We start from the raw sequence: 57374 nt of genomic DNA, 5'->3' as shown, positions 1-57374 counted from the left end.
GCAGTCTGTCAATGCTGCTGAATGTATTCCGGTGGCGATACCGGGGACAGAACAGCGGTGCATGCGTTCACCGGATGGGAGCCGCACATACCGGATTTTTATTGCGAAACCATTTGGGGAACCGCCGCCCGCAGGATATCCCGTGATTTATCTGCTTGACGCCAATTCCGTGTTTGGAACAATGGTGGAGGCATTGCGGATGCAGTCGCGTCGTCCCGATAAAACCGGCGTCATGCCGGCCGTTATCGTCGGCATCGGCTATGAAACCGACGCTCCCTTTGACCGGGGGCGGTATTACGATTTTACTCTGCCGGATTCGGGCGCCGAGCTGCCCAGGAGGACCGATGGAGCAGACTGGCCGGAGCCGGGCGGGGCAAAAGCTTTTCTGTCCTTCATCGAACAGCAATTAAAGCCGGAGATCGAACAGGAATTCACGATTGATGTGAAAAGTCAGGCGATTTTCGGTCATTCCCTTGGCGGACTTTTTGTTCTGCAGACCCTGTTTACAAAACCGGACCTATTTCAGACATATATCGCCGGCAGTCCGTCCATCCATTGGCATCCGTCCTTTTTTGATGAAGAGCATGACTTTATTTCGAAGCTGCAGGAAGCGGATGGCGATGTAAAGGTATTGCTCGGGGCCGGAGAGCTCGAAAAGACGCATAAAAGCGGGATGAACGACAATGCAAAAAGATTGGCCGCCCGCCTGGCCGCCTTGGACAAACAGGGAATTCGCGCGGAGTACCATGAATTTAAAGGGGAAGGTCATATATCGGTTCTCCCTGTGTTAATCAGCAGAGCGCTCCAGTTTGCCTTCAAGCCTGATTGACAGCGGGGCGCTTCCGGCGCCCCGTGCTTTCAGAAAAGATAAGAATGGATAACAGATAATATACCAAAAGCATTGATACGGATAGACAATCGAAAACGATTTGACCGTTTGCATTTATTGGTATATTATATTTTTAAACGATAATGATTATCATTATCAATTAAGAGTTTAGCTGGCAGTGACTCTTTAAGACTTGGGAGCTGCCGTTTTTAAGAAAGGAAATGATAAGAGTGAAAGGCAAGGTTGCTTTGGTGACTGGGGCTTCGCAAGGAATCGGCAAAGAAGTGGCTCTGGCGCTTGCTGAACGCGGGGTGTTTGTTGCCGCAGCTGATCAAAATCGAAAAGGGCTGCTTGAACTTGAAGCCGAACTTGAACGAAAAGATCTGCAGGGTTCCGGTTTTGCCGCGGATGTGGGCGACAGTGCCGCCGTCGAGCAGGTTGTGGCCCATGTTGAACGCGAGATCGGTCCGATAGACATGCTTGTCAATGTAGCCGGCGTGCTCAGAACGGGTCTGATCCATTCATTGAGTGATGAAGATTGGGAGAAGACGTTCAGCGTCAATTCCACCGGGGTTTTTAACGTATCGCGTGCCGTCGCCCGCCGGATGATGACGCGCAGAACTGGAGCGATCGTGACTGTCGGATCAAATGCGGCGGCAGTGCCGCGGGTGCATATGGCCGCCTACGCGGCCTCTAAGGCGGCCGCTTTAATGTTTACGAAATGTCTCGGCCTTGAACTTGCCGAGCACAACATCCGCTGCAATATCGTATCGCCCGGATCAACCGATACGCCGATGCAGCGGTCGCTATGGCAAGATGAGGAAGCTGCGCAAGGCGTCATTGAAGGATCACTTGAAACATTCAAAACGGGAATCCCGCTCGGAAAATTGGCTTCGCCGGCTGATATTGCAGATGCTGTAGTATTTTTGCTGTCTGACGGGGCTCGCCATATTACGATGCACGATTTGCGCGTTGATGGCGGAGCAACGCTTGGAGCCTGATTCAATCTAAAGGAGGTTTTAATGATGATGGAACGTCATGTCGTGTCAGAAGCGCTTGCGGATCAGCTGTTGAAGGAATATCAGGCCGGTGCTTCATTCTTTTTCTCTTCCCCGGAGCGGACCATTCTGGCGGAAGGTGTTTTGGCTTCTGTTTCTCAAACGGAAGAGCAAAGCCTTGCTCAGCGGGCTGCGGAAGTTCTGAAAAAAGCGAGGGAGAACGGGCAGAAAAATCCGATGGTGGTCGGAGCTGTGCCGTTTGACGATGCAAAGCCGGCGCAGTTAACCGTGCCGGTCGAAGCGTGGCAGGCGGGGCCGCTGACATGTGAAGAAGACGGTAAAGAGGAGCCTGAACCTGCCCTTTACCCCTATGATATCGAGCAGATTCCAAGCCCGGAAGCGTATATGACCGGGGTCAGACGAGGATTGGCAGGTATAGCAGCAGGAGAATACAGCAAGATCGTCCTTTCCCGGTCATTGCAGCTGACCTCGCCGATCAAAGTCGATATCGGTCAATTACTGCGAAATCTTGCCCGCCGCAATACAAGCGGGTACAACTTTGCTGTTGACTTAACCGGACAGTCGGCGGAAGCGCCTCGTACCACTTTGATAGGGGCAAGTCCCGAGCTGCTTGTATCACGGTCCGGGTTCCGTGTTACGGCAAATCCTTTAGCAGGTTCAAGACCTCGAAGCGATGATCCTGAAGAAGATCGAAGAAGGGCGGCTGAACTGCTTGCTTCTCCTAAAGACCGTCACGAACATGCGGTCGTAGTTGAAGCGGTTGCTTCCGCGCTCAGGCCGTTTTGCCGAAAGCTGGAGGTGCCGGAACCGTCGCTCATCAGCACGCCGACGATGTGGCATCTTTCAACTGAATTGAAGGGAGAGCTTACAGATCTTTCTGTATCATCATTAGAGCTCGCCGCCGCCCTTCATCCGACGCCTGCTGTTTGCGGCACGCCGACGAATGCGGCGAAAGAAGCGATTAAACAGATTGAGCCGTTTGACCGCGGATTTTTCACAGGTATGGTCGGCTGGTGTGACGCGGACGGTGATGGTGAATGGGTCGTAACGATTCGCTGTGCTGAGGCGGAGGAACACGCGCTGCGGCTGTACGCAGGCGCCGGAATTGTCGCCGGATCGAAGCCTGAAGAAGAACTTGCCGAAACGTCTGCAAAGTTTCGGACAATGCTTCTTGCGATGGGAATGAACAGTGAATAACGGAGGGATAAAGGATGTTGAAAGGGTGCCCAACATGGCCGAAGGAGTTTGCGGATAAATATCGGAAGGAGGGATGCTGGCGAGGCGAAACATTTGGAGGAATGCTGAGGGAACAGGCCGAAAAACATGGCAGCCGCATTGCCCTTACATACGGAGATACCCATTTAAGCTATCGAGAGTTAGACAAGAGAGCCGACTCTTTGGCTGGCGGTCTTTTACAGCTTGGGATCAAAAAAAATGACCGCGTCGTTGTCCAGCTGCCGAATGTCATCGAGTTTTTTGAAGTTTGCTTTGCGCTCTTCCGAATCGGAGCTCTGCCTGTCTTTGCGCTTCCATCGCACAGACATAGCGAGATCACTTATTTTTGCGAGTTTTCTAAAGCTGCTGCTTATGTGATTCCCGATCATCACGCAAAGTTTGACTACCGCAAGCTGGCGAGACAGGTAAAGGGAAAGCTGCGGGGGCTTCGTCATGTCATTGTCGCCGGCGAATCGGAGGAGTTTGAAGCGCTGTCGGGCCTTTATGATCAGCCTGCCCCTCCGCAGAACGTCCATTCAGAAGATGTCGCTTTTCTTCAATTGTCAGGGGGAAGCACAGGTCTGTCCAAGCTGATCCCGAGGACGCATGATGATTATATATACAGCTTGAGGGTCAGCGCAGAGGTTTGCAGGCTTGATCACAACAGCGTGTATCTTGCCGCTCTCCCAATCGCTCACAATTATCCGCTCAGTTCGCCGGGAGTGCTCGGTACACTCTATGCGGGAGGCCGAGTCGTTCTTGCGTCAGGAGGCAGCCCGGATGAAACCTTTCCTCTGATCGAAAAGGAGAGGGTAACGATCACAGGTCTCGTACCGCCGCTTGCGCTAATCTGGCTTGACGCTGCTCCGGCTCGCCGGGACGACTTGTCAAGCCTCCAGGTCCTTCAAGTCGGCGGGGCGAAATTCAGTGCCGAAGCCGCCAGGCGCGTCACATCGGTGTTTGGCTGCAAACTGCAGCAGGTTTATGGCATGGCAGAAGGTCTGGTCAACTATACCAGACTTGATGATCCTGAAGACACGATCGTTCACACACAAGGCAGACCGATGTCTCCGTTTGACGAGATTAAAATTGTGGATAAAGAAGGACGCGAACTTGGACCCGGACAGACCGGGGAGCTTCTGACAAGAGGTCCTTATACGATCCGCGGCTATTACAAAGCTGAGGAACACAATGCCAAAGCGTTCACTGAAGACGGGTTTTACCGTACGGGCGACTTGGTCAAAGTCAATTCATCAGGCTATTTGATTGTTGAAGGACGAGCCAAAGACCAGATCAACAGAGGCGGGGAGAAGGTTGCCGCGGAAGAAGTGGAAAACCACCTGCTCGCACATCCCGCCGTGCTTGATGCGGCGGTTGTCTCGATGCCGGATCAATTTCTCGGCGAAAGAACGTGTGCGTATGTTATCCCCCGCGGCGCTGCACCTGCTCAGGCTGAATTGCAATCGTTTTTGAGAGAAAGGGGCCTTGCAGCCTACAAAATACCCGACCGGGTGGAAATGGTTGAAGCATTCCCGCAGACAGGCGTAGGAAAAGTCAGCAAAAAAGAACTGCGTACAGCGATTGCTGAAAAAATGTCCGCAGCTAAGAATATCACCTGATAAAAAAATGAGAGGATGTGATTTGATGGCCATTCCTGCCATCTTACCGTACCGAATGCCAGAAGCATCAAATATGCCGAAAAACAAGGTGTCATGGACGCCTCATCCGAAGCGCGCTGCACTTCTCATCCATGACATGCAGCAATATTTTCTCAACGCTTACCGTTCCGGCGAGTCTCCGGTAACAGATCTGCTGGCTCATATTAAGAAGCTGCGGAAGCGATGTGCCGAGCTTGGCATCCCGGTTATTTTCACGGCTCAGCCAGGCGCCCAGACACCGGAAGAACGGGGGCTTCTCCAAGATTTTTGGGGAGCCGGAATTGGTCCTGATCCCGATGAGCAGAAGATCGTAGATGAGCTGAAACCGAATGAAGGCGACATCGTTCTGACCAAGTGGAGGTACAATGCGTTTAGAAAAACCAACCTTTTAGGTGTGCTGGAGGAGCAAGGTCGGGATCAGCTCATCATCACCGGCATCTATGCCCATATCGGCTGCCTGATGACGGCATGTGATGCGTTTATGCAAGATATTGAAACGTTTTTTGTCGCCGATGCGGTGGCGGATTTCTCATTAGAGCATCATGAAATGGCTATCACATACGCAGCTGACCGCTGCAGCGTCACAATCACTGCGGAACAGCTTTTGAGCCAGCTGAAAGATGACGAAAGCCATGAACACGCAAAAGAAAGCTCTCATGCACTAACAAAACAGATCATTCGTGAACAGGTCGCAACGCTTCTTCTTGAATCACCTGAAAAGATAAGCGACAGCGAAAATTTGATTTACAGGGGACTTGATTCCGTGAGAATCATGAGTCTCGCGGAGCGCTGGCGCCGAGCGGGGCGGGAGGTGTCATTTGTGGAGCTTGCGGAGGACCCTTCGATTGAAAACTGGTGGAGACTGTTGTCCTCCTCTAAAGAAGCACCCTTGCCAAATGCAGACTATCAATGAAGGAGGTCGCCTTAATGCCTGAAAGTCAACATAACCGAAAGCCATTATCAGGAGCGCAAGCCGGCATTTGGTTTGCTCAGCAGCTTGATCCGGAAAATCCGATCTACAATACAGCTGAATACGTTGAAATAAGAGGCCCGCTTGATCAAGAGCTTTTCGAGAAAGCGCTGCGCCATGTTATGAAAGAAGCTGAATCATTCCATGCCAGATTTGGAGAAGATCAAGACGGACCGTGGCAAGAGATCGTTCCGTCGGCAGATTTTCCGATTCATTACATTGATGTCAGCTCAGAAACCGATCCGGAACAGGCGGCTAAAAGCTGGATGAAGGATGATCTTGCCCATCCGGTTGATCTGACCCGCGGTCCGCTTTTTACAGAAGCGCTTTTCAAAACGGCGCCGGATCATTACTTCTGGTATCAGCGAACTCACCATATCGCAACGGACGGGTTCAGCTTTACACTGATCGCCGAGCGGCTGTCAAAAATATATACCGCATTAATGCAGAACAAATCGATCGACCAGAGCGGAGCCTTTGGCTCCCTCGATTTGATTCTCGCGGAGGAAACGGCTTACCGGGTATCAGAACAGTATCAGGAAGATCGGCGATTTTGGCTTGAGCGTTTCAGCGATGAACCGGAGGTGGTCAGTCTTGCCGAAAGAGCGCCGCGTACCTCTTCAAGCTTTCTTCGCAGGTCTGATTATCTGCCGAGTGAACATGCTGATCGTCTTCTGTCTGCCGCAAGCAGAATGGGGACAACTTGGCACGAAACCGTGATGGCAGCAGCTGCCATATATGTTCATCGGCTGACGGGGGCAAATGACGTCGTTCTCGGGATGCCGATGATGTGCCGCCTCGGGTCAGCCGCTCTCCATATTCCGGGTATGGTCATGAATCTCCTTCCCCTTCGGATTAGCATGCAGCCGGAAATGAGCGTAGGAGAGCTGGTCAAGCAAATCTCAGCGGAAATGATGAAGCTGAGGCGTCATCAGCATTACCGCCACGAAGAACTGCGCCGGGATCTCAAGCTGCTTGGCGAAAATCAGCGGCTGTTCGGTCCGCAGCTTAATTTGATGCCTTTTGAGAACCGCTTGAATTTTGCCGGCTGTCAAGGCATCGTGCATAATCTTGCCACGGGACCTGTGGACGATCTGTCAATCAACATTTACGGCCGCCCGGACGGAGGCGGGTTGAAAGTAAACATGGATGCAAACCCCGCTGTTTATCATGCGGATGAACTTGAACATCATGTTCATCGTTTTCTTACTCTTCTGAAAACGATTGCCGATTGCGAGCAAACTCAGCCGGTGGGGACGTTGGATATTCTTCTCCCGGAAGAACGCGCTCAAATTTTGATCGAATGGAATCAAACAGACCGCGGTCTTCCCAATGAGAGTCTTCCGCAGCGATTTGAAAGGATGGCGAAGGAGTGCCCTGAATCTCCGGCAGTCGTTTGCAATGATGAGGTTCTCACCTATTCCGAATTAAATAAAAGGGCAAATCAACTGGCTCATCTGCTGATCAATCAGGGGGCGAAACCGGAGACATTCGTTGCTTTGGCACTGCCGCGATCAGCGGAAATGATTGTCAGCATGCTCGCCGTTCTCAAGGCTGGAGCGGCTTATTTACCTATAGATCCCGATTATCCGGCTGACAGGATCGAGTATATGCTCAATGATGCACAGCCGCTGTTTGTCATCACCAGCAAAAAAGCACAAGACATGATCAGGTCGCAAACGCCGAAGTTAATCCTTGATGAACAGACTGTTGTGGAAAAAATATCCGGCTATTCTGAAGAAAATCCCGGCGGACAGCATTCCGGCGCCCAGCCGGCATATATGATCTACACGTCCGGATCAACCGGCAGGCCTAAAGGTGTTGTTGTACAAGCTGAAAGCTTATTCAATTTTTTGCTTTCCATGCAGGATATGTTCCAGCTTAATCAAGATGACCGGCTGCTGGCTGTCACTACAATTGCATTCGACATCTCAGCACTCGAAATGTATTTGCCGCTGATCAGCGGGTCAGCAGTCGTTCTTGCCGAGAAGGAGACGGTACAAGACCCGTCCGCATTGGCCAAAATGATTGAAACATACGGAATCACCATGATGCAGGCCACACCGACCCTCTGGCACGCATTGGCCTCAAGCGCTCCTGACAAGCTTAAAGGTCTTCGTGCGCTTGTCGGCGGTGAAGCTCTGCAAGCGAGCCTGGCCCGGCAATTGCAGCAGCTCGGATGCACATTAACGAACCTTTATGGACCGACGGAAACAACGATTTGGTCTACTGCCGCCGCGCTGGAAGCAGGCTGCACGGAACCTCCGGGAATCGGCCGTGCGATTTGGAATACGCAGCTGTATGTTCTAGACGCCGGATTGCAGCCTGTGCCTCCGGGAGCGGCTGGAGAACTTTATGTGGGAGGAACAGGAGTGGCGCGCGGCTACTTGAACAGACATGCTCTCACGGCTGAACGCTTTATTGCGAATCCGTACGGGCCGCCTGGATCGCGGATGTACCGGACGGGCGACCTTGTGCGCTGGCGCGAAGACGGGTCGCTTGATTATATCGGCCGTGCGGACCACCAAGTTAAAATTCGCGGATTCCGCATTGAAATGGGAGAAATAGAAGCGGTGCTTGCAAATCATCCGGTTGTTAAACAAGCTGCTGCTATTGTTCGTGAAGACCAGCCCGGTGATCCGCGTATATTTGCGTATGTCGTTCCCTCTTCGGGAGAAAGCCTTCATCCTGCCGAGCTTCGCGGCTACGTTGGTGAAACACTGCCCGACTATATGATTCCGTCTGCATTTGTCATCCTTGATGAACTGCCGCTTACGCCGAACGGAAAGATTGACCGCAAATCCCTGCCGGCTCCGGTGTTGAGTATGCATACAGGCGGACGTGAGCCAAGGACTCCGCAAGAGGAAATATTGTGTGATTTATTCGCTGAAGTGCTGGGGGTGCCGCGAGTCAGTATTGATGACAGCTTTTTTGATCTTGGCGGACATTCGCTTCTGGCAGGCAGGCTCGTCGGCCGGATTCGGGAAACGCTCGGCGTCGAACTCGGGATCGGCCGTTTATTCGATGAACCCACAGCCGCCGGACTTGCCAAACAGCTTGATCAGGCGCAGAGCGCCCGCCCGGCATTGCGTAAAAGAGAGCGCCGGGAAGAGATTCCGCTGTCCTTCGCGCAACGGCGCCTATGGTTTTTGCACTGTTTGGAAGGACCGAGCCCGACCTATAATATTCCGGTTGTCGTTCATTTAACCGGACGTTTGGACCAAGAGGCGCTGACAGCCGCTTTGGGCGATGTGGCAGCAAGACATGAGCCGCTTCGAACCATTTTCCCGGATCAGCAGGGGACAACACACCAGCTGATATTGGAAGCAGATCAAGCGCGTCCCGAACTCGCTGTATCCCATGTCAGCGAACATGATTTAGAAAAAGTCCTGGCTGAGGCTGTTCGGCATCGTTTTCATTTAGAAAAGGAACCTCCGTTTCGCGCCCAGCTATTCGTACTCGGACCGGACAAGTTTGTTCTTCTTCTGCTTTTGCACCATATGATTGGCGACGGCTGGTCTTTAACGCCGCTGACCCGCGATTTGGAAACTGCCTACAATGCGCGTCTGAATGGTGAGGCACCTGCTTGGGAGCCGCTTTCTATACAATATGCCGACTATGCCGTATGGCAGGAACATCTGCTTGGCAGTGAGAACAATCCGGACAGTCTGATTGCCAAGCAGCTCGGGTATTGGTCAAAGGCGTTGGAACATCTGCCTGATCAGCTGGAGCTTCCGACTGATCACCCGCGTCCGTCGGAATCAAGCTACAGAGGCGGTACGATTGATCTCAGCATTGACGAACAGCTGCACGGCCGTTTGCTCGGTTTGTCCCGCAGCACCGGAGTCAGCATGTTCATGATTTTGCAGTCGGCCCTTGCCTCACTGTTGACACGGCTCGGAGCAGGCCGCGACATTCCGCTCGGCAGTCCGATAGCGGGAAGAAACGATGATGCTTTAGGCGGAATTGTCGGATTGTTCGTTAATACGCTTGTGCTCCGAACGGATACATCGGGTAATCCAAGTTTTCGAGAGCTTTTGAACAGAGTTAGAAAAGTAAATCTTGCAGCATATGAGCATCAGGATCTTCCGTTTGAGCGCCTTGTTGAAGTGCTCAATCCTGCCAGATCAAGAGCGAGACATCCGCTGTTCCAAATCATGCTCGCCTTTCAAAATACGCCTGAACCTGAGCTTGAACTTTCCGGCCTTAAATCAGACATTGAAATTCGCAGTGTCGGCGCAGCCAAGTTTGATTTGACGATTGAGCTTCGCGAACATCGAAAAGCGGACGGAACACCCGCAGGTATCGGCGGATTTGTGGAATACAGCACAGATTTATTTGAGCGAAATACGGTTCAAACATTGGCCGAACGGCTTGTCAGGCTGCTGGATTCAGCAGTATCAGACCCTGATCAGCCGATCGGAAGACTTGAGATTCTCCTTCCGGCCGAACGTGAAAACATGCTGGCTGACTGGAGCAAATCGTCCAACAACATATCTTGTTCATCTTTGCCTGTTTTATTTGAAAAGCAGGCCGCGAAGGACCCGGAAGCCGTTGCGGTTATATATGAAAATGACTCGCTCACATACAGCGAGCTCAATAGACGCGCTAACCGGCTTGCCCATCTCCTGATCGCCAAAGGGGTCGGTCCCGAACAATTTGCTGCCCTGGCGCTGCCAAGATCTTTGGATATGGTTGTCGGACTGCTTGCAGTGCTGAAAGCTGGCGCGGCATATGTTCCTCTGGATCCGGACTACCCGGCAGAAAGGATAGCGTTTATGTTGAATGATGCACATCCTGCCTGCGTTGTAACGAGTTCAGCGGTCGAATCAAGCCTTTCTGTTCCCGCATCTGTTGAAAGGATTGTACTTGATGACCCTTGCATACAAGAGAAACTGAACGGTTACGCTTCTGTGAATCCGGTTGATGCCGACCGTACGACGCCTTTGCTGCCTCTTCACCCTGCGTATGTCATTTACACATCCGGCTCGACCGGTATGCCGAAAGGAGTGGTCGTTCCGCATCAAAATGTCGTGCGGCTGTTCGGAGCGACTGACCAATGGTTCCATTTTGGCTCTGACGATGTTTGGACGATGTTTCATTCTTACGCATTTGATTTTTCGGTATGGGAAATTTGGGGAGCGCTGCTCAATGGGGGGCGGCTTGTCGTTGTGCCTCATACAATCAGCCGCTCGCCGGCCGACTTTCTCAATCTTCTCGTACGCGAGGGAGTGACTGTGCTCAATCAGACTCCTTCCGCATTTTATCAATTGATGCAGGCTGACCGGGACAATGCTGAGACAGGAAAACGCCTTTCCTTGCGCTTTATCATTTTTGGAGGGGAAGCGCTCGAGCTGAAGAGGCTTGAAGATTGGTATGAACGCCATCAGGAGCATGTCCCGCGGCTGATTAATATGTACGGAATTACAGAAACGACGGTACATGTCAGCTATATTTCCCTCGATCAGCAGACTGCAGCACTTCAAGCGAACAGCCTGATCGGTCAAGGGATTCCCGATTTAGGTGTATATGTGCTTGATGAATACCTTGAACCGGTACCCCCGGGCGTCACCGGAGAGATGTATGTGTCGGGGGGCGGCCTCGCACGGGGTTACTTGGGCAGACCCGATTTGACGGCAGACCGCTTTGTCGCTGATCCGTTTGGTCCGCCGGGAACCCGAATGTACCGAACCGGTGATCTTGCTCGGAGGCGTCAAGACGGCTCTCTTGATTATATGGGCCGGGCCGATCAGCAGATCAAGATCCGCGGCTTTAGAATCGAACTCGGCGAGATAGAAGCGGTGCTTGTCCGCCATCACAGGGTGAATCAAGCCGCTGTAGTTGTAAGGGAAGACCAGCCCGGGGACAAGCGCCTGATCGCCTATGTTGTCCCGACGTCTGCAGACGAAACCGATCCGGCTGAGCTGCGCCGGTTTGCCGCAGGCACTCTGCCGGAGTACATGGTGCCTTCTGCATTTGTAAAAATTGCAGACTTGCCATTGACTCCAAATGGCAAACTTGATCGAAAAGCACTGCCTGACCCTGATTTTGCCGCGGCTGTTAAAGGGCGGGGGCCAAGAACACCGCAGGAAGAAATCTTATGCGATCTTTTTTCAGAAATCCTCAATGTGCCGCGGATTGGTATTGATGACGGATTCTTCGAACTTGGCGGTCATTCTCTGCTCGCCGTACAGCTGATGAGCCGCATTCGTGATGCGCTCGGCGTCGAGCTCGGCATCGGCGACCTGCTTGAAGCGCCTACTGTCAGCGGACTCGCTGAACGGCTTGAATCCGGCGGCGGGCAAAGTGCGCTGGATGTACTGCTTCCGCTGAGAACCGGAGGCAGTCACGATCCCCTGTTTTGTGTGCACCCGGCCGGGGGCCTCAGCTGGTGTTATGCCGGTTTAATGACGGCACTCGGGAAGGAATACCCGATATATGGTCTTCAAGCCCGCGGGATCGCAAGGCAGGAAGAGCTTCCTGATACGCTCGACGACATGGCCGCCGATTATATCCGGCACATTCGTACGATTCAGCCAACAGGGCCTTATCGTCTTCTCGGCTGGTCTCTCGGAGGCAATGTTGTACATGCGATCGCAACTCAGCTGCAGGAACAAGGGGAGGACATTTCGCTTCTTGTCATGCTTGATGCTTACCCGAATCACTTCCTTCCAATTAAAGATGCACCTGATGAGCAGGAAGCATTGATTGCACTCTTGGCATTGGGAGGATACGATCCGGACAGCCTTAACGGGGAACCGCTGAAACTTTCCAGTGCGATCGATATTCTGCGCCGCGACGGCAGTGCGCTTGCCAGCCTGGATGAGACTGCGATCTTGAACTTAAAGGAGACGTATGTGAATTCCGTCCGGATTTTAAGCGAATATAAGCCCCGCGTCTTTCATGGCGATATCCTGTTTTTCAAATCAACTGTGATACCGGAATGGTTTGATCCGATCGATCCTGAGTCATGGCTTCCTTATCTGAACGGAAACATTGATATTCATGATATGGATTGCCGGCATAAAGATTTGTGCCAGCCGGAGCCGCTGGCCGAAATCGGACGTCATGTTGCGGAAAAACTGGACGGCTTGAAAAAAGATACGGACAAGTAGGGAGAGATAACGATGACAAATCCTTTTGAAAATGAACAGGGCACATATGTTGTTTTAATGAATGAGGAAGGCCAGTATTCACTCTGGCCCGCCTTCATTTATATTCCGGCAGGGTGGGAGATTGTCTGCGGGGAAACGAGCCGCAGCGCCTGCATCGACTATATCAGCTCGAATTGGACCGATCTCTCGCCGAACAGCTTGAAACCGGCTGCAGAAGTACACGGCGGTCAGCAATGAATAGAAGGCCGTTCAATCAAAGGACGGTTGTCAGCATTGTATATGTAACGGCCATGTTTATGGCTGCAATGGATGCGAGTGTCATTAACATGGCATTGCCCGCCATCATGAACGAATTTCAAACATTGCCGTCTGCTGCAGGCACAGTTAACATCGGATATTTAGTCAGCTTGGCGGTCTTTCTTCCCGCAGCCGGCTGGTTTGGAGACCGCTTTGGGACAAAGCGTGTTTTCCTGGCCGCGCTTTCGATATTTACGGCTGCATCCTCATTATGCGGAATCGCTGACAATCTGGCGGCATTAAACGTATTTCGCGTGATTCAGGGAGCCGGCGGCGGATTGATCACACCGGTGGGAATGGCGATCTTGTTCAGGACGTTTCCTCCGCATGAACGGGCGAAAATTTCGAGAGTTCTCGGTCTTCCGATTGCGGTCGCGCCTGCGGTTGGACCGATCATCAGCGGGTTTCTGACTGATCAGCTGTCATGGCGCTGGATTTTTTACATTAATATTCCGATCGGAATGATCATTCTGCTGTTTGGCCTGTTATATCTTCATGAACATATGGAGCCGAAAGCAGGCAGATTTGATTGGCTAGGATTTCTTTTGGCTGGGCCGGGAATGGCGTTGGCGGTTTTTGCACTCAGCCAGGGGCCTGTGCAGGGCTTCGGCTCGCCGAATGTGCTTGTGTCGGGAACCGGGGGAGTGATTCTCCTCGCCATTCTCGTTTTTGTCGAGCTGAAGGCTGAGCATCCGCTGATTGAACTGCGCTTATTGAAGGACCGGGTTTTTGGAATGATGAGCGTCATTTCGCTTTTGACAGCAGGCGGACTCCTTGGCATGCTCTATATATTTCCGCTGTTGTGCCAGGAAGCACTCGGCTATTCTGCGACCGATACCGCTCTAATCACGTTTCCCGAAGCATTAGGCTTGATGCTGGCCTCCCAGCTGATGCCGAGGTCGTTGGGGAAGTTCGGACCGAGGCGGGTGATTTCGGTTGCGCTGTTAGGCGCTGCTGTATGGTTTGGGCTGCTGAGCCTGACCGGATACGGGTCAAATCTGTGGCTTCTCAGGCTGCTGCTGTTTTTGGCGGGCTTTTTCCTGGGGCATGCGGTTGGCGCAGCGCAGGTTGTTTGTTTTGCCAACATTTCATCATCCTCAATGGGCCGGGCAACGACGCTGTTTAATGTACAAAACCGGCTCGGATCTGCTTTTGGAGTTGCCGTCATGTCGTGCGTCCTTGCCGTGCTCAGTCAGCCCGAGGCAGGGATAGAGCTTGATTTATCAGCTTACCGGACCGCTTTGCTCGGTGCCGCCGGCTTCCTCATGGCCGCATTTTTCATCGCACTCAAGCTCAAGGACGCTGACACTGGACGGCAAATGGACAAGCATGCTGCAGTTTCCAAAGGTGCGGCAGCTTCCGGTAAGTAAAACAAAAATCCTCCCGTTTCCGGGAGGATTTTTTTACAGCATGAATGGCGCGCTATAAAATCGGCGACAGCAGGATCGAAATGGCTTCTTTGAAGCGGATCGATTTGCTTCTGTTTAAATATTCTTCAAAGGTCAGCTCCCTTGAGACTTGCAGATCTTTTTCAAATGATAAAACAAGGCTTCTCGAAATTTCCTCATCGTATAAAAAAGCATTCACTTCGAAATTGAGCTTGAAGCTGCGCATATCAATATTAGCCGTACCGACCGATGAAATTTCTTCATCTACAACGATTGTTTTCGCATGGATAAACCCGTTGTCGTAAATGAATACGGAAGCGCCGGCTTTTAAAAGTTCGCCGATGTAAGAATAGGTAGCCCAGTACACAAAAGGATGGTCGGGTTTGTTAGGAATCATGATTCTCACGTCAACGCCGGACAGACAAGCGATCCTTAGGGCATCGAGCAGGCTTGCGTCCGGAATAAAATAAGGCGTCTGTATAAGAATCGACCGCTTTGCCGTTGATATCATTTTAATATAGCCGTTTTTAATCTGCTCCCATTCTGAATCGGGGCCGCTGGTGACGATTTGCATGCCGATGTTTCCGTGGGAATCGATGTCAGGAAAGTGGTTTGGCATATATGTGATGTCGTGATGGTGCGAGGCCTGATTCCAATCCAGGATAAAACGCGTTTGAATCGAATGGACAGCCGTTCCTTTGATTCTGAGATGCGTGTCCCGCCAATAGCCAAAGGCCGGATTAAGACCGAGGTATTCGTCCCCGACATTAAATCCTCCGACATAGCCGATGATGCCGTCGATAATGACGAGCTTGCGGTGGTTGCGGTAATTCATGCGCAAATTGATAAATTTAAAACGCGACGGGAAAAAAACTTCGACAAATCCTCCAGCCTTTTTCAGCTCTTTGAAAAAGCTTTTCCTAAGGCTTCTTGATCCCAGCTCATCATACAAAACGCGGACTTCAACGCCTTCTTTTGCTTTTTTGATCAGCGCGTCCCGCAGCTTTTTTCCGATCTCATCGCCTTTATAAATATAATATTGAAGATGGATATGGTCTTTGGCGTTTTCAATGTCGCGAAGCAGTCTGTCGAATTTCTGGCGTCCGTCCGTTAACAGCTCAACCGCATTGTCTTCCGTAAAAACGGCGTGGTTATTCAGAATATGCATATAAATCAAATCTTTGCTGTCCGCCGTGGCTTTATTGCGAAATTCAAACTCGCGGTTTTTCAGCTTGGTCAGCTGCTGTTCCAATATTTTTTCCATCCCGATTCTCTTTTGGTCTTCCCATTGAAAGAGGTGATTCCTGCTCAAATTGTGGCCGAAGAGCAAATAAAGAATAAAGCCGAGAACGGGAATAAAGAAGAGTACCAAGAGCCAGGCCCAGGAGGAGCTTGCATCCCGGCGTTCCCTAAAGATCACAACGATTGCCAATAGCGTGTTTAAAACTAATATAAAGCCGAGAAATATCGATGTGATGCTGATATTTTTAATAATATCCATATTGAACCTCACAAGACGGATTTGTTTTTATACATTCCATTTATAACAGTTACTCCCCTTTCAAGCAACTATCTCATGTTATACGGGGCGGGGGACGGAAAGTTCCTAATAAAAAGGGGAAAGGCAAAAAACTGTAAAACATGTTGGATCTAAGTTACGATATACATATAAAAAGCGTGATTTAATTAGCGAAACAACGCCTCTTTAACCAAAACGGGAGGGATTGATTATGGAGATGGAACGTTTCCATCAAATGCCGGCTTTTATGAAAGAAGAAATGGATAACCTCAAGCATGTGGCGGCGCCGTTCTTAAAGAAAAGACTGATATTTCTTTTTATCGCGATTCCGCTGCTTGTCGCTTCATTGGTATATCTGTCCTCTTTTTGGGGGCAGGCATCCTATGGAACCGATTCAATGATAAAAATCGGCTGCGCTGCCGCAGCAGCAGCTTTCGGCATGGCGCTGTTCAGAGAGTCGTCTTACCAAAAAAGAAATGTTCAGCAATCGGTGATGAAATATATTTTGGAACGGATGCAAACAAGCGAAGTGCTTTCCGATGAACGGAAAAGCCGCTACGTTCGGGCGGTCAAGGAAGAGCCGTTTACTGTGATGAGAAGCTTTTTGGAATTTTTAAATGAAGAAGAGATCAGAAGGCGCAGGCTGGCTGAATGATGAAAGAAAAAAGAGCTGCATGACAGCTCTTTTTTTGTGCCATGATGATCAGGCTTCATTCAATTCTTTTCCTAATATTTTTAAATCGTACCGGATTCCGTCCATCTCGGCGATTCCGGGAAAGTGTCCCCACTCGGTAAAGCCGTATTTTTTGAAAAGCTTGATGCTCGGTTCGTTGTGGGCGAAAATAAACGCCATTAAAGAACGGATTCCAAGCTTTGGCGCAGCTTCAAGCGCTTTTTCAAGCACCGCTGAACCCGCCCCTTTGCCGCGGTGGTCTTCATGAAGGTAAATGCTGACTTCGGCGGTTTTGTTATAGGCGGGCCTTCCGTAAAAGGCTTCGAAGCTGACCCAGCCGGTGATATCCCCTTGTTCATTTTCCACAATATAAAGAGGCCTTGCCTCGGTATGGTTCAAAAACCAGTTCAGCCTTTCTTCAGGTGTGACGGGTTCTGTATCTGCCGTAACCATTCGCGATGCAATGGTGGAGTTGTAAATATCGACTACTGCGGGAAGGTCTTCCCGATTGGCGATCCGTAGTTTCATTCTCTTTGTCCTTTCTTCATATGTTATATCTTCGGCGTTTTTTCCGTTATCATGCACATTGGTGAAATTTCAGGTTTTAGGGCGGTTTTTACATAAAAACGAAGCAGCCGGTGCAGACTAATTTGAAAAAAAGTTTTTTGTAAATGTATATATTTTCTGAAAAGTGTTCAGAATGTTGCTGAGGTGATGAGTAATGAAAGAGGAAGAAAAGAATCGTACTTCCAAAATCACAAAGCTGCAACAGTTTTTTCGTAAACGCTGGGTATTTCCGGCCATCTATTTGACAAGTGCCGTCGTTGTATTAACCGCCGTTCTTTGGTATCAATCGGCTTCTAACAACGATGTAAAAGATCAGCTTGCAGACGATGGCAAGAAATCAGCCTATGATAACCGGGATGACGCGGTAGAAGTAGGCAAAGCAGTCGAAAATGTCGCAATGCCGGTTGCTGATTCTGAAAATGTTTCTGTCGTTAAAAAGTTCTTTGAAACTGACGCAACTAAAGAAGAGAAAGAAGCAGCACTTGTAAACTATAATAACACGTACAGCATGAGCAAAGGTATCGACTTGGCTGAGAAAGACGGAAAAACATTCGATGTTTCCGCATCTCTCAGCGGTACGGTCATCAAAGCTGCAAAAGACCCTGTACTGGGCTACGTTGTTGAAGTTGAACATGAAAATGGTTTATCAACTGTGTATCAGTCTCTTTCTGAAGTAAGCGTCAAACAAGGTGACAAGATTGAACAAAATCAAGTCATCGGAAAAGCAGGCAAAAACCTTTACAATGAAGAAGGCGGAAACCATGTGCATTTTGAAATCCGCAAAGACGGTGTTGCGCTAAACCCGTTGAATTTCATGGACAAGCCGGTCTCCAGCATCGAAAAAGCGGTGGGGGAACAAGCGGCTGAAATGAAGGAACCTGCTCAGCCTTCTGTTGAAGAAAAGCCAAAAACAGAAGACAAAGCGAAAGATCAAACAGGTGGAAAAGATGACAAAACCAAACGGGAAGATTCGTCTGAAGGGTCAGAAAATCAAGACGGAACCCAGTCTGACGATTCAAGCCAGTCATAAGGAACGCTTCACTCAGGTCGCCTATCAAATACGATAGGCGCCTTTTTTGTTACAATCATAAAAAACCCGTATCAAATTTGCAGAGCCAGCCGTTTATTAAGTAAGAGGCCTCTTTTAAGGAGTGTGAATGCATTCATGAATGAGCTAGAACAGCAAGCGCTGATGAAGTATTGCATGAGAATGACAGGTGATAAATGGGATGCTGAGGATTTAGTCCAGGACACCATCCTGAAGTTAATAGAAATCAATCGAACAGACGCCTCACATGCTTATCAAAAGACGGTGGCAAAGCATAAATGGATTGACCTGCTCAGAAAAAGAAAGCGCGAAATCTTTCTGTCTGAAGACAATCTAGAAGACGGGCGGGCAGAGCGCATGCAGGCGGCCGATGATTTCGAGCACCTGCTGAAACAGCTTTCCGGTATTTTAACGCCGAAGCAATTAACGATTTTTCTGCTCAAAGATGTGTTTTCCTTTCAGCTGCACGAAATTGCCGAGGCGCTCGGGAAGCCCGAATCATCCGTCAAGTCGCTTTTATTCAGATCGCGTCAGCGATTAAAAAGCCTTTCTCCGGATATTCTGCAAAGGGAAGCGGCGGACGGGGATGACGAACATATTGGTCTGCTTGTTCGGGCGATATTGTATCACAACCCCGATGATCTGCTCGAATTTGCCAAACAGACATGGCTTTTCGGCGCTTCACAGCCGTCTTGCGTCAGCATGATGAGGTGTGCTGCCTAGGAGGAAAAAGGCTATGAACACCATTCCTTACGTCATTGAGAAAACGGCTGCCGGTGAAAGGTCGTACGACATTTTTTCCAGACTTTTAAAAGACCGGATCATTATGATCGGCTCTGAATTCAACGATGACCTCGCCAATCGGGTCACCGCCCAGTTGCTGTTTTTGTCAGCCGAAGACAATGAAAAAGACATTTCGATCTATATCAACAGCCCGGGCGGATCAACTTCCGCGGGATATGCGATTTTGGATACGATGGATTATGTGAAGCCGGATGTCCGCACGATCTGCGTCGGAATGGCAGCTTCCATGGGAGCGATGCTCCTCGCCGGCGGAACAAAAGGCAAACGGTATGCGCTCAAAAACAGCGAAATCATGATCCATCAGCCGCTCGGCGGCGTCAAAGGACAGGCGACAGACATGGAGATTTCAGCGAAGCGGATCATCAAACTGAAGGAAAAAATCGAGCGCTTCTTTCACGAACGAACCGGCCAGCCCATTGAAAAACTAAAAGCCGACATGGAACGCGATTATTTTATGGATGCGGACGAAGCGAAGGCATACGGTGTTATTGACGCCGTTTTATAACATCAGAAAAGCTCCCGGCTCAACTCCAGCCGGGAGCTTCGATCTTTTTTATAAAGCGTCAGGACCTTCTTCGCCTGTGCGGATGTTGACGGTGTTTTTAATTTCGTATATGAAGATCTTGCCGTCACCGGGTTCCCCGGTTTTCAGGACGTTTTGCGCCGTCTCGGCCACCTTTTCGACAGGCACTTTGCTGACGACGATTTCGACTTTCAACCTTTCATACACATTGCTTTCGCGTTTGACCCCGCGGTAAAGCTCTGTATGCCCTTTTTGCAGGCCGCATCCGTGTACATTGTAAAACGTAATGGACGTTACCCCGATTTTGGCCAGCTCCGTTTTCAGCTTTTCAAAGTTTGTAGGACGAGTTACAATTTCCACCTTATACATTTGACCGCTCATACCATCACTCCTGACAAATTAATCTTGATACGCTTTTTCGCCGTGCAGCGTCAGATCGAGGCCCAATGATTCTTCATCCTCTGAGGCACGGAGTTTAAAGAAGATACTGACTATCTTAATAATAGCGTATGTGACGATTGCGACAAACAAATATGTTGCGGCAATCGCAATCAGCTGTTTCCAAAGGAGACTGATATCTCCGTAAAAAAGCCCGTTTGCTCCGTCTGCGTTGACTGATGTCGTCGCGAACAAGCCCGTCGCGATTCCGCCCCATGTTCCGCCGAGCCCGTGAAGACCGAAGGCATCGAGCGCATCATCGTAGCCGAATTTTTTCTTCAGCGAAAACACACCCCAGAAACAGACGATTCCACCGATGAGCCCGATCCATACAGATGAGAAAGGTGTAACAAAGCCTGCGCCCGGCGTAATCGCGACAAGTCCCGCAATCGCTCCCGAGACGGCGCCGAGCATCGTCGGCTTTTTATTGATCAGCCATTCTGCCAAAATCCAGCCGATCAGCCCCGCGGCCGCAGCCGTATTCGTGTTGATTAAAGCGGTCATGGCGACTTCATCGATCGTCAGCGCGCTTCCGACGTTGAACCCGAACCATCCGAACCAGATCAAAGTCGCCCCGAGCAAGGTCAGAAGGAGGTTGTGTGGGGCTGTGTCGCTGATATTTTTCCGTTTGCCGAGAACAATCGCAACGACAAGGCCGGCTACACCGGAAGAGATGTGGACGACGTTGCCGCCGGCAAAATCAATCGCTCCCAGCTCGTCAAGCCAGCCTCCGCCCCATACCCAGTGGGCGACCGGCGAGTAAACAAAAACCGCCCAGAGCACTGAGAAAAGAATAAAGGCCGGAAAGCGCATGCGCTCCGCAAAGCTTCCGGAAATAATCGCAGTCGTCAGTACGGCAAATGTCAATTGGAACATCATATAAAGCGTATGCGGGATCGTCTCCGAATAATCGGCATTGGGTTCAAAGCCGACACCTTGCAGTCCGATCCAATCCAAACCCCCGATCAATGGGTTTCCGGGAGCGAAAGCGAGCGAATAGCCGAACAAAATCCATATGATAGAAACGATGGCAATTGAAAATAAACTGTGCATAACGGTGCTGAGCACATTTTTGCTCCTGACAAGTCCTCCGTAAAATAAAGCGATGCCCGGCGTCATCAGCCACACGAGCAAAGCGCAAAAGAACATAAATACTGTATCCCCCATCTGCATGTTTCATTCCTCCGTAGTCATTTAGATTGAGAGCAGATCTCTTTTTCTTTCATTATAGTGACAAAAGGGAGATATCATGATGAACATGTCAGATTTCCTTACATGGTTTTTGGGAAGAAAAGTGGACAGGGAGAGGCTGAAAGGGGGATTAAGCGGTTTTTTCAACCTCAACTGCAACGATTCGATGTCCGTCCATATCTTTTACTTTGAAACGGTAGCCTTCACTTTCGATCGCCGTTCCGGGCTTGCTCTCAATATTCTGCGTCAGCATCCAGCCGCCGATTGTATCAATCTCCTCATCTGATAAATGAATTCCGAGCAGGTCGTTTACATCGCTGACCAGTACTTTACCGCTAAGGATGTAATGGTCATCTTCCAGTTTCTGAACAGCAGATACTTCTTCACTATCGAATTCATCGCGAATCTCGCCGACGATTTCCTCGACGATATCCTCAACCGTCACAAGGCCGGATGTTCCGCCATACTCATCTACGAGAATCGCCATATGTGTATGCTCTTTTTGCATTTTGACGAACAACTGGTAGACGGGAATTGTTTCAATCACATGGATAACCGGATGGATATATGGCTTTAACGGTTTTGTTTCTAAAGAAAACCCGCCTGCAAGCTCAGCCAGCGGCAGTTCTTTTATATTGATCATTCCGGTGATGTGATCCTTATCTTCCTCCATGACGGGGAAGCGGGTGTGCTTCGTTTCTTTGATGAGCTGCTTCACTTTTTTTACACTGTCATCAAGAGACAGGACGGTCATTTCATTGCGGGGCACCATAATTTCTTTTGCCGTACGTTCGTCGAATTTAAAAATGTTGTTTACATATCTCAATTCATTTTGGTTGATTTCCCCGCTTTGATAGCTTTCAGATAAAAGCGTTCGCAGCTCTTCCTCCGAATATGCCAATTCGTGTTCACCAGTCGGCTTCAGGCCGAACAGACTTGTGATCATGCGGGCTGAATGATTGAGCAGCCATATAAAAGGAAACATGATTCTGTAAAACCAGATCATCGGCTGTGCAAAAAGCAGAGTAACGGTTTCCGCTTTTTGAATGGCGATCGTTTTTGGCGCCAGTTCCCCGATCACAACATTGAGATAAGTGACCGATAAAAAAGCGGCCAAAAATGAAAGAATATGTGTCACCGACTCGTTCAAGCCGATTTTTGAGAAAAGGGGATGCAGCAAGCTCTGCATCGTCGGTTCACCAAGCCAGCCGAGGCCCAATGCTGTTACGGTGATTCCAAGCTGGCAGGCTGACAAGTATTCATCAAGGTGTGAAGTCACTTCTTTTGCGGCAAGTGCGCCCTTTTTTTTCTGAATGATCAATTGGTCGATCTTTGTCCGCCTTACTTTGACGATGGCGAATTCGACTGCGACGAAAAAGCCCGTTAATGCGATTAATCCTGCCACTGCCATCAGCTTCAATAATTCCAATGCCCCGCCTTCTCAAAAAGAAGGCGCCACCTCCTTTTCTATGAAAAACTCATACTGGCTTCATACCACGTGCCGCAGCGCGGCAAACATGATGTTTATTTACGCGGAGGGCGGGCAAAGAAATATAAAACGAATGGGCCGGAAGAGGAGGAGACGACATATGAGAGTTTTTCAGGGAGAGGGCTGGACATGGTATCAGCTCGGACCTCACGAAAAAGCGACAGCACAAGGGCTGATCCAGCCCAATCATTGGCCGGAATGCCGAAACTGGTTTCAAGGCGTTCCTTCGGCCAATATCAATTGCATTGATATCAATGCTGCCGTTCAAGGCAAGGAAGCGATCTACGGTTCATATATTTACGACCAGGAAGCGGAAGTTCAACAAAACCGGACAGCATTTCATTTTTACTTAACGAAAAACTATTTTTTCACAATGAATTTAGATATCTCGCAATTTGAGGAGGCAAACAGGAGGCCGATCGATCAACATTTGGAGCGATGCAAAGACGCCCCTGAAGTGTTTCTGGTCCTGCTGGGCGAACTGATGAGAATGTATTTAAAGGAACTTGAGCACTTTGAAGTTCACCTTGGAAAAGTAAGATGGGGGTTTCACCATGACAACAATAAAAGCATCATTGAACTGATTCATAAGCGGCGTCACGAACTGCTCGTCATAAGAAGTTTAATTTTATCGATGAAAAAGGTAGCAATGGGCTTGAAAGAAACTTTTTTAAGCAAATCGTTTGATGAAATCGAACAGCGCAGGACGTTTCACGAAATCGACAGAGGCATGTCATTGATCAAAGAGTATGCGAATGAAATCAATTATTTGCTCCATTCCGAGGAAGTGGTGACATCCCACAGAGGCAATGAAATCTTTAAAGCGCTGACGATTTTTACGACGATCTTTACGCCGATGACGGCTTTCGGCGCCTTGTGGGGAATGAACTTCGAAGTCATGCCTGAACTCTCATTAAAGTACGGCTATTTATTTTCGCTGATTTTAATCGCCGTTTCTACCATCCTTGTGTATTGGTATTTGAAAAAGAAAGGTTGGACCGGCGATTTATTGAAGGATAAAAAACGATATATGAAAAGGAAAGGACTCTTTTAAATAGGTTTAAGCCCGGGGTATATCGGAAAAGCACATAATAACCCCAGTAAAGGAGGAATTCCGAATGAAACTAAAGGACATCATGACAACCAATGCCGAATGCTGTGAGCCTTCTGCTCCGATTGCTGAAATTGCCACAATGTAGGTTCAATTCCAGTCTGCGAGAACGGAAATTTGACGGGGATCGTTTCGGACCGGGATATCGTCATCAGATGTGTAGCCGAAAATGAAACGGACGCAGCTGCTCGGGATATCATGAGCACACGGATGGTGACCGGACGCCCGGATATGTCGGCTGAAGAGGCAGGAGATCTGATGGCGGAACACCAAATTCGCAGGCTGCCGATAGTTGAAGATGGCCGTCTCGTCGGAATCGTAGCTTTGGGGGATCTCTCCGTCTCACATGCGGATGAGAAAGCGGGAGAAGCATTAAGCGAAATTTCAAAACCGGCTTAAACAGGGTGAAGGAAGAGCGTTTTCAGCTCTTCCTTTTTTATGTTTCTTCACTTTCCCACTTTTTCAGCGGCCAAAATAAGACGTGCTGCTTTTTTGCATAATGAAGAAGGGGTGCTGTGTGTGGGAGTGTAAGATTGTTTGCGCCGGTGAGCGAACCCGGAAAAATATCAGCTTCAGCATGCTGCAGCTGCCACTCTGAATGGTGGATATCTTCATAATAGAGCTCGTTTTTATGCATGGTGTATAAACGGTACCTTTCAGCAAGCCAGTATTCAAGCGTTCCTTTATCAGCTGAGAATGGCTCCGATACCGGTTGATATTCTGCATAAAACGCTGCTTGTGAACGTTTTCTCGCACTCGTCAGCTGAAAGCGATCTTCATGTTGTGCAAAGCGCATCCCGGCGTGAAAATAAGGCAAGTGGAACATTGTACGCGCGCCGGCGACGACTAAGCGCGAAGCAGCGTCAAGACTGAAAAAATAAATGCCCGGTACACCTTTATATGATACATATGTCCGGACGTTCAGCTCGGGAAAGTTGCTGATGAAAGGAAAGGGCGGCAAAAAACGGGGACGCATATTTGTCAGCAGAAAAGGCAAGATGCCGATCCACGCTTTTCCGTTGAATGTCCCCAGTTCCAAGGCCGCCGGTATTCGTCCGCGAATGGCTTCAGGATCAACAGCCCAATGAGCAAATAATACATGATTCCATGTTTGCGTCATCATCCACGGTCCTTCAGGCGGCGGAAAAGGGCGGTGTGAAGTATTTTTTATCATAAAACAGCACTCCTTTGATTCGAATGTTGACCCGTTTGCAACACATCCCATGCCTGTTGTACGGTTTTATCATTTCCCTTTTCGGTTAATTCAAAAACGAGGATATAAAAAACGGAGGAGTGATGTGGTTTGTTCAAGCATACGAAAGTGCTGCAGTACCCTGCGAAACCTGAAAGACCCGATCCTGTCTTCGCAAAGAAAATGCAGGAAATACTCGGCGGTCAGTACGGAGAAATATCTGTGGCCATGCAATACCTTTTTCAAGGGTGGAATACAAGGGGAAATGAAAAGTATAAAGATTTGCTCATGGACACGGCAGCAGAAGAAATCGGACACGTCGAAATGATCGCGACGATGATCGCACGCCTGCTTGAAGACGCTCCGGTTTACGAGCAGGAAAAAGCCGCAGACGATCCTGTCATCGGCGCCATTATGGGCGGAATGAACCCTCACCATGCGATCGTTTCCGGACTGGGAGCCATGCCCGAAAACAGCACCGGCGTTCCGTGGAATGCAGGCTATATTGTAGCGAGCGGCAATCTTCTGGCCGATCTGCGCGCAAATGTCAACGCTGAATCGCAAGGCAGACTGCAAGTCGCGCGGCTGCGCGAAATGACGGATGACAATGGTGTACAAGATATGCTCGGCTTTCTTTTGGCAAGAGACACGATGCACCAAAACCAATGGATCGCCGCAATCAAAGAGTTGGAAGAAAAAGAAGGCGTCATCGTGCCTGGCACGGTTCCGGATGAAAATGAAAAAGAAGACATTGCGCATACTTTATACAATTTCTCGGATGGAGAAGAAAGCGCGCAGTTTGATTGGCTGAAAGAGAAGGCGCCGGACGGAGCGGCATTCCACTACGAGAGCGGCCCTGTCGCATATGGAGAAAAACCGGTCTTGAAGCCCGCTCCAAAACGAAGCCACAATACACCTGATTATGGAGAATAGAGCCGAACGGCTCTTTTTTTATTTTTTAAAATGACAAAACACTCCGTACATATTAAAATAAGTGACAGATTTGCAGATTTTTTTATTGTTAGGTAAGCTTACTATAAAAACAACAGTAAGGAGTTATATCATGAGTAAAGTACTTATTTTTGGCCACAAAAATCCGGATACGGATACGATTTGTTCAGCGATTGCATATGCCGAATTAAAAAAGGAGCTCGGCATAGACGCAGAACCCGTCCGCCTCGGCGAAATCAACGGCGAAACCGAATTCGCGCTTGAGAAATTCAATGCAGAAGTACCCCGCCTTGTGAACACTGTTGCGAATGAAACTGACAGCGTGATTCTGGTTGACCATAATGAGCGCCAGCAGAGCGTCGATGACCTGGATCAAGTTCGCGTGCTTGAAGTCATCGATCACCACCGGATCGCCAATTTTGAAACGAGCGACCCTCTGTATTATCGCGCAGAGCCTGTAGGCTGCACGGCAACAATCTTAAACAAGCTCTATAAAGAAAACGACGTCGAAATTAAAAAAGATATCGCAGGATTGATGCTGTCGGCGATCATCTCAGACTCCCTCTTATTCAAATCTCCGACTTGCACGGACGAAGATGTCAAAGCTGCAAAAGAATTGGCTGAGATTGCCGGCGTTGATGCTGACAGCTATGGACTCGACATGCTGAAAGCCGGAGCTGATTTGAGCGCAAAAACGATTCCTCAGCTTCTCTCTCTTGACGCAAAAGAGTTTACGATGGGAAGCCATAAAGTGGAGATCGCGCAGGTTAACACTGTCGATACAAACGACGTTCTCTCCCGCAAAGAGGAAGTTGACGCAGAACTTGCAAAAGTGGTGTCTGAAAAAGGATTGGATTTATTTGTGTTTGTCGTAACCGACATTTTAACAAACGACTCGGTTGTCGTCGCTTCAGGACAAGCTGCACAAGCAGTGGAAAAAGCGTTCAATGTCACATTGTCAGACAACACAGCGACACTGAAAGGCGTTGTATCCCGCAAAAAACAAATTGTTCCGCCGTTAACCGAAGCTTTAAAAGGTTAAGGAAATGAAAAACACCCGAATCATGAGATTCGGGTGTTTTCTTATGCCGTTTTGGATACGGCTTTCCGCAATTTCCGCAAGATCGATTCGTAGAGTGAGATGATCCGTTCAAAAAGCGGCTGCACATACGTTGAGAATCTAAACATAACGAGTGATACAAATAAAGCGACCAAAATGCTGCCTAAAACATCAACAGGGTAGTGGTGTCCGACCCAAATACGGGAAAAGCCCGTCAATAACCCGAAAGCAATCAGGCAGGTTCCAATTTTCCGATGATAAAGCCAAAAAGCGATCGAAATGGCTAACGCCCCGGTTGTATGATCGCTGGGAAATGAAGCGTCGGCAGCATGATGAATCAATACGTCCACATGGTGAGCGACAAACGGCCTCGGCTCATAGTAAACCAATGACAGCAAATAGTTTGCCGCCAATCCGAGAATACCCGTCACACCGGCCTGAAGAACGCTTATTTTATAAGAACGGTTTCCGAAGATCCAGATCAAAAGCAAAATGAGCGCATACATGTAAATTGCTTTTTCTGTAATCAAAATCATAGCGCTGTCCAGGATGTGGTTGTGGTTTGATAATTGATGAATGCGTGTAAAAAGCCAATAGTTCAAGAAATCACCTTTTTAATAGAGTAGTAGTTTTTGGTCAGACAGTTAGGAGACGTATTTGATTTTGCAAAAGTTTCATTAAATGACAGATCGGCCTGTATCAGCCTGCATGAAAAAAGCCGGGCAATCCCGGCCCGGCGAGGTTGAACGGCTTATTCAGCCATCGATATATCCCGCTTCTCCTTTGCGAGTGCAGGTTTTTGGCTCCACGTATAAAGAAACAGATTGATGAGCACAAAAACGCCTGAGAATAAATAGATGTTTGAAAAACCGGCTTGTGCCACAACCAACCCGAAAACATAGGATCCAACTGCGATCCCGGTATCAAACAGCGTAAAATAAGTCGCTGTTGCATAACCGCTCCGGTGAGGCGGCGAAGCCTGAATCGCCAAGGTCTGAAGGCACGGTGTGATAGATCCGTAGCCGATGCCGATGACAGCTCCGGATAGTAAAAGCATCCCGCTGCTGTTTGTAAAAGCAAGCAGGAAAAGTCCGGCGCAAAAAATGATAATGGACGGATAAATGACGACTCCAGGGCCGACTTTATCATACAGTTTTCCCGTAAACGGCCGCGTGATCATCATTGTCACCGCGAACACCATAAAGAAATAACTGCTTGCTTCAATAAGGCCGAGAGATTTGGCATAAACAGAGATGAAGGAAATGACGCTTGAATAACAAAACGACACGAACAATCCGACCGTGGCAATCCGAATCGCGCCCTTTTCAAACATGTTGGAAAAAGACAACCTGAACACAGCCGAACGGATGTCGTTTCCTTTAGGAATCCGGACCAGTGCCGTGCAGAGGATGGCCACAGTGACGATTCCTGAAAATAAAATAAACAGATCGGAAAAACTCATTTTATCCAGCAGGTTCAACGCGATAAACGGACCGATGACAACCGCCAAATTCATCGACATGGCAAAGTAGCCCAAACCTTCCCCGCGGCGGGCCGGCGGAATTAAATCGGCTGCAATTGCACTCGTCACCGTCGTGATGATGCTGAACCAAATGCCTTGGAAAAAGCGAATGCCGAGCAGCAGGTAGATATCATGAATGAAGATATAAAGAAATGATGCCAAAGTAAACAGCACGACGCTGATGAGCGCCATTCTTTTTTTACCAAAGCGCTCAATAACCGCTCCCGAAAACGGCCTTGCAAAAATCGCGGACAGCATGAAGCCGCTGATCAAAAGGCCGCCCTCTGACTCGGAGCCGCCGAGCTCCTGCATTGCATAGACCGGAAGCACGGTCAACAGTGCGTAAAAATAGACGAATATAAATAAATTAATTAAAACGACCATGATAAAATCTCTGGTCCAAATGGCTTCAGCTTGTTTCATAGGCTACAACTCCTCCTGATGTCCTTCTAATAATTGATTTAACAGCCTTTGAAATGTTTTTTTATCCCGTTCTTCAAATACGGAAAGCATTTCCTCTTCAAATTCTTTCATTTTTAATTGAATGTCATCATATTTAATATTGGCTTCTTCTGTCATTTTGACGACTTTTTCCCGTTTGTCATCGCCCTGTATCCGTTCAACCCAGCCGTTTTTTTCGAGGCGGCGGACGGTTCTCGTCACGGTCGGCGCCTCGACATGCAAGTAAGTCCATATGTCTTTTTGCGTCATCGGTCCGTAAGTGTGAAGACAGTATAGGATCGACCACTGTGAACCGTAAAGGCCGTACGCTTCGAGCTGTTCATTCGTTTTTTTCGCAACCATCCGCGTGCTTTGATTGAGCTGGTGAATAATCTTTCGATTGATATGTTCCATTCCCGGACTCCTTCAAAATAGTTACCTAGGTAAATAATAAACTTTATTCATTTTATCGGAAGTCAAGATTAGTGTAAAGTTAAAATTTTTGAAGCCCGAAATAAAATTATCAGAGAAGGCCCTTGTCCTCCTTGAGTTTTTAGCATAATCCCATTTAAATGCTAATACACTGATACAAACCTAACAAAGAGAGTGTTTGAGGTGAGGGATCGTGGGAGTATTTCAAAATTCTACTTGGAAAAGCATAAAACGAAGAAGCTGCGCAAATAGCGAATTTTTTCACAAGACGGATCTCATTTCACACTTCTCACATCCATTTTAGGGAGGTCGAGTGGTGTGCACGATTACATCAAAGAGCGAACAATCAAGATAGGGAAGTACATCGTGGAGACGAAAAAAACGGTTCGTGTGATAGCGAAGGAGTTTGGTGTTTCCAAAAGTACCGTTCACAAAGATTTGACAGAAAGGCTGCCTGAAATTAATCCTGACCTGGCCAATGAAGTAAAAGAAATTCTTGATTATCATAAATCAATCAGACATTTGCGGGGCGGAGAAGCGACAAAACTAAAATACAAGAAAGAGGAAATCTTTGAAAGAGAACCCGTGCAATAAGGAATAATGGCTCAGAAACGAACAGCGTTTATCAGAATTTCCCGGTATCCTCCGTAAAAAGCCACAAAAATTTTATGAAGAACTTTAATAAGCTCTCTTTTTTTTCTAATATTTATGATAAAATATATAATTAGGGCAGAATGTGGACATTGCTGTGAAACAGATTTCGAGGAGGATATAGATAGATGTTTGCAAGGGATATTGGTATTGACCTTGGTACAGCGAATGTGCTGATCCATGTCAAAGGAAAAGGTATTGTCTTAAATGAACCATCAGTTGTTGCTCTTGACAAAAACAATGGGAAAGTGCTCGCTGTCGGTGAAGAAGCAAGGAGAATGGTAGGACGTACACCTGGGAATATTGTTGCGATACGTCCATTAAAAGACGGCGTCATTGCCGATTTTGAAGTAACGGAAGCCATGCTGAAGCATTTCATTAACAAGCTGAATGTAAAAGGTCTTTTCTCAAAGCCGCGCATGCTGATTTGCTGCCCTACAAATATTACTTCTGTGGAGCAGAAGGCTATCAGAGAAGCTGCCGAAAAAAGCGGCGGAAAGCATGTCTATTTGGAGGAAGAACCTAAGGTGGCCGCAATCGGAGCGGGAATGGATATTTTCCAGCCAAGCGGAAACATGGTAGTTGATATCGGCGGTGGAACGACAGATATCGCAGTCATCTCAATGGGCGATATTGTCACCGCCTCTTCTATTAAAATGGCTGGGGACAAGTTTGATCTTGAAATCTTGAATTACATTAAACGCGAGTACAAGCTGCTCATAGGCGAACGGACAGCCGAAGACATTAAGATTAAAGTCGCAACTGTTTTCCCAGACGCACGTCACGAGGAAATTTCCATCCGCGGCCGCGACATGGTCACAGGATTGCCGAGAACCATTACGGTAACGAGCAAAGAGGTGGAAGAAGCGCTGCGCGAATCTGTATCTGTCATTGTACAGGCTGCCAAGCAGGTGCTCGAAAGAACGCCGCCTGAGCTGTCAGCAGACATTATCGACAGAGGCGTTATCATTACAGGAGGCGGCGCATTGTTAAACGGTCTTGACCAGCTTCTTGCAGAAGAGCTGAAAGTGCCGGTTCTCGTTGCCGAAAATCCGATGGATTGTGTGGCAGTCGGTACGGGTGTCATGCTTGATAACATGGACAAGCTTTCTAAGCGCAAACTGAGCTGATCAGAAGCCTCATTCTTTTTTAGAATGAGGTTTTTTATGTGAAATGCTTTAAAGGAACCGAATGGCTGCCGATAAAAAGAGTAGTATGTTTGAATACCATTATAGAACAAATGTTCTGTATTAGCAAATATAAATTGCAAGCCTTTCGCAAAAGAGGTTTTTTCGAGAGAAACTCTGGAGCATGACACTTATTTGAGGTGAAATGATGTTAAAAGGACTTTATACAGCGACTTCAGCAATGATCACCCAGCAGCGCCGCACAGAGATGCTGACGAATAATATCGCGAACGCAAATACGCCGGGATATAAAGAAGACCAAGGGTCAATCCGTTCTTTTCCGGAAATGCTTTTGAGCCGGATTGAATCCGATTCTGTCAAGGCCGGCAGCGCTTCGCGTTCGTTTTCAACACAGACGCCGATCGGTTCTATCAATACAGGGGTATACATGCAGGAACTGAAGCCTCAATTCTCGCAAGGCGATCTGCAAAGCACGAATGAGCCGACAGATATTGCAATCAGCGAAACCGAAGTTCCGGTCAACGGGGAAACAAACGATAAAGCAGCGCTTTTCTACGCGGTCCGGCTTGAAAATGGGGATGTACGCTATTCAAGAAGCAGCCGTTTTTCTTTAAATGAGAACAATCAATTGACAATAAACGGCCGACTCGTCCTTTCAACGGAAAACCGGCCGATTACGGTGGGAAGCGAGAATTTTCAAGTCGCTGAGGACGGAACGGTGACTGAAAACGGCCAAAATCTCGGAAGGATCGATGTCAGGATCGCGCTCGATACGAGAAATTTAGCAAGAGAAGGCGATGATCTGTATCGTACTGAAAACGGTGAGGCGCTGCCAAGCGCAGTCGGCAATCCCGAAGTCACTTATTCTGTCAAGCAAGGGATGACGGAACGGTCGAATGTCGACGTGACGAGAGCCTATACGGAAATGACCGCTGCCTACCGCTCGTTTGAAGCCAACCAAAAAGTTCTACAGGCTTATGATAAAAGCATGGAAAAGGCGGCCAATGAGATTGGAAGGATCGGATAAATGACCGATTGCGATCAGCGTAAATGGAGGATGTGGAAAAACGATGCTTAGATCCATGATCACGGCTTCAAACACAATGTTTGAACTGCAAAAACAAATTGATAATATCAGCCATAATCTTGCAAATACCGATACAACGGGATATAAGGCGAAAAACACGAGCTTTTCGGAGCTGATCAGGCAGCAGATTGAACAGGTAAACGAGAAAAATAATGAAGTAGCGGCAAGCAGAAAGACGCCGCCCGGACTTCGGCTCGGCGTCGGAGCCGTCATGACCGACCGGCTGACACATAAACAGGGAAGCCTTAAGGAGACGGGCCGCGATCTTGATATCGCACTGACTTCTCCTTATCAGTACTTCCAGGTCAATGTCGACGGGGAAGTGCAATATACAAGAGACGGAGCATTTTACCTGACGCCTGCGGCTCGTAACGCCAACCAGATGCAGCTGGTGACGAAAGAAGGGCATGCCGTTCTTGACGAAAACGGAAACCCCATCAGTTTCAACCAGCGCTATAAACACATCAAAGTCGACGATTCGGGAAGTGTCACCGTTTCCTCAGACAATCAGGGTGAAGCGCCGTTGCGTTTTAACCTGGGAATCGTCCGGGCTGTCAAACCTCAGGCTCTAACGGAGGAAGGAAGCAATCTTTTTTCTGTCAGCGATGAATTGAGAGCAACTGCTCTTATCAATCTGAACGGAGCCGGGCGGCAGGACATTTCTCTAAAACAAGGATTCCTCGAATCATCAAATGTCGATGTATCGAAGGAAATGACCGACCTGATCTCTTCGCAGCGGTCTTATCAAATGAATTCCCGCGCCATCACGATGGGCGATCAAATGATGGGGCTGATCAATTCAGTTCGCTAGCACAGCAAAACAGAAGCCGGCCAAACGACGTTTGGTTCTGGCTTTTTTATTTTCATTTTCAGCGTTGTCTCTCATCTTTTGTTGAAAAAGATTCCGTTTCATAATATACTTCCAGATGTACAGAATAAGGCACTGACATATCATTCTATACATATTTTTCGAAAAAGGAGATGTCAAGGCAATGCTTGATGCTCAGCAAATTAAAGAAATTATTCCCCACCGCTATCCCTTTCTGCTTGTAGACCGTGTGACAGAAGTAGAGGAAGGAAAACGGGCAGCTGGTTATAAAAATGTGACAGTAAATGAAGAATTCTTTAACGGACACTTCCCGGATTATCCGGTGATGCCTGGCGTTTTGATTGTTGAAGCGCTTGCGCAAGTGGGTGCCGTGGCGCTTTTGATGAAGGAAGAAAACCGCGGAAGGCTCGCGTTTTTTGCGGGAATTGACAGCTGCCGCTTCAAAAAGCAGGTCAAACCGGGCGATCAGCTCCATCTTGAGCTTGAAGTGCTTCGTTTCCGCGGTTCCATCGGCAAAGGAAAAGGAGTCGCGAAAGTGGACGGAGAAGTGGTCTGTGAAGCCGAATTGATGTTTTCTCTTGGCGAAAAACAGGAATAATGTAAGCAGAATGGGTTTTCGTAAAAGCCCATTTTGTTTTTTTTCATCATAAAAGCGAAAAGGTGATCATACATGTGGAAAGAATTTAAAAGCTTTGCGATTCGGGGAAATGTAATCGATCTTGCAATCGGGGTCATCATAGGTGGTGCCTTTGGAAAAATCGTGACTTCGCTTGTCAATGATTTAATGATGCCGCTCCTCGGTCTTCTGCTAGGAGGCCTGGATTTTTCAGCGCTGTCGTTCACATTTGTTGATGCCGAAATTAAATACGGGCTGTTCATTCAGTCGATCGTCAATTTCTTTATTATTTCGTTTTCCATTTTTCTATTTATCCGTTATATCTCTAAGCTGAAGAAGAAGGATGCCGAAGAAGAAAAAGCTGCTCCTGATCCGCAGGAAGAATTGCTTAAGGAAATACGGGATTTGTTAAAAGAGCAGACGAAACGCTCTTAGAGCTATAGAGAAAAGGCTGTCCGACGAAGACAGCCTTTTCTATATATTTTGTTTAAATGCTTCAAGAAGCCGGTCTCCGGAATATCCTTCTTTCATTAAATCTTCCAAAATCTTGTCGGAGCCTTTCCTCAGCTTTGAGCTGACCATTTTGCCGTCCAATAAGACGGAAACATGCTCGCCTAGTACCGTGATCTTTTTGACCTTCGCTAACAGCTGTGCGGGGCGGTTGCTTTTTTTCGTGATCGTTACATATGTTTTCACTTCTTTGCCTTCCTGAAGGAGGTATTCGAAAAAATACCGGTATTCTTTCGAAACCAGCCCCTCAACCATCCAGTGGTTTTCTCCGTCTTCTTTATTAATGATAAGGCCGTCGATCAGCGGGAACTCCTCGAGCCGCTTTGAAGTTTCATCCTGGCGGACAATTTTTAAATCGATAAGCCTAAAGGTTTTCACTAGTATCACCTCACAAGCTTCCATAGTTGTATAACCATTATAGCACATTCGCTTGGAAGAACTCTTGACCCTGGTTTGTTTATGCAATAGTAGCATATTCGTATTTTAAATTTTGCAAAAAGTATTTTATAATGCTTTATTTTTATTTATACTTTAGGTGATATTGAGCAGGAGGTGACTTATGAACCATTTTTACTTAAAAGAAGTATTTGTGATCGCAAGCAATCCAGCTGCTGACTGCCGTCAATATATGCCTATGATTTGCTTTTCAGCCGGGAACAAAAAGCACGAAATCAGCACGTATGCCAATGAAGGCATCGTGTTTCGCTATGAAACAAAAGACAGAATGGAAATATACGAATTTCAAGTAACGATTAAACAGAAAGAGTTGTCATTCCGTTTGTATGCTTGGGACGGGGGCTCATATGTCCGCGTATACTCAGAGCGGTGGCTGGCATCTCCTGTTTTTTTTCAGTTTCTGAAAAATACGTATTTCTCAAATAACAATGAGATGATTTTTTTAATTAATGGCAGAAAGAAACAAAAATTATGACGTGAACCCGGGTTTTTTCCGGGTTATTTTTCTTTTATGATGATTTTGCTTAAATACCGATCTCTTATAAACTGGGGATACCCGAACAGGAAGGGAGGGACGAAATGTTTAATGAGATCATGCTGGTCGGGCGTTTGACTAAAGATCCCGAACTTCGGTACACATCTGACGGTGTCCCTGTTGCAAATGTGACGCTGGCTATCAGCAGGTCTTTCAAAAATGCAGCAGGCGAAATTGAAGCGGACTTTGTCAATTGCACCCTCTGGCGCAAAACTGCCGTGAACACAGCCGAATATTGCGAAAAAGGCTCCATCATCGGGCTGAGCGGAAGAATCCAGACTCGCCAATACGTCAATTCAGAAGGCGAACGCGTCTTTATTACAGAAGTTGTCGCACGGTCAGTCAGGTTTTTGGGAGAAAGCCGAAAAGCGCATGAGCCGGCGGAAGCTTAAACCGTAAAATTCCTTCTATAATCACCTTTCTTTAAAAAGAATCAATCAATATCCCCTATTTTATCCCCCTGTATGACCGGTTTTGAATGACCGGTTTTTTTATTTTAGACAAAAAATAGACAAATTTAAATTGACGCCCAAAAATTCCGTATGTATAATGTAAGCGAATACAACAACAAATGATCAATGTTTGCACAAATGTGCAAAGGTAAAGGGTGATCTTATGGAAATGAAGGATGATAAACGCCTTCTGATCAAAGTCTGCAAAATGTACTACGAAGAGGATATGACACAGAGCCAGATTGCAAACGCAACAGGGATATACAGAACAACCGTCGGACGCATGCTGAAAAAAGCGCGCGAGGAAGGAATCGTTAAAATCACGATCGATGACCATATCGGGACACACTATGATTTGGAACGGGAGCTCGAACAGCTGCTCGGGCTTAAAGAAGTGTACATATGCGACGCAAAACCGGAACAAACAGCTGAAGACAAGAAGAAACTCGTCGGCAAAGCCGGTGCCGAAATCTTAAAACGCGTCGTGAAAGACGGAGATACGGTAGGCTTCGCATGGGGGACGACGATGGCGGGAATGATCGGGGAGTTTCACGGCGTCAAAAAACGGAGCGCTTCATTTGTGCCGCTTGTCGGCGGTCCGGGCGCCATGGATACGAAATATCACGTGAACAGCATCGTCTACAGCATTGCCGGTGACTTTGGAGGCACGCCCTACTTTATAGACGCGGCAGCCGTTGCTGAAAAAAAAGAAACGAAAGAGGAAATCGTCAAGTCCCACTATTTCAAAAAAATAGAAGGTCTGTGGAACCGCCTTACCGTGGCAGCCGTCGGGATCGGAGCGCCGCTTAGTTCTTCAAATATGATCTGGACCGGATTTTACGGCGATCAGGATATCGAGCGCCTTGAAGAAAAACAGGCGGTCGGAGATATATGCTCGCGTTTCTTTGATCGTTCGGGTGCATTGGTAGAAACAGAGATTCATGACAGAACCATCGCGATAGACATCAACCGGTTAAAGAATTTGGAGTATTCCATCGGTCTTGCCGAATCCCATGAAAAAGTCCCTTCTATTATCGGGGCTGCAAAAGGCCGCTATATTAATATTTTGGTGACAACTGCCGAAACAGCCAGAGAAATTGCCGAGGAGGTAAGAAACCAATTATGATCATTTACTTTATCATCGCCCTTGGAGCTGCATGGCTTCTCCAAAGCGTTTTTGGTTTTTTGCAAATCAGGCACTTCAACCGAACATTCGCCGCATACAGACGTATGGGAAGAGTCGCGGTCGGAAGGAAGACCGGCTTATTCAGAGCCGGAACTGTCGTCCTGTTTGTCATTGACAAGCGCAATAAAATTTTGAAGGCGTCAAAAATGCAAGGTGTCACCGTCTTTTCAAGAATCAGGCCTTTAAAAGGGTTTGAAGGAAAGTATTTGCTGAAGATCGGACAAGCGGAGCTTGCCCGGCACGACCGCCTCACACGGCTCGCAATTGAAGATGCCTTGAGAACATTCGACATCATCACGAAAGGGGGTGATGTCCCGCAGAAGAAAACACGGCTTCAAAAACTGATGAGCTTTCAAATCAAAAAAAGAGGTGAATTATGAAAAACGTAACATGGCTTGCGGAAAAGTTTATGGACTTATTCAGACATGGCGGAGAAGTGTTTGTCAGTATGCTTACAGACATTGTTCCTTTATTGATAATGCTGCTTGTCGCCATGAATGCCCTCATACGCCTGATAGGAGAAAAGCGCGTTGAAGCGCTCGCGAGAAAGTCGGGAAAAAATCCATTAACGAGATACATGGTTTTGCCTGTCATTGGTACGTTCATGCTTGCAAATCCAATGACGCTGTCGCTTGGCAGGTTCTTGCCTGAAAAATACAAACCGAGCTATTATGCGGCTGCATCCTATTCCTGTCATACGCATAACGGACTTTTCCCGCACGTGAATCCGGGCGAGCTGTTTGTTTTCCTCGGGATTGCCGCAGGAATTACGACGCTGGGGCATGAAACGACCGAGCTCGCTCTCCGCTATCTTCTGGTCGGGATTGTGACAAACTTTCTCAGGGGCTGGGTAACGGATATGACAACGGCTTATGTCGCGAAACAGCAGGGCATAGCCTTGAAAGATTCGATTGATCTTAAATAAGAAAGGCGGTTTACAGATGAGTTCCTATCGTTCGGTTGAAGTTTCAAAAGGGCCGGGAGGGTTTGGCGGGCCTCTGGTGATCACGCCTGATGAAGAGAGAAATAAAATCGTGTACGTCACCGGCGGAAACAAACCCGATTTTGCGGATCATTTAGCTGAGCTGACGGGGTGCACCCTGGTCGACGGTTTTAAAACGACAGTACCCGAAAGCGAAATGGCCGCTGTGATCATCGACTGCGGAGGGACGCTGCGCTGCGGTCTTTACCCGCAAAAGCGAATTCCGACGATCAATGTGATGGCGACCGGAAAAAGCGGGCCGCTTGCCGCCCATATTACAGAAGATATATATGTTTCCGGAGTAAAAAAAGAGAATATTAAACTGCTGGGAGCTGTGGAGGAGCCTGAACAGTCTAATATTCCAGAAGAAAAACAAATGCAAAATAAACAAAACCATTATAGCACAGAGAAAAAAATTAGTGAACAGCAGTCGCCGAAAGGGATGATGGCGACAATCGGGATGGCCATGGGATCGGTTGTCAGCACGTTTTATCAAGCGGGACGGGAAGCAATTGAAACCGTTATCAAAACAATTCTTCCGTTCATGGCTTTTGTGGCTCTGTTGATCGGCATCATTAAAGAGTCTGGCATCGGAGACATTTTTGCCAAATATTTATCACCATTTGCAGGGTCACTGCCCGGATTGCTATTAATCTCGCTTGTTTGTTCATTTCCGCTGCTTTCCCCGTTCCTAGGACCTGGGGCGGTGATTGCACAAGTTGTCGGTTCGCTGATCGGTGTCGAGATCGGCAAAGGAAACATTCCGCCGAATTTGGCGTTGCCGGCGTTATTTGCGATCAATTCGCAAGCGGCTGCCGACTTTGTTCCAGTCGGTCTGGGCCTTGCGGAAGCGGAAGTCGAAACGGTTGAAGTCGGGGTGCCGTCGGTGCTGTATTCGCGTTTTCTGACGGGGGCGCCAACCGTTTTCATTGCTTGGCTGGCCAGCTTTGGCATGTATGACAGCTGAGGTTTTCTTAAGGAGGGAGAATGATGGTCATGCTGTATGAAACAAAAATAAACAAAATCGGAGCTCAAGCAACGGCATTTTCAGATGAAAAGATGCTCATCTTATTTGGCGAAGGTGCTCCGGATGAATTGAAAGATTATTGTTTATCAATTGATATAAATCCTGTAGAAGGCGACTTCAATGAAGGCGATGAGCTCATACTGGGCGGCGAGTCCTACAAAATCACAGCCGTTGGCGGCGCCGTTCGGCAGAACCTGGCGAATCTCGGGCATATTACGCTGAAATTTGACGGATCGGCTTCAGCCGAGCTGCCGGGAACGCTGTACCTTGAACGAAAAGAACAACTGCCGGAGGTTTCAGCAGGAGACTGTATTCAAGTTAAAAGATTCTCATAAGGAGCGGGTGCAATATGGAGATGAATAAAGGAAAAGTGGCATTGATATGCGGCGGCGGCCAAAGTCTCGGAGAAGCGCTGTCCTACCGTATGGCAGAGGCGGGATATGACATCGCGGTCGCAGACATCAACGGCGAGAACGCCGAAAGGACGGCTGAACATGCAGCCGATCAATACGGGGTCAAATCGCTGTGGATTCAAGCGGATTTTACAAAGGAAGCCGATGTGGAAAAAATGATCGGCAGGGTCACGGAGGAATTCAATAAAATCGATGTGATGGTATATAGTGCGGGAATCGCCAAAAGCAATAAGATCACAGATTTTGAGCTTGAAGACTGGGAACGGACAATCGAAGTCAATTTGACCGGGTATTTTCTTTGCGCGAGGGAAACGTCGAAGGTCATGATTGAGCAGGGAAGCGGGTCAATCATTCAAATTAACTCCAAATCGGGAAAAGTCGGCAGCAAACATAATACAGCTTATTCAGCTTCCAAATTTGGAGGCGTCGGTCTCACTCAAAGCCTAGCGCTTGATCTTGCCGAACATAACATTCGCGTGAACAGCATTATGCCGGGGAATTTGTTAAAATCGCCGATGTTCCAAAGCTTGATCCCGCAATACGCGAAAAAGCTCGGCATTCCGGAGAGCGAAGTTGAGCGCGTGTACACCGAAAAAGTGCCGCTCGGACGGGGCTGTACGTATGATGACATCGCCAATGCCATCCTATTTTACGCTTCTGACCAGGCATCCTATATGACGGGTCAATCGATCAATGTAACCGGAGGGCAGGTCATGCATTAAAATACGAGGGGGAAGCGATGATGAACATGCTGATTGATTCAGCGCATATACCGGAGATTGAAAGATTGCTGGATTCATTTCCCGCTGGCGGCGTCACAACAAACCCGGCGCTGATCGCGAGGGAAAAGCAACCCTTTAAACAGCAGATTCAAGATATTCGGCGGCTCCTTCCCGAGCATCTGTCTCTCCATGCCCAGGTGATCGCCGACCAATGGCGGGATATGGTCGATCAGGCGAAGGCGCTCTATAACTGGCTGGATGGAAACGTGTCGGTGAAAATTCCGGTGACGGCTCAAGGACTTTACGCGATCAGAAAGCTTGCGGCTGAAAACATCCAGACCACAGGGACAACGGTTTATACCGCTGCACAGGCTGTACTGGCGGCAAAAGCCGGCGCCTCCTATGTCGCGCCGTATGTCAATCGTATTGATCAAGAGTATGGTAATGGGGCGGGCGTTGTCAAAACGATTGTCGGCTTATTGAACACATACCGTTTAAATTGCAAAGTGCTTGCGGCAAGCTTTAAACATAACCGTCAAATTCTTGCCGTCATGGAAGCGGGAAGCCATGAGGCGACAATCAGCCCTGAACTTTTAAGCCATTCGGCTGATCATCCGGCTGCAGACCGTGATATCCATGCGTTTCGTGAAATTTGGCACTCTCAATATGGAACATTTTCAATTTAGCGTGCGAGCCTGAGGGCCGGGAAACCGGACTCAGGCTTTATTTTTACTTATAATTACTTATGTGTTCTTGATTTATTCGGTTAAATAACTTATAATCACTTATAAATAATGAATTTTACTTGGGTAAAGAAGGAATGATCGAGTGTATCAAGAGGAAAGGTTAATTTCCATCATCGACTATTTAAAAGAGCGTAAACGAATTTCCGTTGAACAAATATGTTCTTTATTCGGAGTTTCAAGAGATACGGCAAGGCGGGATCTGGTCAAACTGCAGGAGCAAGGCGCTATTATCAGGACAAGGGGCGGGGCGATTCTGCCTACCGTTCATGATGAGGTCAAAGACTATTCGGGCAGGCTGGGCATGGTTTCCGAAGAGAAAAGCATGATCGGAAAAGCAGCCGCTTCTTTAATCAGAGAAGGCGACCATATGATTTTGGATGCTTCCACGACAGTCCAATCGTGCGCCGAGCATTTGGCGGATGTCAATTGCACGATCATCACCAATTCGATTAACCTTGCGGATGTTCTTTCCTCAAGAAAAGGTGCTGATATCCACCTGCTTGGAGGGAAGCTTCAAAAAGAGCACCGCTTTTTGTACGGCGCCTCCGTCATTGAAAAGCTGTCATACTATCATGTTGATAAAGCGCTGATCGGCGTGGTGGGGATTTCCGAACACGGGCTTACAATCGCCCATGAGGAGGATGGCATGGTGAAACGGAAAATGATTTCCCAAGCGAAACAAGTCATAGCGCTTGCCGACCATTCGAAAATCGGGAGAACGGATTTTTACCGGTATGCTGAACTCAGTGACATCGACCTTCTCATTACAGACCGGCTGCCGCCGAAACCGTTTCAGAAACTGCTTGATGAACATGATGTGGAGCTGCTCGTGGCTGAACATCACGATACTTAAGGGGGAAAACAGCAGATGAAAATGATTGCGGTCGATTTAGACGGGACTTTGTTAAACAGTGAAAGCAAGATCTCAAATGAAAACATCGATGCGATTAAAAAAGCGCGGGAACACGGGATTGAAGTAGTGGTTGCCACGGGGAGAGCATCCTTTGATGTGCAAGCGATTTTTGAGCCGACAAGTATTAAAACATGGATTATCAGTGCCAACGGAGCGGTAATTCATGATCCTGAAGGCCGCCTTTACCACTCGGTGCCGCTTGACCGGAAACGGGCGGAAGGAATTCTTCAATGGCTTGAAGAAAAGAATTACTATTATGAGGTATTCAGCGATGAAGCGATCTTCACGCCGCAAAACGGCCGCGAGCTGCTTGACATTGAGCTGGACCGCTTGAAAAGCGCAAATCCGGGGGCCGATCTTTCAAGGCTGGAACTCGCGGCTGAACAGCAGCTCAGCCAAAACGGATATGCGTACATCAGCTCCTATACCGACCTGTTTTTAGCGGGAAAAGATGTCAATGTATATAACATATTAGCTTTTTCTTTTCATAAAGAAAAACTGGAAACGGGATGGCAGCGATTTAAAGATGCGCAAGATATTACGCTTGTCACATCAGCCGAGCATAACTTTGAAATTGAGCATCTACAGGCGTCAAAAGGGCTGGCGTTGGAAAAGCTTTCACGCAAACTCGGCATCTCCCTTCAGGAAACAGCTGCCGTCGGAGACAGCCTCAATGATTTTTCGATGCTGAAGATCGCGGGGAAAAGCTTTGCCATGGGCAATGCGCGCGAAGACATTAAAGAGATGGCTGATGAGGTGACGCTCACTAATGATGAAAATGGCGTCGCTCACATCCTGAATCAGCTGATTGAACAGCAAGTCAAACCGGTTTAATTCGTACATCCTTTCAAATCGGCGTGATGCCGGTACACGGCAGCGTAACGATTGAAGGAGTGCGGTTAAGCAGCGGATGTTATTGATCCGCGGGCCGCCGACAATGTCGGCGGCCTTTATTAATGTGGTTGACCCGGCGATTATGACTTTTGATTCATTGTTGGCAATGGTTAATTTTGTTACTATTTAACTATTGATTGTATTTGAAATGAAGAGTCACCTGATCAAAAGGAGAATGACAAAAATGAAAAAGCCGTTTCAATTACCCGAAAAAATGGCCCGATACCGCGGGCAATTCGAACAATCAGCGCGGGATTTTTTGAAGCTTGACACGACAAAAGGAAAAACAGGCCGGTATGAAAGTAAACTGGCCGGCGATCCTTATTTTCCAAAGTCTGAACAGTATCCTGTCGATTCGCAGGGAAAGCCGATGAAACTGCTTGCGCAACTTAATTTTTCAGATATGCCCCGCCTTGAGAATTTCCCGGAATCCGGTATTCTGCTTTTTTTTATCTCTGTCAGTGATGATGTTTACGGATTGAATTTTGATCATCCGTGTGAACAGTCGAGTTTTTGCATCAAGTATTTTGAGAATGTCATCGAAAATGAAGACGAGCTTGTCGACGATTTTTCGTTTGTGAAGCTTGAGGATGAGCTGGCCTTTCCGATTGGATGCGAAGCCTCACTCATACCTGACATAGGGTCTGAACTTGTCTCTGCATCCGACTTTCAATTTGAGCGATACGCGGGAACAGATGCTTGGACATTCTTTGAGCAATTCGGCGATCAAGAGGAAACGGTGTTCGAAGAATACCATGAAATGTACGGCGGCTTCTCCCATAAGATCGGGGGCTACGCAGCCTTCACGCAAGATGACCCGCGGGAAGGCGATTTTCCGGATCATACCGTTCTGCTATTGCAAATTGATTCTGATGAGGACATTGATGCGATGTGGGGAGATGTCGGGATTGCCAATTTTTTTATAAGGCCTGATGATTTAAAGAATAAGGACTTTTCAAACGTATTGTATAATTGGGACTGTCATTAACACAAAAAACAGCTGTCTATAGCAGACAGCTGTTTTATTTAACCCGTAATAGCCGAAGCGTTCAGGGTAAATAGCTCCTCGAGTTCATGCTCGGAAAGCTCGGTGATCCAATTTTCGCTTTGGATGATTTGATCGTTGAGCGATTGCTTCGATTCGAGCATGTGGTCGATTTTTTCTTCAATTGTGCCGGTGGTGATCAGTTTATGAACGTGGACAAACCGTTTCTGTCCAATTCTGTAGGCTCGGTCTGTCGCCTGATTTTCAACCGCGGGATTCCACCATCTGTCATAATGGATGACGTGATTGGCGGCCGTCAAATTGAGGCCTGTGCCCCCGGCTTTTAATGATAAGATCAGAATCGGAAATTCCTTGTTCTGAAACTGCTCCACCATTTTGTCCCGTTCTAGCTTGGATAAACTGCCGTTCAGAAACTTGACCGGTTTGCCGAAAGACTTTTCGAGCAGGCGCTTCATCATATCTCCCATCCCGAGATATTGGGTGAAAATCAGGCAGCTTTCATCGCTTTCGCGAATCGTCTTCGTCAGCTCAAGCAGTTTTTCGAGCTTAACTGACCTTCCGTTCAGGAGCTCGCTCCCGGTCTCTTTTAAGTAAAGGGCAGGATGGCCGCAGATTTGTTTAAGCTTGCCGAGCATGCTTAAGATGAGAGCTTTACGCTGCATTCCGGCGAGGCTTGACATATGTTCAAACGTATCTTTGACAAGCTGTTCATATAGTGAAGCCTGTTCTGCGGAGAGCGGGATGAACTCTTTTTCTTCCTGTTTTTCAGGCAGGTTGAGCGCGACTTCCTTGTCCTGCTTTGTCCGTCTTAATAAAAACGGTTTGATCAGCTGCTGGAGCTGTTCGATCCGTTTTTCGTCGCGATCTTTTTCAATCGGCAGGACAAAACGCTTATGGAAGCTGCCAAGGCTTCCGAGATAGCCTTTGTTCATGAAATCGTAGATCGACCACAGCTCCGTCAGGCGGTTTTCCATCGGAGTCCCGCTGAGCGCGATATGATGGAGGCCTTTCAGTTTTCTGATTGAACGGGATTGTTTCGTGTGCGCATTTTTAATATTTTGGGCTTCGTCAAGGCAGATGCAGTTCCAGGCGACGCTGCTGAGATCGTCAAAGTCGGATTGGGCGAGGCCGTATGACGTCAAGACGATATCCGCATCTTTGTAACATTCCTGAAACGCTTCACCTTTAGGGCGTTTTGGCCCGTAATGGAGCGCCGCCGTCAGGCCGGGCGCGAAGGTCTCGAGTTCGCGCTGCCAGTTCCCGAGGACGGAAGTCGGCGCAATGATGAGGGACGGCGTTTGTTGTCCCTGTTCTTTTAAATAGGCGAAATAGGCGATCATCTGGATGGTTTTTCCGAGCCCCATATCGTCTGCCAGGCAGGCGCCGAAGCCGCAGTTTCTGAGAAAGATCAGCCAGTTCAAACCGTCTTCCTGATAAGCCCTGAGCGTTCCGTCAAAATATTTGCTGACCGGGTATGACGGGAGATCATCGCGCTGGCTCAGCTTTCTGATCATGTTTTTCAGCTGATAGGACAGTTCAAACCGCACATCGCTGAATGCGGAACCATCGAACAGATCATCATCTTCGCGGGTTTCGCTCCGCTCCGTCAGCTCGCGCGCCAGGATGTCAGACATATGAAGCCCCTCTGTTTCTGCTCGCTCCATCAGCTTTTTCATTTGTTTAATAAAATTCGGATCGATTTTAATCCACTGTCCGCGTATGTTGACAAGCCGTCTTTTATTGGCGACAAGCTGCTCGAATTCTTCTTCTGTAAGTTCGATTCCGTTCGTAGCAAAACGCCAGTTGAAGTCCATCAATGCATTCATTCCGACAAAAGACTCGCCGCGGGGAGCCGATGACACTTTCGCTTTCAGGAGCATGTTGCTGTCTCTGACGATTTGCCACCATGACGGCAGCAAAATTTCAATCCCCATGCTGACAAGAGTTTCGCTTGCTTCGGAGAGGAAGATCCATGCTTCCTCTTCCGTTAAAAGCGTTGTCCCCGAGTCGATCGTCAGCCACGGCACGATTTGGCGGAATCTGTCTTGTTCGCGGGCGATTTTATCAGCGTATGCCTGCCACGATTTTTTCAGCCTGTTCAAGCCTTCAAAGAACTGAATGGCGCCGCTTTTTTTGTCGCGCAAAAACAGTTCGATTTTCCAATCGTCTCCGTCAAAGTCAGGTTCATTTAAGCGGAGTCCGACAGTAAACGGCACAGGGTTTTCATGCCAGCCGATCGTTTCGAGAAAATCGTCTTCATCGAGAAAGTGTCCCTGAAATGTGGTGACGGCGGGAGAATGTGCGACAATCGATTCCCATTTTGCTTTTAACTCGTCATTGTAGTTGATGTAGTCTTCGACAGCGTGTGAAAACCATTCAGCTGTATAGCCTTCCAAAATCCCTTCTTTATCTTTCCAGCGCAGCACCTCTTGCTTCCATGCTTCATAGTCGGGAAGGAAGTCTTCATCTGCGATAAACTCATAAATGGTGGAAGCCGTTTTCATTAAAGGTTCGGTTTCCTCGGTGAGGATGATGTCGCTGTATGAATTAAATGAGTTTTTGCCGAGAAATTCGACCGCCATCCACGGGGACAGCAGAACCGCCGGAGTATCTAAACCGGCATCTTCGAGAAACGTTCCGTAGAAAGACGATTCGTGCCACTGAAACAAATGCCTTTCCATTTCATTTCGCGTGAGAAACTGATGATCCTCGTCATGACAAGATAAAATGAATGTATAGTCTTCTGATTGTTCGACATGTATCACGATTTCCTTAAGACTCGCCATCGATCAACTTTCCTTTCTTAAGCTCCTCCTGGAAGGCTCTCAGCCGTTTATAGCGGGCTGAAAACTGCTCTATAAACCGGTTCCAGACATCCTGTTTTTTCGATTTTTTATAAAGGGTGCGCAGCTTTTTTAATTGTTTGACGGCTTCTTTGTAGCTTGAGCGGTTTTTTTGTTCAACCAGCCCGGAAATTTCTCTGTGATAGGAAGGAATCAATGCTTCAGGAGCCGCTGCTGCAATATCTTTCAAGGCGTTCTGCCCGATCTCAGAGATTGAAAAACCGACAAGGCTGTGGATCTCCATCCACTCCGTAAAGCGGTTTTTGTTATATAAAAAATGGCTGTATTCAGTAAACGTATAAGGAAGGCACTTTTTGCAATACCGTTCATATACATGCTCTTCTTTTGCGTTTTTGCTGTAATCGCTCAGAAACAGGAAGAATTCGCTTAAAACATCGCGTATTTCCCGGTACGGCTTATCCAGTCTGCAGAAGCCGGCTGCAAGCTGCTCAAAGTGTTCATACCATTTTTTCAGGCGCTTCCAGTCTTTTTTGGCGGTCATGACGCTGAGCCATTGAAATGTATAAGGAAGAATCTCAGGTGAAAACGATCCGGCTTGATCAAGAATCACATCGTCGTTTTTCAGCAGAAATTCAAGATGCAGCCTGCCGAATTGTATTTCAGGCGACGGCTCCATATCGTTGAGCACATCGAGTTCCCGCTTCAGCCAGGTTGGACGGGACAGAAGCGCGCTCCAGATTTCCCCGAAAATCCGCAGCCTTTCATACTGAAAAATGTCTTTCTTGAGCAGCAGTTCCCGAATCACGCCGGGGGTTTTTTCTAAAAACGGGTCAAGGGAGAACGATAGCGCATATGTTTTCAGTTCATCGATCGAGCTGTAGATCGTATCCATCAGCTGTTCGATATAAGGATTCAGCGAGTAAAAATCCTTTTCAGGATCGATACGCCCTTTCTCGACGAGCGAATGCATGGCAAGCCATGTCGCAAGAGCCGCGTGGATTTGATACATTTTTTTCAGCTCCGGCTCCGCAGGCGTCCGCTTTTTTAAAGCTGAAAAATAACCGTAGTAAAGGTATTGCATCGTTTGCTGGTTTTTAGGCGTATGCTCTTCCCATCGTCTGAACTCCGTTTTGAAAAACGATGTCCATTGATCGAGCGTATGGCTGCGGGGCTTCATTCCGCGCTGAAGCTGTCCGAGAATATCACTGTTTTCACGGCGTTTTTGCGCTTCTTTCCAAAACTCCGTAAACGTTCCCAATCGATCATATTGTGCATACAGATATAAGTAAACGGCAAGCACATGCCGGCAGATGTTTTGAGCAGGGCAGGAACAGCTGCTTTTTTTAACGTCGTCGAGGTCGATGAAGACCTTCACCGGGACCACATCCTGAACGTAAGCGCTGACCGTATGCCCGCTCATCGGCTTGACCCGATAGACGGAATCCTGTCTGTATAAAATAAGGGCTTTTTTCATGAGCTGAATGTTATCTTCTGTGCACGGCAGTACATGCTTAAACTGTTCAGCTGCATCCATCACAACCGTTTTTGAAATCATGTCTTGAAGCATGTCTATCGCTCCTAACCGAATGGCTTTTAAAAAGTTTCCAATCTCTCTATTATAGCTTAATCAATCCGTCCAAAAAAGATTTTCTCAGGAAAAGGACATAAAAACGGATGGCTGTCGAATAATGTAATAGACTATGGCAAATTGATTCTTTACATCATATAATTTGAAATATAATCAGAAATGTTTTAATTTATGGAAGCTGAAAGGAAAAGGATATGGATGACAAGGAATTGAATCAGGAAGAATTTTTGAGAATTCTTATGCATGCGTATGACGTTGGTGAAAAATCAAAAGACATAACGACGAAAGAACTTCTTGAAGATCTCATTCTTCATATCAAAAATGGATATACGACGTAAAAGGTGTGCAAACCGCGGTTTGCACACTTTTTCGTTCAGCAAAAAGCGCGCAGGTCCTGCAAAAGTCGATATTTAATACCATATAAAGACGCGATTTCCCCGGTATCTCCCGTTATTTGTCAGGATTCATTTCTTTCGGATACGAAATAACCATGTATAATCAAAGGGAGGTGTTTAATGTGCTGAAAATTTAAATAAATATACGAATCCTAAAGGGAGGCTTTTATGAGAGATCATATCGGCTTTAAAGATGTGTTCATCATTTTGAAAAAAAGATTCGTTCTGATCGCACTGATCACCAGTGCGGCCGCTCTGTCCAGTGCGGCCGTCAGCTTTTATTGGCTTACACCCATCTACCAGGCATCCGCCCAAATCCTCATCAACGGCCGTCAAACGTCGAACTTCACCGATATTCAGACCAACCTTGAGCTTATCAACACTTACAACGTCATTATGAAAAGCCCGATCATCTTAAATAAGGTTAAAGACGAACTTAACCTTCCGGAAACGGCTGAAGACCTGAAGGAAAAAATTACGGTTATCAGCGAAAATGAATCACAGATTGTCAGTATCTCCGCGACTGACAAGGATTATTCCAAGGCGGCGGACATCGCGAACACGGTCGTCGCCGTATTCCAAAGGGACATTGACGGTATTATGGGTGAAAATACCGAAGTCAGCCTTGTTGCGAAGGCCACCCCCGAACATTCGCCTGCTCCCGTCAGCCCGAACAAGAAATTCAACATCGCTGTTTCTACAGGATTCGGCCTGCTGTTTGGCGCAGGGCTTGCATTTTTACTCGAGCTTTTGAAAAATACCATTCGAAATGAAGAAGACATCGAAAAAGAGCTGAGCATTCACGTGTTGGGAAATATTCTGTATGTGAAACCGAAAAAAGGACAAGCCCGGAAGCTGGAAAGCTTTGTCGGCAAAGACCATACGTTCTAAAACGGGAAAACACGGGGAGGTCGCCTATGATCGATATTCATTGCCACATTCTTGCGGACATTGATGATGGAGCAGCATGTATGAATGACAGTATAGAAATGGCTAAACAAGCCTTCCGCCAAGGGATTCATACGATTATCGCCACACCTCACCACCGAAACGGTGTATACGAACACCAAAAAGAGGCCATCCTTGCAGCTGTTTCGGGTTTAAAGACGCGGGTGCAAAAGGAAAACATCCCGGTGCTCATTGCTCCTGGACAGGAAATCCGCCTGTACGGCGAATTGAAGCGCGATCTTGAGCGCGGCAGACTGCTCAGTCTCGCCGGCACAAAGTATTTGCTGATTGAACTTCCTTACCACCATGTTCCGCGGTATGCCGAAAAGCTGCTGTTCGATCTTCAGTTAAATGGTTACATTCCGGTTATCGCACACCCTGAGCGGAACCTTGAATTGATGGAGAATCCGGATCTGCTGTACCGCCTTGTCAAAAACGGAGCGTGCGTCCAGCTGACATGTTCAAGTCTTGCCGGCCGCTTTGGCAGAAGTGTCAAACGGCTCGCCCGCCGCTTTCTTGAAGCAAACCTCGTCCACTTTATCGCATCAGACGCCCACAACCTCACGAGCCGATCTTTCTTTTTTGATGCAGTGGAAAACGATTACGGCCGCGATTTTTTGAACGTGTTTACAGAAAACGCGGGTCTGCTCCTGGAAAACCGGGAGATTCATAAAGATACACCGCGTCCCGTTAAAAAGAAAAAGCTGATGGGCCTGCTGTGAAAGTTATTCACAAAAGCCCGTCAGCCAAAATGTCAGCGCCGGTTATGCGGCGCTGATTTTTTATATCATCCGTTAGAAGCGGCCGGAACATCCCTTTCTACAAGAGCGGAATGACAAGCCCGCCGTAAGCGAAAGCGGCCACGATCAGGAAAGCCGGATGGACGCGGAACTTCGTCAAGGCCACCAAAGAGATCAGCGCGATGACAAGTGATTGAACGAAGCCGATCGACTGGATTGCGTCACCGCCGATTTCCCACGTCAAAAGAAGCATCATCATGGCGATAACCGGCTGAACCGACAAGGTCATTCCTTTGACGATTGGCGACTGGCGGTAGCGGCCGATCAGCTTGAGCAGCAAAACGAGCGCGATGGCCGAAGGCAGTACAGTTGCGGCAAGAGCAATGAAAACACCGGGCCATCCGAGCACACTGTAGCCGACATAAGCGGCGATTTTTGTCGCGATCGGCCCCGGCAGCGCGTTTGCGAGCGCAAGCATATTTGAAAATTCCTCTTTTGACAGCCAGTGAAAATGCTGAACAACTTCTTCAAAATTAAGCGGAATTGAAGCCGGACCGCCCCCGTAGCCCAATAAATTTGCAATAAAGAAAGCCCAAAACAAGTAAAAGATGATCATGAAGCGGACACTCCCTTATCCTTTTCCCGGGCCGTTTTTCTTTTTAATTTAAAGTGGAACGCGCCATACGTTAAAAACAGGATGACAATGATGCCGGGATGGATCGAAAACACTTGAAGACCCAAAAACGCAAGAATAAAGAAAAGCACGCCGGCAAGCAAGCCGAAGCCTTTCAATGCTTTTTGCCCAAATTCGTAAGCCATGATGCCGAGCATGACGGCGATGACAGGGGTAACAGCGCCGATCATGCCGCTTACGATTTTGGAGTGGCTGAGCACATTAACGGCTGCGAACAAGGCGGCCATCGCAGCGCACGTCGGCAAGATATGAGCCGCTGTGGCCACGACAGCGCCCGGAACACCTTTCACTTTATGACCTAAATATGCCGACATTTTTGTCGCGATTGGTCCGGGCAGCGCATTGGCAATCGCCAAAATTTCCCCGAATTCATCATCATCGATCCATTTGAACTTCGAAACGGCTTCATGACGGATCAGCGGGATAACGGACGGTCCGCCGCCAAATCCCAATATCCCCGTTCTTGTCATTGCGATGATCAGTTCCCGGTAAGGGTGCTTCATTTCGCGTTTCCTCCTATTCAGTTAAAGCTTCATTCCCATTCGGCTCTTATATCGTTTAATCAGCATCTGGCAGTCGACGCTCACAACGCCTTTCAGAGGGTACAGGCGCTTCGTCAAAAATTCCTCCATCTCCTGATCATTTGCGAAAATGCCGTGCATATGCAGTTTGCTCGGCCCTGTCATATGATAGAGGCTTGTCACGGCGGGCTCTCTTTCCAAAGCAACGGCAACAGCCTCTAAATATTGGGGTTCGACTTCAACATTGAAAAACACCGATACGTGAATCCCGACCTTGACCGGATTGATGACGGCTGTGAATTTTTCGATGATGCCTTCTTCAATCAAGTTGTTGATCCGCGTCTGTACGGCAACTCTTGAAAGTCCCACGCGTTTTCCTAAATCGGTATAAGAGATTCTTCCTTCCTCATGCAAGATCGAAAGGATTTTTTTATCCGTTTCATCAAGAATTAAATTTGGCATATGGTAGTCGAGGCTCACAAATGTCCCTTCCTTTCTGTTTGGTCATTATCATGCGAAATTGCTTGTCAATCGCATTAAAAATGAACATTTTGTAAATTGTATCATAACACGGGTTTCGATATGAATCATTTTAACGTTTTTTTAATACTTATTGAAAAAAGGGTGTTAGTTTTTCTCCCCTGAAAGTAGCACCTCTTTAAACGGGCCACTATACTTCAAAGACAAATGGATGCTTGAAAGAAAGAAAGGGAGCTATGGAGAAGCTGAAGATCGGTTCGAAACAAATGGTTGTCAGTCCTCATTATCTCGCTTCGCTTGCAGGGAACAGCATCATGGAGAAGGGAGGAAACGCGTTTGACGCGGCTGTGGCAGTAAGCGCGTGCCTTGCTGTTGTCTATCCGCATATGACAGGACTCGGAGGGGATGCTTTTTGGCTGATGTATCACAATGGAAGCGGTGAGATCAAAGGATACAATGGCAGCGGGCGGTCGGGGCGGAAAGCGGACCGGAATCAGTATAAAGGAGAGCGCGCCATTCCGGTCAGGGACATGAGCAGTGCGATTACCGTGCCGGGGATGGCGGACAGCTGGGCCGAAATACTGGCGGCATACGGCCGTTTATCGCTTCGGGAGGTGTTGAAGCCGGCGATCATGTATGCAGAAAAGGGTTTCCCGGTCTCGCCTGATCAATGTCAAAACACGGTGAAAAACGCCGAGTGGCTTTCCGGTATGCCGATCACTGCAGATATTTATCTTCCGGGAGGAAACCCGCCTTCTCCAGGTGAGCGCTTTGTGCAAAAAGAGCTAGCGCGCACTTTGGCGATGATCGCTGAGAAAGGAAGAGACGTCTTTTATAAAGGGGAAATTGCCCAAGCTTCAGCAGCCTATCTGCAAAACAACGGAGGCATCTTGACCCTGGAAGATTTCGAGCGGCATAAAGGGGAATGGGTGTCACCGCTTTCCTCTACATACAGAGGATATGCGATCTATCAAATGCCTCCGAATTCACAAGGATTTACCGGTCTTATGGCATTAAATATTTTGGAAAACTACGACTTTGGCATGATCGAGCACGGTTCTTTCGAGTATTATCATCTGCTCATCGAAGCATTGAAATTAAGTATTTCCGATAGCAATAAAGTATTGACTGACCCGGAATTTTCCCAAATACCGCTGGGGCGCCTGCTTGACAAAGGGTATGCGCGGGAGCTGGCCGCAAAAATCGGACTGCTGGCTCTTCAGGCACAGAGCCGGCCGCACGGTGGTGATACGGCTTATGCTGCAGCAGTAGATGAAGACGGGAATGCTGTTTCGTTTATTCAAAGTTTGTATTTCGAATTCGGCTCAGGTGTGACAGCTGGAGATACCGGCGTCATTTTGCAGAACAGAGGGTCGTTTTTCTCGCTTGACCCCGGCCATGTCAATACACTGGAGCCGGGAAAAAGAACGTTTCATACGCTGATGCCCGCCATGGCGTTCAAAGGCGGCAAGCCGAAATTTCTTTACGGAACGCAGGGGGGAGAAGGACAGCCGCAGACGCAGACGGCTCTTATCACGAGAATGATAGATTACGGGATGGATCCGCAAACCGCCGTTCATGAACCGAGATGGGTGTGGGGCAGAACATGGGGAGAACGGGTGGAAGGTGTAAGAATAGAAAGCAGAGTGGCGCCCGAAGTGATTGAAAAACTGCGAAAGCATGGGCATCATGTATCCATTGTCAGCGACTTTGACGGTGTGATGGGTCATGCCGGCATCATTGAGATTGATGATCAAGGTTTCCTGAGAGGGGGAAGCGATCCGAGAAGTGACGGGGCGGCAATCGGCAGTTAACTCCGTTTTCAAAACGCGCATTCGTCAATATGAGAAAAAAACCCCGTGAACAAGGAGGATTTGTCCACGGGGTTTTTTCTATCCGGCTATGAGTATTGATCCGAGATTTCGGTGAAATGCTTAAGCGCCGGATTGCGGTTGTCTTTTCGATGTGCGGTAATCCATTCTGCGCGAAGGGGAAAGTCTTCGATTTCTTTGTATACAACATCGAGGTTAAATAATCGTTTAGCCGCTGTAGGCACGACGGCGATTCCCATTCCGGCTGTCACGAGGCCGATCACCATTTGGTATTCTGTAGCTTCCTGGGCGATGTTGGGGATAAACCCGGCTTTTTCACACAAGAAATTAAATTCCGTGTATAAAGAGGGCCACGCTTCTTTGGCTATGACAATCAGCGATTCGTCTTCAAGATCTTTCAAATGTACCCGGGGTTTTTCTGTCAGCGGGTGGTGTTTCGGAAGTGCAAGGACACAGTGGCTTTTCTTCACCGTGTATGACTTCAGTTCATCGTTTCCCAACGGGGGATGCAGCACCCCGATGTCAATGTGTCCGTTTAGCAGTGCATCGACCTGATTGGGGGTTGAAAGCTCCCGAAGATCAATCTGCACGGACGGGTACCGGTTTCGGTATTCCCTGATGATGGGAGGCATGATCTCGTATGTTGCGGAGCCGACAAAGCCGATCACGAGTCTGCCCAGCTCCCCGCGGGCCGTCCGCTGAGCCATGTCGACGGCTTGATCAATCTGGGAAAGCCCTTCCTTGATTTGTTTTAAAAAGACCCCGCCTGCCGTCGTCAGCCTGACGGCTCTTTTTGACCTCTTCAGCAAGGTGACGCCTATTTCACTTTCTAGCTGTTTAATCTGCTGGCTGAGCGGAGGCTGAGTCATGTTCAGCCGAAGAGCTGCTTTTCCGAAATGCAGTTCTTCGGCAACAACCATAAAATAACGAAGATGGCGCAGCTCCATTATTCACTCATTCCTTTCTGAATGCGATTTCAGTCGTTTTACATATTAATTGTAAGACAAAGAAGTATTGGAAAACAATTTCCACAAGATGTATATTTAATAATACAATAATTTTATTAAAAATTCATTGTAAACGAATGAAAATGGAGGAGTGAGGGCTTTGAAAAATGTAGCCGCTAAAAATGAAACTCTTACTGTAAGAGGAGCAGAGCTTGTGGTGGATAGTCTCATTCAGCAAGGTGTCACTCATGTTTTCGGTATTCCGGGAGCGAAAATCGATGCGGTGTATGACGTATTGAAAGACAAGGGGCCTGAACTGATTGTTTGTCGTCACGAGCAGAATGCAGCATTTATGGCGGCGGCAGTCGGACGATTGACTGGAAAGCCCGGTGTTTGCCTGGTGACTTCGGGTCCGGGAGCGTCTAATTTAGCGACCGGTCTTGTAACAGCCAATACAGAAGGAGATCCGGTTGTTGCCCTGGCGGGTGCTGTAAAAAGAGCGGATCGTCTCAAAAGAACTCATCAATCGATGGATAATGCGGCGTTGTTTCAGCCGATTACAAAATATAGCGCAGAAGTGGAAGATGCGAACAACATCCCTGAGGCTGTAACCAATGCATTCAGAGCGGCAGCTTCCGGACAGGCCGGGGCAGCGTTTCTCAGCTTTCCCCAGGACGTTACGGCCGGTCTGGCAACTGCCAAGCCGGTGAAAACCATGCCGGCGCCGAAGCTGGGCGCGGCTCCGGATGAACTGATCAGCGCGGCTATCGCCAAAATTCACAATGCGAACCTTCCCGTCGTGCTTGTAGGGATGAAAGGCGGAAGACCTGAAGCGATTGAAGCGGTACGCCGTCTGCTGAGAAAAGTGAAACTGCCGTTTGTTGAAACATACCAAGCAGCGGGTACGCTGTCTCACGATTTGGAAGACCAGTACTTCGGCCGGATCGGATTATTCCGCAATCAGCCCGGAGATATTTTGTTGGAAAAAGCGGATCTCGTTTTGACGGTCGGCTATGATCCGATTGAATACGACCCCGTCTTTTGGAATGGAAAAGGCGAGCGCAGCGTGATTCATCTTGATGAAATACAAGCCGATATCGATCATGACTATCAGCCTGAAATTGAGCTGATCGGCGATATCGCAGAGACGTTAAACCATATTGAACATGATTCTTTGCCGGTTTCCATCGATGAGTCATTTGCACCTGTGCTTGATTATTTGAAAAAAGCGCTGGAGGAGCAGAGCGAGCCGCCTAAAGAAACAAAAACAGATCTTGTTCATCCGCTGCAAATCGTTCGCGATTTGCGTGATTTGCTGAGTGATGACATCACAGTTACTTGTGACATCGGCTCCCATGCGATTTGGATGTCGAGATATTTCCGCACCTATCGCCCGCATGGACTGCTGATTTCCAACGGCATGCAGACGCTGGGCGTTGCTTTGCCGTGGGCGATCGCAGCAGCGCTGGTCAATCCGGGACAGAAAGTCGTGTCTGTTTCCGGAGACGGGGGCTTCCTGTTCTCCGCGATGGAGCTTGAGACAGCGGTCAGATTGAAAGCGCCGATCGTTCACATTGTCTGGAATGACAGCACATACGATATGGTTGCGTTCCAGCAGGAGATGAAATACAAGCGGACGTCAGGAGTCGACTTCGGCGGAATCGATATTGTAAAATATGCTGAAAGCTTTGGAGCAAAAGGTTTAAGGGTCAATTCGCCAGACGAATTGGCAGAGGTGCTTAAAGCTGGTCTTGATGCAGAGGGCCCGGTTGTCATTGATATTCCGGTTGATTACAGCGACAACGTTCATTTGGCTGATCAGCGTTTTCCAAAAAACTTTGAGGATCATTTTAATAAACAAGCCTCTAAGCAATCTTGATCACAGCAAGTTCAGTCATAACAAATTAAAATCAAGGGAGTGAAAAGAGGAAAATGAAAAGTGCAAGCAAACAAAAAGTGGTTCAGCCCGTTGACAAGAACCTCGACCAGGTCTTTCAGGTCTCAACGATGATATCGTTATTGGACGGGATTTATGACGGGGATTTTTACATGTCTGAAGCAAAGGATCACGGAGACTTCGGAATTGGAACATTCAACCGGCTCGACGGTGAGCTGATCGGCTTTGACGGTGAGTTTTACCGTCTTCGTTCCGATGGCAAAGCCTATCCTGTTCAAGGAAGCGATTGTTCTCCGTTTTGCTCGCTCGCTTTCTTCCGGCCGGATATTTATCACGAAATCAAGCAGCGGATGCCGCTTAAGGCGTTCGAGGAAGAAATGAAACGGATCATGCCGAGTGAAAACCTGTTTTACGCGATCCGCATGGACGGAACCTTTAAGAAAGTCAAAACGAGAACGGTTGAACTGCAGGAAAAACCGTACGTGCCGATGATCGATGCGGTAAAATCGCAGCCGATCTTTGATTTTAATGATATTAAAGGAACGATCGTCGGCTTTTGGACGCCGCAATATGCCAACGGAATCGCAGTTTCCGGCTTCCATCTTCACTTTATTGATGAAGACCGCAATGTCGGCGGACACGTTTTCGATTATGAAATCGAAGAATGCACGGTGCAAATTTCTCAAAAACTTAATATGAATCTCAGATTGCCGAATACGCAAGATTTCTTTAGAGCGGATCTCAATAAACATGATCTTGCAGCCGGAATTGAAGCGGCCGAAGGCAATCCCGAGTAAATGAAAAAGCCCCCTCTTTGAAAAGGGGGCTTTCAGATTGTCGACAAAGCCATAAAAAGTGGCTTGATCGACAAGCTTTTTTTGTTAAAATGTGAGTGAAATCTAG

At 47.9% G+C, this 57374-nt stretch carries 55 protein-coding genes and 1 pseudogene (1 of these 56 running past the window's edge); 40 read left to right on the top strand and 16 right to left on the bottom strand.

Features of this window, described 5'->3' with window-relative positions; all coding sequences use genetic code 11:
• From QMZ64_RS17060 to QMZ64_RS17025, 8 genes are all read left to right on the top strand, one after another.
• Nucleotides 1-829, top strand: partial view of an alpha/beta hydrolase gene (locus QMZ64_RS17060; RefSeq protein ID WP_265625433.1) — the 3' portion only. The gene continues 20 nt to the left of window position 1, outside the view; only the last 829 of its 849 coding nucleotides appear in the window; its start codon lies off the left edge, out of view; its stop codon occupies nt 827-829.
• A gap of 221 nt (nt 830-1050) precedes the next feature.
• A complete protein-coding gene (locus QMZ64_RS17055; protein WP_265625434.1) occupies nt 1051-1830 on the top strand; it encodes a 2,3-dihydro-2,3-dihydroxybenzoate dehydrogenase in 780 nt (259 codons plus the stop codon).
• 24 nt (nt 1831-1854) lie between these two features.
• Entirely contained in the window at nt 1855-3045 is a 1191-nt protein-coding gene (gene dhbC, locus QMZ64_RS17050) for an isochorismate synthase DhbC (protein WP_243941778.1), read from the top strand.
• Nucleotides 3046-3059: 14 nt separating this feature from the next.
• On the top strand, nt 3060-4682 hold the full coding sequence (locus QMZ64_RS17045) for a (2,3-dihydroxybenzoyl)adenylate synthase (RefSeq protein ID WP_265625435.1): 1623 nt from the start codon (nt 3060-3062) through the stop codon (nt 4680-4682).
• A gap of 25 nt (nt 4683-4707) precedes the next feature.
• Nucleotides 4708-5634 carry an isochorismatase family protein gene (locus tag QMZ64_RS17040; protein WP_265625436.1) on the top strand — a complete coding sequence of 309 codons (927 nt, stop codon included), beginning with the start codon at nt 4708-4710 and terminating at the stop codon, nt 5632-5634.
• Between the two features lie 14 nt (nt 5635-5648).
• Nucleotides 5649-12806, top strand: coding sequence for an amino acid adenylation domain-containing protein (locus QMZ64_RS17035; protein ID WP_301441491.1), 7158 nt, complete (start codon nt 5649-5651; stop codon nt 12804-12806).
• A 12-nt stretch (nt 12807-12818) separates the two neighbouring features.
• On the top strand, nt 12819-13043 hold the full coding sequence (locus QMZ64_RS17030; RefSeq protein ID WP_265625438.1) for an MbtH family protein: 225 nt from the start codon (nt 12819-12821) through the stop codon (nt 13041-13043).
• Entirely contained in the window at nt 13040-14473 is a 1434-nt protein-coding gene (locus QMZ64_RS17025) for an MDR family MFS transporter (RefSeq protein WP_265625439.1), read from the top strand. The genes QMZ64_RS17030 and QMZ64_RS17025 overlap by 4 nt, the downstream gene beginning before the upstream one ends.
• Nucleotides 14474-14525: 52 nt before the next feature.
• On the opposite strand, the gene cls is transcribed toward QMZ64_RS17025, so the two are convergent.
• Entirely contained in the window at nt 14526-15974 is a 1449-nt protein-coding gene (gene cls, locus QMZ64_RS17020) for a cardiolipin synthase (RefSeq protein ID WP_265627890.1), read from the bottom strand.
• A gap of 247 nt (nt 15975-16221) precedes the next feature.
• On the opposite strand from cls, the gene QMZ64_RS17015 reads away from it, so the two are divergent.
• Nucleotides 16222-16665 (top strand): YwnF family protein, encoded by a 444-nt coding sequence (locus QMZ64_RS17015; protein WP_065644495.1) that lies wholly within the window; start codon nt 16222-16224, stop codon nt 16663-16665.
• Nucleotides 16666-16713: 48 nt separating this feature from the next.
• Here the strand turns inward: QMZ64_RS17015 and QMZ64_RS17010 are convergent, their stop codons facing one another.
• Nucleotides 16714-17211 carry a GNAT family N-acetyltransferase gene (locus tag QMZ64_RS17010; protein WP_265625440.1) on the bottom strand — a complete coding sequence of 166 codons (498 nt, stop codon included), beginning with the start codon at nt 17209-17211 and terminating at the stop codon, nt 16714-16716.
• Between the two features lie 193 nt (nt 17212-17404).
• Here QMZ64_RS17010 and spoIIQ point away from each other — a divergent pair, with 193 nt between their 5' ends.
• From spoIIQ to QMZ64_RS16995, 3 genes are all read left to right on the top strand, one after another.
• A complete protein-coding gene (gene spoIIQ, locus QMZ64_RS17005) occupies nt 17405-18280 on the top strand; it encodes a stage II sporulation protein SpoIIQ (RefSeq protein ID WP_265625441.1) in 876 nt (291 codons plus the stop codon).
• Between the two features lie 135 nt (nt 18281-18415).
• A complete protein-coding gene (locus tag QMZ64_RS17000; RefSeq protein WP_265625442.1) occupies nt 18416-19021 on the top strand; it encodes an RNA polymerase sigma factor in 606 nt (201 codons plus the stop codon).
• A 13-nt stretch (nt 19022-19034) separates the two neighbouring features.
• Entirely contained in the window at nt 19035-19607 is a 573-nt protein-coding gene (locus tag QMZ64_RS16995; protein ID WP_265625443.1) for an ATP-dependent Clp protease proteolytic subunit, read from the top strand.
• Between the two features lie 48 nt (nt 19608-19655).
• Here QMZ64_RS16995 and QMZ64_RS16990 read toward each other — a convergent pair whose 3' ends face one another.
• The 3 genes from QMZ64_RS16990 to QMZ64_RS16980 form a co-directional block, all read right to left on the bottom strand.
• Nucleotides 19656-20006 (bottom strand): P-II family nitrogen regulator, encoded by a 351-nt coding sequence (locus tag QMZ64_RS16990; protein ID WP_265625444.1) that lies wholly within the window; start codon nt 20004-20006, stop codon nt 19656-19658.
• Nucleotides 20007-20024: 18 nt separating this feature from the next.
• Entirely contained in the window at nt 20025-21236 is a 1212-nt protein-coding gene (locus tag QMZ64_RS16985; protein ID WP_265625445.1) for an ammonium transporter, read from the bottom strand.
• A 148-nt stretch (nt 21237-21384) separates the two neighbouring features.
• The gene (locus tag QMZ64_RS16980) at nt 21385-22683 is read right to left on the bottom strand and encodes a hemolysin family protein (protein ID WP_265625446.1); all 1299 of its coding nucleotides are present in this window, start codon (nt 22681-22683) and stop codon (nt 21385-21387) included.
• 160 nt (nt 22684-22843) lie between these two features.
• Here QMZ64_RS16980 and QMZ64_RS16975 point away from each other — a divergent pair, with 160 nt between their 5' ends.
• On the top strand, nt 22844-23797 hold the full coding sequence (locus tag QMZ64_RS16975) for a magnesium transporter CorA family protein (RefSeq protein WP_265625447.1): 954 nt from the start codon (nt 22844-22846) through the stop codon (nt 23795-23797).
• A 64-nt stretch (nt 23798-23861) separates the two neighbouring features.
• Nucleotides 23862-24253 (top strand): annotated as a pseudogene (locus QMZ64_RS16970) (CBS domain-containing protein).
• A gap of 37 nt (nt 24254-24290) precedes the next feature.
• Here the strand turns inward: QMZ64_RS16970 and QMZ64_RS16965 are convergent.
• Nucleotides 24291-25028, bottom strand: a complete 738-nt coding sequence (locus QMZ64_RS16965; protein WP_265625448.1) for a YqjF family protein — start codon at nt 25026-25028, stop codon at nt 24291-24293.
• 129 nt (nt 25029-25157) lie between these two features.
• Here QMZ64_RS16965 and QMZ64_RS16960 point away from each other — a divergent pair, with 129 nt between their 5' ends.
• Nucleotides 25158-25979 carry a manganese catalase gene (locus QMZ64_RS16960; RefSeq protein WP_243941806.1) on the top strand — a complete coding sequence of 274 codons (822 nt, stop codon included), beginning with the start codon at nt 25158-25160 and terminating at the stop codon, nt 25977-25979.
• Between the two features lie 130 nt (nt 25980-26109).
• Nucleotides 26110-27039: a manganese-dependent inorganic pyrophosphatase gene (locus QMZ64_RS16955; RefSeq protein ID WP_265625449.1), complete on the top strand. Its 930-nt coding sequence runs from the start codon at nt 26110-26112 to the stop codon at nt 27037-27039.
• Nucleotides 27040-27080: 41 nt separating this feature from the next.
• Here QMZ64_RS16955 and QMZ64_RS16950 read toward each other — a convergent pair whose 3' ends face one another.
• From QMZ64_RS16950 to QMZ64_RS16940, 3 genes are all read right to left on the bottom strand, one after another.
• Nucleotides 27081-27659 carry an undecaprenyl-diphosphatase gene (locus QMZ64_RS16950; RefSeq protein WP_265625450.1) on the bottom strand — a complete coding sequence of 193 codons (579 nt, stop codon included), beginning with the start codon at nt 27657-27659 and terminating at the stop codon, nt 27081-27083.
• A gap of 149 nt (nt 27660-27808) precedes the next feature.
• Complete coding sequence (locus QMZ64_RS16945; RefSeq protein WP_243941813.1) at nt 27809-29002, bottom strand: MFS transporter; 1194 nt, start codon at nt 29000-29002, stop codon at nt 27809-27811.
• A 3-nt stretch (nt 29003-29005) separates the two neighbouring features.
• On the bottom strand, nt 29006-29434 hold the full coding sequence (locus tag QMZ64_RS16940; protein ID WP_265625451.1) for a MarR family winged helix-turn-helix transcriptional regulator: 429 nt from the start codon (nt 29432-29434) through the stop codon (nt 29006-29008).
• A 336-nt stretch (nt 29435-29770) separates the two neighbouring features.
• Between QMZ64_RS16940 and spoIIID the strand changes: the two genes are divergently transcribed.
• From spoIIID to mscL, 6 genes are all read left to right on the top strand, one after another.
• The gene (gene spoIIID, locus QMZ64_RS16935; RefSeq protein ID WP_003185911.1) at nt 29771-30046 is read left to right on the top strand and encodes a sporulation transcriptional regulator SpoIIID; all 276 of its coding nucleotides are present in this window, start codon (nt 29771-29773) and stop codon (nt 30044-30046) included.
• Nucleotides 30047-30231: 185 nt separating this feature from the next.
• Nucleotides 30232-31233, top strand: a complete 1002-nt coding sequence (gene mbl, locus QMZ64_RS16930; protein ID WP_265625452.1) for a cell shape-determining protein Mbl — start codon at nt 30232-30234, stop codon at nt 31231-31233.
• Between the two features lie 205 nt (nt 31234-31438).
• A complete protein-coding gene (locus QMZ64_RS16925) occupies nt 31439-32278 on the top strand; it encodes a flagellar hook-basal body protein (protein WP_075751539.1) in 840 nt (279 codons plus the stop codon).
• A 43-nt stretch (nt 32279-32321) separates the two neighbouring features.
• Nucleotides 32322-33149: a flagellar hook-basal body protein gene (locus tag QMZ64_RS16920; RefSeq protein ID WP_265625453.1), complete on the top strand. Its 828-nt coding sequence runs from the start codon at nt 32322-32324 to the stop codon at nt 33147-33149.
• A 181-nt stretch (nt 33150-33330) separates the two neighbouring features.
• Nucleotides 33331-33765 (top strand): 3-hydroxyacyl-ACP dehydratase FabZ, encoded by a 435-nt coding sequence (fabZ, locus tag QMZ64_RS16915; RefSeq protein ID WP_003185902.1) that lies wholly within the window; start codon nt 33331-33333, stop codon nt 33763-33765.
• A gap of 72 nt (nt 33766-33837) precedes the next feature.
• On the top strand, nt 33838-34218 hold the full coding sequence (gene mscL, locus QMZ64_RS16910; protein WP_020453207.1) for a large conductance mechanosensitive channel protein MscL: 381 nt from the start codon (nt 33838-33840) through the stop codon (nt 34216-34218).
• Between the two features lie 39 nt (nt 34219-34257).
• Here mscL and QMZ64_RS16905 read toward each other — a convergent pair whose 3' ends face one another.
• Nucleotides 34258-34671 carry a YwpF-like family protein gene (locus tag QMZ64_RS16905; RefSeq protein ID WP_020453206.1) on the bottom strand — a complete coding sequence of 138 codons (414 nt, stop codon included), beginning with the start codon at nt 34669-34671 and terminating at the stop codon, nt 34258-34260.
• A 181-nt stretch (nt 34672-34852) separates the two neighbouring features.
• On the opposite strand from QMZ64_RS16905, the gene QMZ64_RS16900 reads away from it, so the two are divergent.
• The 12 genes from QMZ64_RS16900 to QMZ64_RS16845 all read left to right on the top strand — a co-directional run bounded on the left by QMZ64_RS16900 (nt 34853) and on the right by QMZ64_RS16845 (nt 43607).
• Nucleotides 34853-35224, top strand: a complete 372-nt coding sequence (locus tag QMZ64_RS16900) for a hypothetical protein (protein ID WP_020453205.1) — start codon at nt 34853-34855, stop codon at nt 35222-35224.
• A 104-nt stretch (nt 35225-35328) separates the two neighbouring features.
• Nucleotides 35329-35676: a single-stranded DNA-binding protein gene (gene ssb, locus QMZ64_RS16895; RefSeq protein WP_265625454.1), complete on the top strand. Its 348-nt coding sequence runs from the start codon at nt 35329-35331 to the stop codon at nt 35674-35676.
• A 223-nt stretch (nt 35677-35899) separates the two neighbouring features.
• Nucleotides 35900-36862 carry a sugar-binding transcriptional regulator gene (locus tag QMZ64_RS16890; RefSeq protein ID WP_301441490.1) on the top strand — a complete coding sequence of 321 codons (963 nt, stop codon included), beginning with the start codon at nt 35900-35902 and terminating at the stop codon, nt 36860-36862.
• Nucleotides 36859-37302, top strand: a complete 444-nt coding sequence (locus QMZ64_RS16885) for a transcriptional regulator GutM (RefSeq protein ID WP_152846338.1) — start codon at nt 36859-36861, stop codon at nt 37300-37302. The genes QMZ64_RS16890 and QMZ64_RS16885 overlap by 4 nt, the downstream gene beginning before the upstream one ends.
• Nucleotides 37299-37847: a PTS glucitol/sorbitol transporter subunit IIC gene (gene srlA, locus QMZ64_RS16880; RefSeq protein ID WP_043925087.1), complete on the top strand. Its 549-nt coding sequence runs from the start codon at nt 37299-37301 to the stop codon at nt 37845-37847. The genes QMZ64_RS16885 and srlA overlap by 4 nt, the downstream gene beginning before the upstream one ends.
• 16 nt (nt 37848-37863) lie before the next feature.
• On the top strand, nt 37864-38871 hold the full coding sequence (srlE, locus tag QMZ64_RS16875) for a PTS glucitol/sorbitol transporter subunit IIB (RefSeq protein WP_165428273.1): 1008 nt from the start codon (nt 37864-37866) through the stop codon (nt 38869-38871).
• Nucleotides 38872-38894: 23 nt separating this feature from the next.
• Complete coding sequence (locus QMZ64_RS16870) at nt 38895-39266, top strand: PTS glucitol/sorbitol transporter subunit IIA (RefSeq protein ID WP_243941828.1); 372 nt, start codon at nt 38895-38897, stop codon at nt 39264-39266.
• A 14-nt stretch (nt 39267-39280) separates the two neighbouring features.
• On the top strand, nt 39281-40066 hold the full coding sequence (gene srlD / locus QMZ64_RS16865) for a sorbitol-6-phosphate dehydrogenase (protein WP_265625455.1): 786 nt from the start codon (nt 39281-39283) through the stop codon (nt 40064-40066).
• Nucleotides 40067-40083: 17 nt separating this feature from the next.
• Nucleotides 40084-40752 (top strand): transaldolase family protein, encoded by a 669-nt coding sequence (locus tag QMZ64_RS16860; protein ID WP_301441489.1) that lies wholly within the window; start codon nt 40084-40086, stop codon nt 40750-40752.
• Between the two features lie 142 nt (nt 40753-40894).
• Complete coding sequence (locus QMZ64_RS16855) at nt 40895-41665, top strand: transcriptional regulator GlcR (RefSeq protein WP_265625457.1); 771 nt, start codon at nt 40895-40897, stop codon at nt 41663-41665.
• A gap of 15 nt (nt 41666-41680) precedes the next feature.
• Nucleotides 41681-42559 (top strand): Cof-type HAD-IIB family hydrolase, encoded by an 879-nt coding sequence (locus QMZ64_RS16850; protein WP_265625458.1) that lies wholly within the window; start codon nt 41681-41683, stop codon nt 42557-42559.
• A 244-nt stretch (nt 42560-42803) separates the two neighbouring features.
• Nucleotides 42804-43607: a YwqG family protein gene (locus QMZ64_RS16845; RefSeq protein ID WP_265625459.1), complete on the top strand. Its 804-nt coding sequence runs from the start codon at nt 42804-42806 to the stop codon at nt 43605-43607.
• Between the two features lie 38 nt (nt 43608-43645).
• On the opposite strand, the gene QMZ64_RS16840 is transcribed toward QMZ64_RS16845, so the two are convergent.
• Both QMZ64_RS16840 and QMZ64_RS16835 read right to left on the bottom strand, forming a co-directional pair.
• Nucleotides 43646-46411 (bottom strand): DEAD/DEAH box helicase, encoded by a 2766-nt coding sequence (locus QMZ64_RS16840; RefSeq protein ID WP_265625460.1) that lies wholly within the window; start codon nt 46409-46411, stop codon nt 43646-43648.
• Nucleotides 46398-47996 carry an SWIM zinc finger family protein gene (locus QMZ64_RS16835; protein WP_265625461.1) on the bottom strand — a complete coding sequence of 533 codons (1599 nt, stop codon included), beginning with the start codon at nt 47994-47996 and terminating at the stop codon, nt 46398-46400. The genes QMZ64_RS16840 and QMZ64_RS16835 overlap by 14 nt, the downstream gene beginning before the upstream one ends.
• Nucleotides 47997-48211: 215 nt before the next feature.
• Between QMZ64_RS16835 and QMZ64_RS16830 the strand changes: the two genes are divergently transcribed.
• From QMZ64_RS16830 to QMZ64_RS16820, 3 genes are all read left to right on the top strand, one after another.
• A complete protein-coding gene (locus QMZ64_RS16830) occupies nt 48212-48355 on the top strand; it encodes a YwzD family small protein (protein ID WP_003185866.1) in 144 nt (47 codons plus the stop codon).
• A 225-nt stretch (nt 48356-48580) separates the two neighbouring features.
• Complete coding sequence (locus QMZ64_RS16825) at nt 48581-49303, top strand: YveK family protein (protein WP_301441488.1); 723 nt, start codon at nt 48581-48583, stop codon at nt 49301-49303.
• 26 nt (nt 49304-49329) lie between these two features.
• Nucleotides 49330-50082, top strand: a complete 753-nt coding sequence (locus QMZ64_RS16820) for a tyrosine-protein phosphatase (RefSeq protein WP_265625463.1) — start codon at nt 49330-49332, stop codon at nt 50080-50082.
• Nucleotides 50083-50179: 97 nt separating this feature from the next.
• Here the strand turns inward: QMZ64_RS16820 and chrA are convergent, their stop codons facing one another.
• Genes chrA through chrS form a run of 3 tightly spaced genes read right to left on the bottom strand, consistent with a single transcriptional unit; the run spans nt 50180 to nt 51777 of the window.
• Nucleotides 50180-50716: a chromate efflux transporter ChrA gene (gene chrA / locus QMZ64_RS16815; protein WP_265625464.1), complete on the bottom strand. Its 537-nt coding sequence runs from the start codon at nt 50714-50716 to the stop codon at nt 50180-50182.
• Nucleotides 50713-51297 (bottom strand): chromate efflux transporter ChrB, encoded by a 585-nt coding sequence (gene chrB, locus QMZ64_RS16810; RefSeq protein ID WP_065644240.1) that lies wholly within the window; start codon nt 51295-51297, stop codon nt 50713-50715. Before chrB ends, chrA begins: the two co-directional genes overlap by 4 nt.
• A gap of 21 nt (nt 51298-51318) precedes the next feature.
• Nucleotides 51319-51777: a chromate efflux transcriptional regulator ChrS gene (gene chrS, locus QMZ64_RS16805; protein ID WP_206761243.1), complete on the bottom strand. Its 459-nt coding sequence runs from the start codon at nt 51775-51777 to the stop codon at nt 51319-51321.
• A gap of 254 nt (nt 51778-52031) precedes the next feature.
• Here chrS and ggt point away from each other — a divergent pair, with 254 nt between their 5' ends.
• On the top strand, nt 52032-53609 hold the full coding sequence (gene ggt, locus QMZ64_RS16800) for a gamma-glutamyltransferase (RefSeq protein WP_265625465.1): 1578 nt from the start codon (nt 52032-52034) through the stop codon (nt 53607-53609).
• A gap of 86 nt (nt 53610-53695) precedes the next feature.
• On the opposite strand, the gene alsR is transcribed toward ggt, so the two are convergent.
• Complete coding sequence (alsR, locus tag QMZ64_RS16795) at nt 53696-54574, bottom strand: acetoin biosynthesis transcriptional regulator AlsR (protein WP_265625466.1); 879 nt, start codon at nt 54572-54574, stop codon at nt 53696-53698.
• A 160-nt stretch (nt 54575-54734) separates the two neighbouring features.
• Here alsR and alsS point away from each other — a divergent pair, with 160 nt between their 5' ends.
• Nucleotides 54735-56453, top strand: a complete 1719-nt coding sequence (gene alsS, locus QMZ64_RS16790) for an acetolactate synthase AlsS (protein WP_265625467.1) — start codon at nt 54735-54737, stop codon at nt 56451-56453.
• A gap of 53 nt (nt 56454-56506) precedes the next feature.
• Nucleotides 56507-57268 (top strand): acetolactate decarboxylase, encoded by a 762-nt coding sequence (budA, locus tag QMZ64_RS16785; protein ID WP_265625468.1) that lies wholly within the window; start codon nt 56507-56509, stop codon nt 57266-57268.
• Nucleotides 57269-57374: the final 106 nt, after the last annotated feature.

Source organism: Bacillus sp. LB7 (genome assembly GCF_030449715.1).
Lineage (GTDB): Bacteria > Bacillota > Bacilli > Bacillales > Bacillaceae > Bacillus > Bacillus paralicheniformis.
This window is presented reverse-complemented; position numbering and strand designations above follow the sequence as displayed.

Bases quoted from the DNA above. Each gene is read 5' to 3' on its own strand.
- QMZ64_RS17055 (WP_265625434.1), top strand. From the start codon at position 1,051: ATGATAAGAGTGAAAGGCAAGGTTGCTTTGGTGACTGGGGCTTCGCAA.
- dhbC (WP_243941778.1), top strand. From the start codon at position 1,855: ATGATGGAACGTCATGTCGTGTCAGAAGCGCTTGCGGATCAGCTGTTG.
- QMZ64_RS17045 (WP_265625435.1), top strand. From the start codon at position 3,060: ATGTTGAAAGGGTGCCCAACATGGCCGAAGGAGTTTGCGGATAAATAT.
- QMZ64_RS17040 (WP_265625436.1), top strand. From the start codon at position 4,708: ATGGCCATTCCTGCCATCTTACCGTACCGAATGCCAGAAGCATCAAAT.
- QMZ64_RS17035 (WP_301441491.1), top strand. From the start codon at position 5,649: ATGCCTGAAAGTCAACATAACCGAAAGCCATTATCAGGAGCGCAAGCC.
- QMZ64_RS17030 (WP_265625438.1), top strand. From the start codon at position 12,819: ATGACAAATCCTTTTGAAAATGAACAGGGCACATATGTTGTTTTAATG.
- QMZ64_RS17025 (WP_265625439.1), top strand. From the start codon at position 13,040: ATGAATAGAAGGCCGTTCAATCAAAGGACGGTTGTCAGCATTGTATAT.
- QMZ64_RS17015 (WP_065644495.1), top strand. From the start codon at position 16,222: ATGGAGATGGAACGTTTCCATCAAATGCCGGCTTTTATGAAAGAAGAA.
- QMZ64_RS17010 (WP_265625440.1), bottom strand. From the start codon at position 17,211: ATGAAACTACGGATCGCCAATCGGGAAGACCTTCCCGCAGTAGTCGAT.
- spoIIQ (WP_265625441.1), top strand. From the start codon at position 17,405: ATGAAAGAGGAAGAAAAGAATCGTACTTCCAAAATCACAAAGCTGCAA.
- QMZ64_RS17000 (WP_265625442.1), top strand. From the start codon at position 18,416: ATGAATGAGCTAGAACAGCAAGCGCTGATGAAGTATTGCATGAGAATG.
- QMZ64_RS16995 (WP_265625443.1), top strand. From the start codon at position 19,035: ATGAACACCATTCCTTACGTCATTGAGAAAACGGCTGCCGGTGAAAGG.
- QMZ64_RS16990 (WP_265625444.1), bottom strand. From the start codon at position 20,006: ATGAGCGGTCAAATGTATAAGGTGGAAATTGTAACTCGTCCTACAAAC.
- QMZ64_RS16985 (WP_265625445.1), bottom strand. From the start codon at position 21,236: ATGCAGATGGGGGATACAGTATTTATGTTCTTTTGCGCTTTGCTCGTG.
- QMZ64_RS16975 (WP_265625447.1), top strand. From the start codon at position 22,844: ATGAGAGTTTTTCAGGGAGAGGGCTGGACATGGTATCAGCTCGGACCT.
- QMZ64_RS16965 (WP_265625448.1), bottom strand. From the start codon at position 25,028: ATGATAAAAAATACTTCACACCGCCCTTTTCCGCCGCCTGAAGGACCG.
- QMZ64_RS16955 (WP_265625449.1), top strand. From the start codon at position 26,110: ATGAGTAAAGTACTTATTTTTGGCCACAAAAATCCGGATACGGATACG.
- QMZ64_RS16945 (WP_243941813.1), bottom strand. From the start codon at position 29,002: ATGAAACAAGCTGAAGCCATTTGGACCAGAGATTTTATCATGGTCGTT.
- QMZ64_RS16940 (WP_265625451.1), bottom strand. From the start codon at position 29,434: ATGGAACATATCAATCGAAAGATTATTCACCAGCTCAATCAAAGCACG.
- mbl (WP_265625452.1), top strand. From the start codon at position 30,232: ATGTTTGCAAGGGATATTGGTATTGACCTTGGTACAGCGAATGTGCTG.
- QMZ64_RS16925 (WP_075751539.1), top strand. From the start codon at position 31,439: ATGTTAAAAGGACTTTATACAGCGACTTCAGCAATGATCACCCAGCAG.
- QMZ64_RS16920 (WP_265625453.1), top strand. From the start codon at position 32,322: ATGCTTAGATCCATGATCACGGCTTCAAACACAATGTTTGAACTGCAA.
- fabZ (WP_003185902.1), top strand. From the start codon at position 33,331: ATGCTTGATGCTCAGCAAATTAAAGAAATTATTCCCCACCGCTATCCC.
- mscL (WP_020453207.1), top strand. From the start codon at position 33,838: ATGTGGAAAGAATTTAAAAGCTTTGCGATTCGGGGAAATGTAATCGAT.
- QMZ64_RS16900 (WP_020453205.1), top strand. From the start codon at position 34,853: ATGAACCATTTTTACTTAAAAGAAGTATTTGTGATCGCAAGCAATCCA.
- ssb (WP_265625454.1), top strand. From the start codon at position 35,329: ATGTTTAATGAGATCATGCTGGTCGGGCGTTTGACTAAAGATCCCGAA.
- QMZ64_RS16890 (WP_301441490.1), top strand. From the start codon at position 35,900: ATGGAAATGAAGGATGATAAACGCCTTCTGATCAAAGTCTGCAAAATG.
- QMZ64_RS16885 (WP_152846338.1), top strand. From the start codon at position 36,859: ATGATCATTTACTTTATCATCGCCCTTGGAGCTGCATGGCTTCTCCAA.
- srlA (WP_043925087.1), top strand. From the start codon at position 37,299: ATGAAAAACGTAACATGGCTTGCGGAAAAGTTTATGGACTTATTCAGA.
- srlE (WP_165428273.1), top strand. From the start codon at position 37,864: ATGAGTTCCTATCGTTCGGTTGAAGTTTCAAAAGGGCCGGGAGGGTTT.
- QMZ64_RS16870 (WP_243941828.1), top strand. From the start codon at position 38,895: ATGGTCATGCTGTATGAAACAAAAATAAACAAAATCGGAGCTCAAGCA.
- srlD (WP_265625455.1), top strand. From the start codon at position 39,281: ATGGAGATGAATAAAGGAAAAGTGGCATTGATATGCGGCGGCGGCCAA.
- QMZ64_RS16860 (WP_301441489.1), top strand. From the start codon at position 40,084: ATGATGAACATGCTGATTGATTCAGCGCATATACCGGAGATTGAAAGA.
- QMZ64_RS16850 (WP_265625458.1), top strand. From the start codon at position 41,681: ATGAAAATGATTGCGGTCGATTTAGACGGGACTTTGTTAAACAGTGAA.
- QMZ64_RS16845 (WP_265625459.1), top strand. From the start codon at position 42,804: ATGAAAAAGCCGTTTCAATTACCCGAAAAAATGGCCCGATACCGCGGG.
- QMZ64_RS16840 (WP_265625460.1), bottom strand. From the start codon at position 46,411: ATGGCGAGTCTTAAGGAAATCGTGATACATGTCGAACAATCAGAAGAC.
- QMZ64_RS16835 (WP_265625461.1), bottom strand. From the start codon at position 47,996: ATGCTTCAAGACATGATTTCAAAAACGGTTGTGATGGATGCAGCTGAA.
- QMZ64_RS16830 (WP_003185866.1), top strand. From the start codon at position 48,212: ATGGATGACAAGGAATTGAATCAGGAAGAATTTTTGAGAATTCTTATG.
- QMZ64_RS16825 (WP_301441488.1), top strand. From the start codon at position 48,581: ATGAGAGATCATATCGGCTTTAAAGATGTGTTCATCATTTTGAAAAAA.
- QMZ64_RS16820 (WP_265625463.1), top strand. From the start codon at position 49,330: ATGATCGATATTCATTGCCACATTCTTGCGGACATTGATGATGGAGCA.
- chrA (WP_265625464.1), bottom strand. From the start codon at position 50,716: ATGATCATCTTTTACTTGTTTTGGGCTTTCTTTATTGCAAATTTATTG.
- chrB (WP_065644240.1), bottom strand. From the start codon at position 51,297: ATGAAGCACCCTTACCGGGAACTGATCATCGCAATGACAAGAACGGGG.
- chrS (WP_206761243.1), bottom strand. From the start codon at position 51,777: ATGCCAAATTTAATTCTTGATGAAACGGATAAAAAAATCCTTTCGATC.
- ggt (WP_265625465.1), top strand. From the start codon at position 52,032: ATGGAGAAGCTGAAGATCGGTTCGAAACAAATGGTTGTCAGTCCTCAT.
- alsR (WP_265625466.1), bottom strand. From the start codon at position 54,574: ATGGAGCTGCGCCATCTTCGTTATTTTATGGTTGTTGCCGAAGAACTG.
- budA (WP_265625468.1), top strand. From the start codon at position 56,507: ATGAAAAGTGCAAGCAAACAAAAAGTGGTTCAGCCCGTTGACAAGAAC.